Origin of the sequence: Escherichia sp. E4385 (genome assembly GCF_963883145.1) — a bacterium.
Lineage (GTDB): Bacteria > Pseudomonadota > Gammaproteobacteria > Enterobacterales > Enterobacteriaceae > Escherichia.
This window is the reverse complement of sequence record NZ_CAWOOJ010000002.1, coordinates 57,672-115,342: the sequence shown is the minus strand read 5'-3', so window position 1 is coordinate 115,342 and position 57,671 is coordinate 57,672. Positions and strand designations below refer to the sequence as shown.

Genomic DNA, 57,671 nt, shown 5'->3' with positions numbered 1-57,671 from the left:
ATCCAAACATGTGGACTCCCTGATCACAATCCCGAACGACAAACTGCTGAAAGTTCTGGGCCGCGGTATCTCCCTGCTGGACGCGTTTGGCGCAGCTAACGATGTGCTGAAAGGCGCTGTTCAGGGTATCGCCGAGCTGATTACTCGTCCGGGTCTGATGAATGTGGACTTTGCAGACGTACGTACTGTGATGTCTGAAATGGGCTATGCAATGATGGGTTCTGGCGTGGCGAGCGGTGAAGACCGTGCGGAAGAAGCGGCCGAAATGGCAATTTCTTCTCCGCTGCTGGAAGATATCGACCTGTCTGGCGCGCGCGGCGTGCTGGTTAACATCACTGCGGGCTTCGACCTGCGTCTGGATGAATTCGAAACCGTAGGTAACACCATCCGTGCATTTGCTTCGGACAACGCGACCGTGGTTATCGGTACTTCTCTTGACCCGGATATGAACGATGAACTGCGTGTAACCGTGGTTGCGACGGGCATTGGCATGGACAAACGTCCTGAAATCACTCTCGTGACCAATAAGCAAGTTCAACAGCCAGTGATGGATCGCTACCAGCAGCATGGTATGGCGCCGCTGACGCAAGAGCAGAAGCCCGTGGCCAAAGTGGTGAACGACAATACGCCACAAACCGTGAAAGAGCCGGATTATCTGGATATCCCGGCATTCCTGCGTAAGCAAGCTGACTAAGAATTAGCTGGAATTTGGGTTGCGAGGCTCTTTGTGCTAAACTGGCCTGCCGAATGTATAGTACACTTCGGTTGGATAGATAATTTGGCGAGATAATACGATGATCAAACAAAGGACACTTAAACGTATCGTTCAGGCGACGGGTGTCGGTTTACATACCGGCAAGAAAGTCACCCTGACCTTACGCCCTGCGCCGGCCAACACCGGGGTCATCTATCGTCGCACCGACTTGAATCCACCGGTAGATTTCCCGGCCGATGCCAAATCTGTGCGTGATACCATGCTCTGTACGTGTCTGGTCAACGAGCATGATGTACGGATTTCAACTGTTGAGCACCTGAACGCAGCGCTCGCGGGCTTAGGCATCGATAACATTGTTATCGAAGTTAACGCGCCGGAAATCCCAATCATGGACGGCAGTGCCGCTCCGTTTGTTTACCTGCTGCTTGATGCTGGTATCGACGAGCTGAACTGCGCCAAGAAATTTGTTCGCATCAAAGAGACTGTTCGCGTCGAAGATGGCGATAAGTGGGCTGAATTTAAGCCGTACAATGGTTTTTCGCTGGACTTCACCATCGATTTCAACCATCCGGCAATCGATTCCAGCAATCAACGCTATGCGATGAACTTCTCTGCTGATGCGTTTATGCGCCAGATCAGCCGTGCGCGTACGTTTGGTTTCATGCGTGATATCGAATATCTGCAGTCCCGTGGCCTGTGCCTGGGCGGCAGCTTCGATTGTGCCATCGTTGTTGACGATTATCGCGTACTGAACGAAGACGGCCTGCGTTTTGAAGACGAGTTTGTGCGTCACAAAATGCTCGACGCGATCGGTGATTTGTTCATGTGTGGTCACAACATTATCGGTGCATTTACCGCTTATAAATCCGGTCATGCACTGAATAACAAACTGTTGCAGGCTGTACTGGCGAAACAGGAAGCCTGGGAATATGTGACCTTCCAGGACGACGCAGAACTGCCGTTGGCCTTCAAAGCGCCTTCAGCCGTACTGGCATAACGACATCTATACTGTCGTATAAAATTCGACTGGCAAATCTGGCACTCTCTCCGGCCAGGTGACCCAGTCGTTTTTTTTTGAGTTTTTACAGCGTCGTAAGAAATCGGTGCGAACGCTGTTTTCTTAAGCACTTTTACGTGTTACTTATCTTGAATACTGCTGTGGACTTCTGGCTTTAATGATAAGATTTGTGCGCTAAAAACGTTGAATACGATCGGGATGGCAATAACGTGAGTGGAATACTGACGCGCTGGCGACAGTTAGGTAGACGCTACTTCTGGCCGCATCTCTTATTAGGGATGGTCGCGGCGAGTTTAGGTTTGCCTGCGCTCAGCAACGCCGCCGAGCCAAACGCGCCCGCAAAAGCGACAACGCGCAATCACGAGCCTTCCGCCAAAGTTAACTTTAGTCAGTTGGCCTTGCTGGAAGCAAACACGCGCCGCCCGAACTCGAACTATTCCGTTGATTACTGGCATCAACATGCTATTCGCACGGTAATCCGCCATCTCTCCTTTGCAATGGCGCCGCAAACGCTGCCCGTTGCCGAGGAATCTTTACCGCTTCAGGCGCAACATCTTGCTTTACTGGATACGCTCAGCGCGCTGCTGACCCAGGAAGGCACGCGGTCTGAAAATGGTTATCGCATTGATTATGCGCATTTTACCCCTCAAGCAAACTTCAGCACGCCCGTCTGGATAAGCCAGGCGCAGGGCATCCGTGCTGGCCCTCAACGCCTCAGCTAACAACGAGAAACCTTTACTTCATTTTATTTACTCCGCAATGCGGGGTGTTTGAGATTTTATTATGCTAATCAAATTATTAACTAAAGTTTTCGGTAGTCGTAACGATCGTACCCTGCGCCGGATGCGCAAAGTCGTCAACATTATCAATGCCATGGAACCGGAGATTGAAAAACTCTCCGACGAAGAACTGAAAGGAAAAACGGCAGAGTTCCGCGCGCGTCTGGAAAAAGGCGAAGTGCTGGAAAACTTGATTCCGGAAGCCTTCGCTGTCGTGCGTGAAGCCAGTAAGCGTGTTTTTGGCATGCGCCACTTCGACGTACAGCTGCTCGGCGGTATGGTTCTTAATGAACGTTGCATCGCGGAAATGCGTACAGGTGAAGGTAAAACCCTGACCGCAACGCTGCCTGCTTACCTGAACGCATTAACCGGTAAAGGCGTGCACGTTGTTACCGTCAACGATTACCTGGCGCAACGTGACGCCGAAAACAACCGTCCGCTGTTTGAATTCCTCGGCTTGACCGTCGGCATCAACCTGCCGGGCATGCCAGCACCGGCAAAGCGTGAAGCTTACGCGGCTGACATTACTTACGGTACTAACAACGAATACGGCTTTGACTACCTGCGCGACAACATGGCGTTCAGCCCTGAAGAACGTGTACAGCGTAAACTGCACTATGCGCTGGTGGACGAAGTGGACTCCATCCTGATCGATGAAGCGCGTACACCGCTGATCATTTCCGGCCCGGCGGAAGACAGTTCGGAAATGTATAAGCGTGTAAACAAAATCATTCCGTACCTGATCCGTCAGGAAAAAGAAGACTCCGAAACCTTCCAGGGCGAAGGCCACTTCTCGGTGGATGAAAAATCTCGCCAGGTGAACCTGACCGAACGTGGTCTGGTGCTTATTGAAGAGCTGCTGGTGAAAGAAGGCATTATGGATGAAGGTGAGTCGCTGTACTCTCCGGCCAATATTATGCTGATGCACCACGTAACGGCGGCGCTGCGTGCTCACGCGCTGTTTACCCGCGACGTCGATTACATCGTTAAAGATGGTGAAGTTATCATCGTTGACGAACATACCGGTCGTACCATGCAGGGCCGTCGCTGGTCTGATGGTCTGCACCAGGCTGTGGAAGCAAAAGAGGGTGTACAGATTCAGAACGAAAACCAGACACTGGCTTCGATCACCTTCCAGAACTACTTCCGTCTGTATGAAAAACTGGCGGGGATGACCGGTACGGCTGATACCGAAGCCTTCGAATTCAGTTCCATCTACAAGCTGGATACTGTAGTCGTTCCGACCAACCGCCCGATGATTCGTAAAGATCTGCCGGATCTGGTCTACATGACCGAAGCGGAAAAAATTCAGGCGATCATTGAAGATATCAAAGAACGTACTGCGAAAGGCCAGCCAGTGCTGGTGGGTACTATTTCAATCGAGAAATCGGAACTGGTATCAAACGAGCTGACCAAAGCCGGTATCAAACACAACGTTCTGAACGCTAAATTCCACGCCAACGAAGCGGCAATCGTTGCTCAGGCGGGCTATCCGGCTGCGGTGACCATCGCGACCAACATGGCGGGTCGTGGTACTGACATCGTGCTTGGTGGTAGCTGGCAGGCAGAGGTTGCCGCGCTGGAAAACCCGACCGCAGAGCAAATTGAAAAAATTAAAGCCGACTGGCAGGTGCGTCACGACGCGGTACTGGAAGCAGGTGGCCTGCATATCATCGGTACCGAGCGTCACGAATCTCGTCGTATCGATAACCAGCTGCGTGGCCGTTCTGGTCGTCAGGGTGATGCCGGTTCTTCCCGTTTCTACCTGTCGATGGAAGATGCGCTGATGCGTATTTTTGCTTCCGACCGAGTATCCGGCATGATGCGTAAACTGGGTATGAAACCCGGTGAAGCCATTGAGCATCCGTGGGTAACTAAAGCAATTGCCAATGCTCAGCGTAAAGTTGAAAGCCGTAACTTCGACATTCGTAAACAGCTGCTGGAATACGATGACGTAGCTAACGATCAGCGTCGTGCCATATACTCCCAGCGTAACGAACTGCTGGATGTCAGCGATGTGAGCGAAACCATCAACAGCATTCGTGAAGATGTGTTCAAAGCAACCATCGATGCCTACATTCCGCCACAGTCACTGGAAGAAATGTGGGACATTCCAGGTTTGCAAGAACGTCTGAAAAACGACTTCGACCTTGATTTGCCGATTGCCGAGTGGCTGGACAAAGAGCCAGAACTGCATGAAGAGACGCTGCGTGAGCGTATCCTGGAGCAGTCCATCGAAGTGTATCACCGTAAAGAAGAAGTGGTTGGCGCTGAGATGATGCGTCACTTCGAGAAAGGGGTGATGCTGCAAACGCTGGACTCCCTGTGGAAAGAGCACCTGGCGGCGATGGACTATCTGCGTCAGGGTATCCACCTGCGTGGCTATGCACAGAAAGATCCGAAGCAGGAATACAAACGTGAATCGTTCTCCATGTTTGCGGCGATGCTGGAATCGTTGAAATATGAAGTCATCAGCACGTTAAGCAAAGTACAAGTACGCATGCCGGAAGAAGTTGAAGAGCTGGAGCAGCAGCGTCGTATGGAAGCTGAGCGTTTAGCGCAAATGCAGCAGCTTAGCCATCAGGATGACGACTCTGCAGCTGCGGCTGCGCTGGCAGCGCAAACCGGCGATCGTAAAGTTGGACGTAACGATCCTTGCCCATGCGGTTCTGGTAAAAAATACAAGCAGTGCCATGGTCGCCTGCAATAAAAGCTAAGTGTTGAAATAAAAGGCGCAGGATTCTGCGCCTTTTTTATAGGCTTAAGACAATGAAAAAACTGCAAATCGCGGTAGGTATTATTCGCAACGAAAACAACGAAATCTTTATAACCCGTCGCGCCGCAGATGCGCACATGGCAAATAAGCTGGAGTTTCCGGGCGGTAAAATAGAAACGGGAGAAACGGCAGAACAAGCGATGGTACGGGAGCTTCAGGAAGAAGTCGGGGTTACCCCGCAACGTTTTTCGCTGTTTGAAAAGCTGGAATATCAGTTCTCTGACAGGCATATCACACTGTGGTTCTGGTTGGTCGAAAGCTGGGAAGGGGAACCGTGGGGGAAAGAGGGACAGCCCGGTGAGTGGATGGCGCTAGCCAGCCTCAATGCAGAAGATTTTCCGCCAGCCAATGAACCGGTAATTGCGAAGCTTAAGTGTCTGGAGGCCGGATAAGGCGTTTACGCCGCATCCGACATTTACACACGATGCCTGATGCGACGCTGGCGCGTCTTATCAGGCCTACGATGTTTATTAACTCGTTGATAAATCAGGTTTTGTAGGTCGGATAAGGCGTTTGCGCCGCATCCGACATTTGCACAAGATGCCTGATGCGACGCTGGCGCGTCTTATCAGGCCTACATGGTTTATTAACTCGTTGATAAATCAGATTTTGTAGGTCGGATAAGGCGTTTGCGCCGCATCCGACATTTACACACGATGCCTGATGCGACGCTGACGCGTCTTATCAGGCCTACGAAGTTTATTAACTCGTTGATAAATTAGATTTTGTAGGTCGGATAAGGCGTTTAAGCCGCATCCGACATTTACACACGATGCCTGATGCGGCGCTGGCGCGTCTTATCAGGCCTACGAGGTTTGTTAACTCGTTGATAAATCAGGTTTTGTAGGTCGGATAAGGCGTTTGCGCCGCATCCGACATTTGCACAAGATGCCTGATGCGACGCTGGCACGTCTTATCAGGCCTACGTGCGGCATCGGACAAATGTCACTGCTTTGGCTCTTCGCTCCAGTCATCGCTCTCAGAAAGATCGCCACTGCTGGGGATTCGTTTTTCTTCAGCAGCCCATTCTCCGAGGTCGATCAACTGGCAGCGTTTGGAACAAAATGGCCGAAATGGGCTGACTTCACCCCACACCACCGTTTTCCCGCAGGTGGGGCAATTCACCGTAATAGTTTCTGACATTTTTACTCCTTAGCAACAAGCCAGTTCGAAATCCAGACGTTCCGGTACTTGTCCATTTTCACTGTCCAGCGGCATAAAGCGAATGGCAAAACGGCTCTTATGACCGGATATTTGCGGGTAAAGCTGTGAATCGAGTGCCAGATTCAGGCGTAACAAATCGGCGTCTTCGCCGTTATCCTGATAAAAACCGTTCAGACTGGTCAGTTTGCGGAACGGTGCCGACCGACGAATCAAATCCAACACCATTGTAAGTGCCTGTGTCAGCGGGCTCAGGCTGGCAATCCAGGTTTCGACCTGACTGTCGCGCTGCGACTGGGGTAAATGCAACCAGATATGCAACGTAGGTAAATCAAAGCTGCAACAACCGCCGGGAATGCTCAGACGCTGGCGCACCAGGGCAATCATCCTGTCTTCACGCAGAAATTGCCCGATACGCGGCGCGGAAATCAGTACGCTACCTGCGGCCTTCAACTGCTGAATTAATGCTTCAATACGGGTCTGGTCCACGCCAGGCACACCAATCCAGGTCTGGAGTTTACGCTGTTGACGTTCCAGCTCTTTCAGTAGTTCGGTACGAACTTCTCCACGCTCGAACACATCCAGCAATTCACTAACATTACGGAAGAAATGCAGAGCACCAGCGTAGTCAGCAATAGGCAAATTTACGGTGAGTTGTTGAATTAAAAACTCAATGCGCAGCCATGTACGCATTTTTTCATTTAGTGGATGTTCAAAAAGGACCTGGGTCTGCATTAAGTTTTTTCCTGTGAGACAAACTGCGACGCGAGCTGCAAATAGTGTGCGTGCAGGCGGGCAACATCTGATGCAATAGCATCCGGTGTGCCGTTATTATCAATGACGTCATCTGCCACCGCAAGACGGGCTTCGCGCGTAGCCTGGGCAGCAAGAATTTGTTCGACATGCTCGCGAGTAACATCATCGCGCTGCATGGTGCGCTTAAGCTGCGTTTCTGGGCTGACATCCACCACCAGCACTCGATTCGCTTTTTTATACAGTGAGTTTTCTACCAGCAATGGCACAACCCATAACACATAAGGTGAAGTTGCTTGCTGGATCTGGCGTTGCGTCTCCTGCTGAATCAGAGGATGCAGCAGGGCATTAAGCCAGTTTTTCTCTTCCGGATAGGCAAAGATCCGCTCGCGCAAGGCGCGACGTTGCAATGTTCCATCAGCAGCAATCATATCCGCGCCAAAGTGTTCAGCAATGGCACGCAGTGCAGGTGTACCCGGTTCAACCACCTGACGCGCAATAATATCGGCATCAATGACATTAATTCCGAGGTCAGCAAATGCATTTGCAACGGTACTCTTGCCACTGCCAATGCCGCCTGTTAAGGCAACTGTATACCTCATAATATATATTCCTGGGAATTCATCATGATTATCAAAATGTTAATAAAGAGCGCGCGAAAGCGAAATTGATGAAACGTTCGCCCACTATTTACCAGGTAAATTTATGGGATTGTAGCGTAAAAAAAGACAATTTCGCAGTCTTGCGCCATATCGATTAGTGCGTATGATAGCGTCACTGGAGTTGCGCTCTTATCCTTACAGCCATTAACCCCAGGAATCTGCACATGCGTATCGAAGAAGATCTGAAGTTAGGTTTTAAAGACGTCCTCATCCGCCCTAAACGCTCTACCCTTAAAAGCCGTTCCGATGTTGAACTGGAACGTCAATTCACCTTCAAACATTCAGGTCAAAGCTGGTCCGGCGTGCCGATTATCGCCGCAAATATGGACACCGTAGGCACTTTTAGTATGGCTACGGCACTGGCTTCTTTCGATATTTTGACCGCTGTACATAAACATTACTCTGTTGAAGAGTGGCAAGCGTTTATCAACAATTCTTCTGCTGATGTGCTGAAACATGTGATGGTTTCTACCGGCACGTCGGATGCCGATTTCGAAAAAACTAAACAAATTCTCGATCTGAATCCGGCATTAAACTTCGTTTGTATTGATGTTGCGAATGGATATTCTGAGCACTTCGTGCAGTTTGTGGCGAAGGCGCGTGAAGCGTGGCCGACCAAAACTATTTGTGCAGGCAATGTGGTAACTGGCGAAATGTGTGAGGAGCTTATCCTCTCCGGTGCCGATATCGTTAAAGTTGGCATTGGTCCTGGCTCTGTTTGTACAACTCGCGTGAAAACGGGCGTCGGTTATCCGCAGCTTTCTGCGGTGATCGAATGCGCCGATGCCGCGCACGGTCTGGGCGGGATGATCGTCAGCGATGGCGGCTGTACCACACCGGGCGATGTGGCTAAAGCTTTTGGTGGCGGTGCCGATTTCGTAATGCTTGGCGGAATGCTGGCTGGTCACGAAGAGAGCGGCGGCCGTATTGTTGAAGAGAACGGTGAGAAATTTATGCTGTTCTACGGTATGAGCTCCGAGTCTGCGATGAAACGTCACGTTGGCGGCGTTGCGGAATATCGCGCTGCAGAAGGTAAGACCGTTAAGCTTCCTCTGCGCGGCCCGGTTGAAAATACCGCGCGTGATATTTTAGGCGGTCTGCGTTCAGCCTGCACTTACGTTGGGGCTTCACGCCTGAAAGAGCTGACCAAACGCACCACGTTTATCCGCGTACTGGAACAAGAAAACCGCATCTTCAATAATCTGTAATCTCCCAATGCTGGCGTGGAGCAACACGCCAGCATTATCCCACTCCACTCATCGCATCGCCCAGATGGAAAATTGGCAGATACATTGCCACCACCAACGTACCGATAATTCCTCCAGTAATGACCAGCAACGCCGGTTCCAGTAAGGCGGCAAGGTTATCTGCCAGCGCCAGCGTGTTATCCCGATGATGATGGGCAAGATTCTCCAGCATGAGATCCAGCGACCCGGATGTCTCTCCTGTCCTCACTAACTGCAAACAGAGCGGGCTAAACTCCCCCGCATTTTTTAGCGCCAGCCAGATGGGGTGACCGTTACTGATATCATGCTGAATTTGTGTCAGAAGTTGCGCCCAGTACGGGCAGCGCATCGTCTCCCTGACGCTCACCACTCCCTGCAAAAAAGTAATCCCTGCACTTTGTGTCAGCGCCAGAATCGTAAAGATCTGCGTGAGTTTTTGTCCCCGCATCAGGGCTCCCATTATCGGGATGCGTAATAACCATTTCTGCCGCGCAATAAGCCAGGTAGGGCGACGCATCAGCAGTTTGTTGGCTATCGCCAGCAGAAAGCCGAGCACTATCAGCAGCCAGCCCCATTTGCCACTAAAGTCTGCCAGCGTCATGATCCCTTGCGTTAGTGCCGGTAGTGGGGTGTTAAAGGTTTTATAGATAGCGGCAAACTCCGGCAGAACAAAATGCAGCATTGCCACAACCACCATGATTGCCATCGCTAAAATGATGATGGGATAACGCAACGCTGATTTCACTTTGTCGGCCAACTGGCGCTGGGCTTTTTGTTGACGCGCCAGTTCAAAGCAGCATTCATCCAGCTTACCGGTCACTTCCCCCGTGCGGATCATCGCCTGATAGAGCGGCGGAAATACCTCTGACCAGGGTAATAAGGCACTGGAAAAGGCAATGCCCTGTTCGAGATCGTGCGCCAGCGATTGCAACAATGCCTGCCATTGCTTACTTGGATGCTGTTCAGCCAGCAGTGCCAGCCCTTCAGAAAGCGTTAACCCGGCTTTAAGTAGCGTCGCCAGTTGATGAATGACTTCCGCGCTTTTATCTCCTCGCCAATGCGCAGAATTGATGGCGATTCGCTTCAGGCTTAGTGGGGTAACCCTTTGCTGCTGTAGAGCCAAAAGCAGCAAAGCACGGCTCTCTGACCATTGCATCCCATCTTGCGCATTGCCGTCGCCGGTTATGCCATGCCATCGCCAGAGTTGCTTATTCGCCATGTGGCATCCCCAGCACGCGGATTAACTCTTCAAAGGTGGTTAAGCCTTGTTCCACGGCCAGGCAGCCGTTTTCAAAAAGTGTGCGCATACCTGTCCGCCTGGCGTGCGTTTCCAGCGATTCAACTTCAGTATTAGAGGAAATAAGCTGGCGTATGGCTGGTGTAATGGGCAGGACTTCAAACAAGGCGGTACGACCATAAAAACCGTGGTAGCAATGTTCACAACCCGGTGCCTGCCAGCGGGACAGCGGAGATGACCATACATTGTCCGGAAGGCGGATCGGTTCCCCTTGCTGCTGGCGGCAATGCGGACAAAGTTTACGTACCAGGCGCTGGGCTATTACCAGAGTGAGGGCCGACGAGAGCATCCAGCGAGCAACGCCCATTTGCTGTAAACGCACCAGCGTTTCACAGGTGGAGTTGGTGTGTAGCGTGGACAATACCAGATGACCCGTTTGCGCGGCTTTAATGGCAATTTCTGCCGTTTCGCCATCGCGGATCTCTCCGATCATGATGACGTCAGGATCCTGGCGCAATAACGCCCGCAAAACGCCCTGAAAGGTGAGTCCGGCACGCGGATGGATTTGTGTCTGGTTTAGCCCGGCGATGGGGATCTCAACCGGATCTTCCACGCTGCAAATATTAATATCGGCGTTATTCAGCGTTTGCAGTGCGCTATACAGCGTGACTGTTTTGCCGCTGCCGGTAGGGCCAGTTACCAGCACCAGTCCCTGTGGTTGCTGCAAGGCGTGGGTAAAGTCCGTCAGTTGTGATGGTTGCATTCCCAGCGTGTTGACATCCAGCGCCTGGTCCACCTGCTGTAACAACCGTAATACCACCTTTTCACCGCCGCGACATGGCAAGGTAGCAATACGAAATGAGACGGCGTTCCCTGCCAGTTCGACAGTGAATTGCCCGTCCTGCGGCAGGCGATGTTCCGCAATATCCAGGCTTCCCAGCACTTTTAACCTGGCGGTTAAAGCGACTCCGGCATCCAGTGAAACATCAGGTACAGGATGCAGCACGCCGTCGATACGCAAGCGGATGTGATAGCTATTGTCCGCTGGTTCGATATGAATATCTGATGCGCGTTGTTCCAGTGCAGATTGCAACGTATGAGCCAGCAATTCTGCTTTAGGCTGATGTTTCTCCTGAATGGCTACGGGCAATGTCTGTTGTTTGCGACTGGCGTGACCTTCCATCTGTTGGCGCGTCCAGCAGGTGATCTCAATACGTTTGGTGGTAGCGAAATGCAATGCGTCCAGCAACTCATGTGAGGGGGCATCGACCACCGCAACATGAACCACTTCTTCGCTGGCATCCAGTACGACCCCCTGGTAACGCAAACACAGGGCGGTGAGCTGTGAAATATTCATCGTCGCTCCTTAGTTGGCGTCATCAAAGCGGAAGACATCTTCGCAGGCTTGCTGCAATGCGCTGTCACTTTGAATATTGCAGTTGCGCGTCCAGCCGGTGACACCGTTAGCGTTATCCCAACCGGGTGTCATAACGATGCTTAGCCCATTGAGACTCTCTTGCCCGGTCAGTGACACCACGCCCTTTGCCACGCTCATGGCTGAAACATAGCGGGTGGTGGTAGGCGAGGGGATGCCATTGCTGCCGCCGTCGCAGGTGTCCAGTCCGCCATGTTCCAGCGCGCACAATTCTACGGCGGTACGGTAAGGCACAAAGGTTTGTAGCATGTCGGTAAGTGCGGCTTTGCGCAGGTAGTTTTGATAAGCGGGAATACCAATGGCGCTTAAAATGGCAATGATGCCAATAACCACCATCAGTTCGATAAGTGTAAAACCGCGTTGCTTGTCCATCTGTTTCGCTCCTTGATTTGGTTGGCGCTACTTTGGCAAACGCCATCAGCACAGGCGAGGGGCAAAAAACGAAACGGGAAGGCGGCTTCCGAGGTTTTTTATTACGTTGCAGCGAAAGACAGAAAATTTGCGAGGCGTTACGAAGAAAGTTGGGGAAGGGGAGGTTATCCGCCCGCGATGGAGCGGATAAATCTGTCAGCAATTAGCGAAAACGCATTGAAAGATCGAGTGCCTGTACGTGTTTAGTTAGCGCACCGACGGAGATAAAGTCCACGCCCGTTTCAGCAAACTCGCGTAGCGTTTTGTCGGTGACGTTGCCAGACACTTCCAGCAGCGCCTTGCCGTTGGTGCGTTTAACGGCTTTGCGCATCTGTTCTGTGTCGAAGTTATCCAGCATGATGATATCGGCACCTGCTTTCAGTGCTTCATCAAGTTCTTCCAGATTCTCGACTTCAACTTCTACTGGCGCATCCGGGTGCAGCCAGGACGCTTTTTCGACCGCCTGGCGCACTGAGCCGGAGGCAATAATATGGTTTTCTTTGATCAGGAAGGCGTCAGAAAGCCCCAGACGATGGTTAGCCCCGCCGCCGCAAAGTACCGCGTATTTCAGGGCAGAACGCAGGCCGGGTAAGGTTTTTCGCGTATCCAGCAACTGCGTATCGGTGCCTTCCAGTAACTCAACATAGTGGCGAACCTTACTGGCTACGCCAGAAAGAGTTTGTACAAAATTAAGCGCAGTACGTTCGCCGGTTAACAGCACGCGAGATGGGCCTTCGAGTTCGAAAAGGAGTTGATTGGCGTTAATGACATCACCGTCATCCACATGCCAGGTAATGGTGACATCGTCGCCTGCCAGTTGAATAAACACTTCTTCAACCCAGCGTTTACCACAAAATACGCCCTCTTCGCGGGTGATCACCGTGGCATGAGAGCGTGAATTTTCCGGTAAAAGTTTTGCCGTAATGTCGTTGTTGGCATCGACTGTTCCGCCTAAATCTTCTCGCAGCGCCTGGGCCACCGCGCCGGGGATATCGAGATTAATGCGTTCCAGCAGCTCGTCACGTCGGGTGTCAGGGTTATAGCGGCGAGGCGGCATGTTAAAACTCCAGATAGCTAACGAATCATAAGGTAGAAACATGCTACTCTGAACCGGGTATTAGCACCACATATAAGGAGATCCTGCATGTTGTTAGAACAGGGGTGGCTGGTCGGCGCGCGCCGCGTTCCCTCACCACATTACGATTGTCGCCCGGATGACGAAACTCCCACCTTGCTGGTGGTGCACAATATTAGCCTGCCGCCAGGCGAGTTTGGCGGTCCGTGGATTGATGCATTATTCACCGGAACTATTGATCCGCAGGCTCATCCCTTCTTTGCAGAGATTGCCCATTTACGCGTCTCCGCTCACTGTTTGATTCGCCGTGATGGTGAAATTGTCCAGTATGTTCCTTTCGATAAACGCGCCTGGCATGCGGGTGTTTCCGTGTATCAGGGGCGCGAACGCTGTAATGATTTCTCTATTGGGATTGAGCTGGAAGGCACTGATACGCTGGCGTATACCGATGCGCAGTATCAGCAACTGGCGGCGGTCACTCGGGCATTGATTCATCGCTATCCAGCCATTGCCAATAATATGACGGGCCATTGTGATATTGCGCCGGAGCGTAAAACCGATCCCGGCCCTGCCTTTGATTGGGCACGGTTTCGCGCCCTGGTCAGCAAGGAGACAACATGACGCTGTTTACAACCTTACTGGTGTTAATTTTCGAGCGCCTGTTTAAGTTGGGCGAGCACTGGCAGCTTGATCACCGCCTCGAGGCGTTTTTCCGTCGGGTGAAACATTTTTCGCTGGGGCGCACATTAGGGATGACCATTATCGCGATGGGGGCGACCTTTTTACTGTTGCGCGCGTTGCATGGGTTATTGTTCAACGTCCCGACGCTGGTGGTGTGGCTGTTGATTGGTTTGTTGTGTATTGGCGCAGGAAAAGTTCGTCTCCATTATCATGCTTATCTGACCGCAGCTTCTCGTAACGACAGCCATGCCCGTTCCACGATGGCTCGCGAGTTAACCATGATTCATGGCGTCCCCGCAGGCTGCGATGAGCGTGAGTTTTTGCGTGAACTGCAAAATGCCCTGTTGTGGATTAACTTTCGTTTTTACCTTGCGCCACTGTTCTGGCTAATTGTAGGCGGTATCTGGGGACCCGTTACCCTGATGGGCTATGCATTCTTGCGTGCATGGCAATACTGGCTGGCGCGCTACCAGACGCCGCATCATCGCTTACAGTCGGGGGTTGATGCCGTGCTTCATGTAGTGGATTGGGTGCCAGTTCGCCTTGCGGGCGTAGTTTATGCCTTGATTGGTCACGGTGAGAAAGCGTTACCAGCCTGGTTTGCTTCACTGACCGATTTCCATACATCGCAATACCAGGTGTTAACGCGTCTGGCACAGTTCTCTCTGGCGCGTGAACCGCATGTCGATAAGGTTGAGACACCGAAAGCAGCGGTTTCAATGGCGAAGAAAACCTCGTTCGTGGTTGTGGTGGTGATTGCGCTACTGACGATTTACGGGACATTGGTGTAAATATTGCTGCCCTCACCCAGAACGGGTGAGGGCGTAGAGAGATTAATGTGCTTTTACGGCTTTTGCGGTTTTCTCTTTGAACAGATAACCGATACCTAACACAACCAGCCATACCGGGATCAGGTAAACCGAAATCGCCATCCCCGGCGTCATCAGCATTATCACCAGTACCGCCGCCATAAACAGCAGGCAGATCCAGTTACCCAGCGGATAGAGCAGGGCAGGGAAACGAGTTACCACACCTTGTTCCTGCTTAGCGCGACGGAACTTCATATGTGCCAGGCTAATCATCGCCCAGTTAATAACCAGTGCAGAAACCACCAGCGCCATTAACAGTCCGAAAGCGGACTCTGGGGCAAGGTAGTTAATCAGTACGCACAATGCCGTAACCAGCGCAGATACCAGAATGGTATTTACTGGTACGCCGCGTTTATCGACGGAAGCGAGCATTTTCGGTGCGTTACCCTGTTGTGCCAGACCGAACAGCATACGGCTGTTGCAATATACGCAGCTGTTGTACACGGAGAGCGCAGCCGTCAGTACCACGATGTTCAGCGCATTTGCCACAAAGGTATCGCCTAACTCGTGGAAGATCAGCACAAACGGGCTGGTGTCAGCGGTAACGCGTGTCCATGGCATCAGTGAGAGCAGAACGGCTAGCGAACCAATGTAGAAAATCAGGATGCGGTAGATAACCTGATTAGTTGCTTTCGGGATGCTTTGCTCCGGGTTATCAGCTTCTGCAGCGGTGATCCCCACCAGTTCCAGACCACCGAACGAGAACATGATAATCGCCATCATCATCACCAGCCCGGTGAAGCCGTGCGGCAGGAAGCCACCCTGAGCCCACAGGTTGCTAACGGTCGCCTGCGGGCCGCCGTTGCCGCTGAACAGCAGCCAGCCGCCGAAGATGATCATCGCCACCACCGCGATAACTTTGATAATGGCAAACCAGAACTCCATCTCACCAAACACTTTAACGTTGGTCAGGTTGATGGCGTTAATCACCACAAAGAATACGGCGGCAGAAGCCCAGGTGGGGATTTCCGGATACCAGAACTGGATGTATTTGCCGACAGCTGTAAGTTCTGCCATGGCAACTAAAACGTACAGTACCCAATAGTTCCAGCCAGAAGCGAATCCGGCAAAGCTGCCCCAGTATTTATAAGCAAAGTGGCTGAAGGAGCCTGCGACAGGTTCTTCGACCACCATTTCACCTAGCTGACGCATGATCAGAAAGGCGATAAAACCTGCAATGGCATAACCCAGGATAATCCCTGGCCCTGCGGACTGTATTACGGAGGCGCTTCCCAGGAATAGCCCGGTTCCTATTGCGCCACCCAGCGCGATAAGCTGAATATGGCGGTTTTTAAGGCCGCGCTTTAGCTGCTCGCCGTGCTGTTGACCTTCCATCATGAAACCTCGTGCGGTGATTGTTTTTTTGATCTACGCAATGATGCGTGTGTAAGTTTGCAATTCCGTTTGTTGTATTAATTTGTTTACATTAAGGACGTTTGAATTGTTACAAAAAGACTTCCGTCAGATCAAGAATAATGGTATGCGGCAGCGAATGCACCCGCTTTATGCATGGTTGAAGATGAGTTGCTTAAAAAGGAACCGTTTGTAAAGATCAGCCTCAAATCCGCTCAATATATAAAATGAATATAAATTCATTTTAATTGAATTAAAAATCGAAAAATTGGTAAGTGAATCGGTTCAATTCGGATTTTTATAGTTTAATAATCGTTAAAAAATCACTTTACTACGTAAAGTCTACATTTGTGCATAGTTACAATTTTGAAACGTTATATATGTCAAGTTGTTAAAATGTGCACAGTTTCATGATTTCAATCAAAACCTGTATGGACATAAGGTGAATACTTTGTTACTTTAGCGTCACAGACATGAAATTGGTAAGACCAATTGACTTCGGCAAGTGGCTTAAGACAGGAACTCATGGCCTACAGCAAAATCCGCCAACCAAAACTCTCCGATGTGATTGAGCAGCAACTGGAGTTTTTGATCCTCGAAGGCACTCTCCGCCCGGGCGAAAAACTCCCACCGGAACGCGAACTGGCAAAACAGTTCGATGTATCCCGTCCCTCATTGCGTGAGGCGATTCAACGTCTCGAAGCGAAGGGCTTGTTGCTTCGTCGCCAGGGTGGCGGCACGTTTGTTCAGAGCAGCCTCTGGCAAAGCTTCAGCGATCCGCTGGTGGAGCTGCTCTCCGACCATCCTGAATCACAGTATGACTTGCTCGAAACACGACACGCCCTGGAAGGTATCGCCGCTTATTACGCCGCGCTGCGTAGTACCGATGAAGACAAGGAACGCATCCGTGAACTCCACCACGCCATAGAACTGGCGCAGCAGTCTGGCGATCTGGACGCGGAATCAAACGCCGTACTCCAGTATCAGATTGCCGTCACCGAAGCGGCCCACAATGTGGTTTTGCTTCATCTGCTAAGGTGTATGGAGCCGATGTTGGCCCAGAATGTCCGTCAGAACTTCGAATTGCTCTATTCGCGTCGCGAGATGCTGCCGCTGGTGAGTAGTCACCGCACCCGCATATTCGAAGCGATTATGGCCGGTAAGCCGGAAGAAGCGCGCGAAGCATCGCATCGCCATCTGGCCTTTATCGAAGAAATTTTGCTCGACAGAAGCCGTGAAGAGAGTCGCCGTGAGCGTTCTCTGCGCCGTCTGGAGCAACGAAAGAATTAGTGATTTTTCTGGTAAAAATTATCCAGAAGATGTTGTAAATCAAGCGCATATAAAAGCGCGGCAACTAAACGTAGAACCTGTCTTATTGGGCTTTCCGGCGAGAGTTCAATGGGACAGGTTCCAGAAAACTCAACGTTATTAGATAGATAAGGAATAACCCATGTCAGAACGTTTCCCAAATGACGTGGATCCGATCGAAACTCGCGACTGGCTCCAGGCGATCGAATCGGTCATCCGTGAAGAAGGTGTTGAGCGTGCTCAGTATCTGATCGACCAACTGCTTGCTGAAGCCCGCAAAGGCGGAGTCAACGTAGCCGCAGGCACCGATATCAGCAACTACATCAACACCATCCCCGTTGAAGAACAACCGGAGTATCCGGGTAATCTGGAACTGGAACGCCGTATTCGTTCAGCTATCCGCTGGAACGCCATCATGACGGTTCTGCGTGCGTCGAAAAAAGACCTCGAACTGGGCGGCCACATGGCGTCCTTCCAGTCTTCCGCAACCATTTATGATGTGTGCTTTAACCACTTCTTCCGTGCACGCAACGAGCAGGATGGCGGCGACCTGGTTTACTTCCAGGGCCACATCTCCCCGGGCGTTTACGCACGTGCTTTCCTGGAAGGTCGTCTGACTCAAGAGCAGCTGGATAACTTCCGTCAGGAAGTTCACGGCAATGGCCTCTCTTCCTATCCGCACCCGAAACTGATGCCGGAATTCTGGCAGTTCCCGACCGTATCTATGGGTCTGGGTCCGATTGGTGCTATTTACCAGGCTAAATTCCTGAAATATCTGGAACACCGTGGCCTGAAAGATACCTCTAAACAGACCGTTTACGCGTTCCTCGGCGACGGTGAAATGGACGAACCGGAATCCAAAGGTGCGATCACCATCGCTACCCGTGAAAAACTGGATAACCTGGTCTTCGTTATCAACTGTAACCTGCAGCGTCTTGACGGCCCGGTCACCGGTAACGGCAAGATCATCAACGAACTGGAAGGCATCTTCGAAGGTGCTGGCTGGAACGTGATCAAAGTGATGTGGGGTAGCCGTTGGGATGAACTGCTGCGTAAAGATACCAGCGGTAAACTGATCCAGCTGATGAACGAAACCGTTGACGGTGACTACCAGACCTTCAAATCGAAAGATGGTGCGTACGTTCGTGAACACTTCTTCGGTAAATATCCTGAAACCGCAGCACTGGTTGCAGACTGGACTGACGAGCAGATCTGGGCACTGAACCGTGGTGGTCACGATCCGAAGAAAATCTACGCTGCATTCAAGAAAGCGCAGGAAACCAAAGGCAAAGCGACAGTAATCCTTGCTCATACCATTAAAGGTTACGGCATGGGCGATGCGGCTGAAGGTAAAAACATCGCGCACCAGGTTAAGAAAATGAACATGGACGGCGTGCGTCACATCCGCGACCGTTTTAATGTGCCGGTGTCTGATGCGGATATCGAAAAACTGCCGTACATCACCTTCCCGGAAGGTTCTGAAGAGCATACCTATCTGCACGCTCAGCGTCAGAAACTGCACGGTTATCTGCCAAGCCGCCAGCCGAACTTCACCGAGAAGCTGGAGCTGCCGAGCCTGCAAGACTTCGGTGCGCTGCTGGAAGAGCAGAGCAAAGAGATCTCTACCACTATCGCTTTCGTTCGCGCCCTGAACGTGATGCTGAAGAACAAGTCGATCAAAGACAGGCTTGTGCCGATCATCGCCGACGAAGCGCGTACTTTCGGTATGGAAGGTCTGTTCCGTCAGATTGGTATTTACAGCCCGAACGGTCAGCAGTACACCCCGCAGGACCGCGAGCAGGTTGCTTACTATAAAGAAGACGAGAAAGGTCAGATTCTGCAGGAAGGGATCAACGAGCTGGGCGCAGGTTGTTCCTGGCTGGCAGCGGCGACCTCTTACAGCACCAACAATCTGCCGATGATTCCGTTCTACATCTATTACTCGATGTTCGGCTTCCAGCGTATCGGCGATCTGTGCTGGGCGGCTGGCGACCAGCAAGCGCGTGGCTTCCTGATCGGCGGTACTTCCGGTCGTACCACTCTGAACGGCGAAGGTCTGCAGCACGAAGATGGTCACAGCCACATTCAGTCGCTGACTATCCCGAACTGTATCTCTTACGACCCGGCTTACGCTTACGAAGTTGCTGTCATCATGCATGACGGTCTGGAGCGTATGTACGGTGAAAAACAAGAGAACGTTTACTACTACATCACCACGCTGAACGAAAACTACCACATGCCGGCAATGCCGGAAGGTGCTGAGGAAGGTATCCGTAAAGGTATCTACAAACTCGAAACCATTGAAGGTAGCAAAGGTAAAGTTCAGCTGCTGGGCTCCGGTTCTATCCTGCGTCACGTCCGTGAAGCAGCACAGATCCTGGCGAAAGAGTACGGCGTAGGTTCTGACGTTTATAGCGTGACCTCCTTCACCGAACTGGCGCGTGATGGTCAGGATTGTGAACGCTGGAACATGCTGCACCCGCTGGAAACTCCGCGCGTTCCGTATATCGCTCAGGTGATGAACGACGCTCCGGCAGTGGCATCTACCGACTATATGAAACTGTTCGCTGAGCAGGTCCGTACTTACGTACCGGCTGACGACTACCGCGTACTGGGTACTGATGGCTTCGGTCGTTCCGACAGCCGTGAGAACCTGCGTCACCACTTCGAAGTTGATGCTTCCTACGTGGTTGTAGCGGCGCTGGGCGAACTGGCTAAACGTGGCGAAATCGATAAGAAAGTGGTTGCTGACGCAATCGCCAAATTCAACATCGATGCAGATAAAGTTAACCCGCGTCTGGCGTAAGAGGTAAAAGAATAATGGCTATCGAAATCAAAGTACCGGACATCGGGGCTGATGAAGTTGAAATCACCGAGATCCTGGTCAAAGTGGGCGACAAAGTTGAAGCCGAACAGTCGCTGATCACCGTAGAAGGCGACAAAGCCTCTATGGAAGTTCCGTCTCCGCAGGCGGGTATCGTTAAAGAGATCAAAGTCTCTGTTGGCGATAAAACCCAGACCGGCGCACTGATTATGATTTTCGATTCCGCCGACGGTGCAGCAGACGCTGCACCTGCTCAGGCAGAAGAGAAGAAAGAAGCAGCTCCGGCAGCAGTACCCGCGGCTGCGGCAGCAAAAGACGTTAACGTTCCGGATATCGGCAGCGACGAAGTTGAAGTGACCGAAATCCTGGTGAAAGTGGGCGACAAAGTTGAAGCTGAGCAGTCGCTGATCACCGTAGAAGGCGATAAAGCCTCTATGGAAGTTCCGGCTCCGTTTGCTGGCACCGTGAAAGAGATCAAAGTGAACGTGGGTGACAAAGTGTCTACCGGCTCGCTGATTATGGTCTTCGAAGTCGCGGGTGCAGCAGGCGCGGCAGCTCCAGCAGCTAAACAGGAAGCGGCTCCTGCAGCAGCACCAGCGGCTGCAGCTGGCGTGAAAGAAGTTAACGTTCCGGATATCGGCGGTGACGAAGTTGAAGTGACCGAAGTGATGGTGAAAGTGGGCGACAAAGTTGCCGCTGAACAGTCACTGATCACCGTAGAAGGCGACAAAGCTTCTATGGAAGTTCCGGCTCCGTTTGCTGGCGTCGTGAAGGAACTGAAAGTCAACGTTGGCGATAAAGTGAAAACTGGTTCGCTGATTATGATCTTCGAAGTTGAAGGCGCAGCGCCTGCGGCAGCTCCAGCGAAACAGGAAGCGGCAGCGCCGGCTCCGGCAGCAAAAGCTGAAGCCCCGGCAGCAGCACCGGCTGCGAAAGCCGAAGGCAAATCTGAATTTGCTGAAAACGACGCTTACGTTCACGCGACTCCGCTGATCCGCCGTCTGGCACGCGAATTCGGCGTTAACCTGGCGAAAGTGAAGGGCACTGGCCGTAAAGGTCGTATTCTGCGCGAAGACGTTCAGGCTTACGTGAAAGAAGCTATCAAACGTGCAGAAGCGGCTCCGGCAGCGACTGGCGGCGGTATCCCTGGCATGTTGCCGTGGCCGAAGGTGGACTTCAGCAAGTTTGGTGAAATCGAAGAAGTGGAACTGGGCCGCATTCAGAAAATTTCTGGTGCTAACCTGAGCCGTAACTGGGTGATGATCCCGCACGTTACCCACTTCGACAAAACTGATATCACCGAGCTGGAAGCGTTCCGTAAACAGCAGAACGAAGAAGCAGCGAAACGTAAGCTGGATGTGAAGATAACCCCAGTTGTCTTCATCATGAAAGCCGTTGCTGCAGCTCTTGAGCAGATGCCTCGCTTCAACAGTTCGCTGTCGGAAGACGGTCAGCGTCTGACCCTGAAGAAATACATCAACATCGGTGTGGCGGTGGATACCCCGAACGGTCTGGTTGTTCCGGTATTCAAAGACGTCAACAAGAAAGGCATCATCGAGCTGTCTCGCGAGCTGATGACTATTTCTAAGAAAGCGCGTGACGGTAAGCTGACTGCGGGCGAAATGCAGGGCGGTTGCTTTACCATCTCCAGCATCGGCGGCTTGGGTACTACCCACTTCGCGCCGATTGTGAACGCGCCGGAAGTGGCTATCCTCGGCGTTTCCAAGTCCGCGATGGAGCCGGTGTGGAATGGTAAAGAGTTCGTGCCGCGTCTGATGCTGCCGATTTCTCTCTCCTTCGACCACCGCGTGATCGACGGTGCTGATGGTGCCCGTTTCATTACCATCATTAACAACACGCTGTCTGATATTCGCCGTCTGGTGATGTAAATAAAAGAGCCGGCCCAACGGCCGGCTTTTTTCTGGTAATCTCATGAATGTATTGAGATTATTAGCGAATAGACAAATCGGTTGCCGTTTGTTGTTTAAAAATTGTTAACAATTTTGTAAAATACCGACGGATAGAACGACCCGGTGGTGGTTAGGGTATTACTTCACATACCCTATGGATTTCTGGGTGCAGCAAGGTAGCAAGCGCCAGAATCCCCAGGAGCTTACATAAGTAAGTGACTGGGGTGAGGGCGTGAAGCTAACGCCGCTGCGGCCTGAAAGACGACGGGTATGACCGCCGGAGATAAATATATAGAGGTCATGATGAGTACTGAAATCAAAACTCAGGTCGTGGTACTTGGGGCAGGCCCCGCAGGTTACTCCGCTGCCTTCCGTTGCGCTGATTTAGGTCTGGAAACCGTAATCGTAGAACGTTACAACACCCTTGGTGGTGTTTGCCTGAACGTCGGCTGTATCCCTTCTAAAGCACTGCTGCACGTAGCAAAAGTTATCGAAGAAGCCAAAGCGCTGGCTGAACACGGTATCGTCTTCGGCGAACCGAAAACTGATATCGACAAGATTCGTACCTGGAAAGAGAAAGTGATCAATCAGCTGACCGGTGGTCTGGCTGGTATGGCGAAAGGCCGCAAAGTCAAAGTGGTCAACGGTCTGGGTAAATTTACCGGGGCTAACACCCTGGAAGTTGAAGGTGAGAACGGTAAAACCGTGATCAACTTCGACAACGCGATCATTGCAGCGGGTTCTCGCCCGATCCAACTGCCGTTTATTCCGCATGAAGATCCGCGTATCTGGGACTCCACTGACGCGCTGGAACTGAAAGAAGTACCAGAACGCCTGCTGGTAATGGGTGGCGGTATCATCGGTCTGGAAATGGGTACCGTATACCACGCGCTGGGTTCACAGATTGACGTGGTTGAAATGTTCGACCAGGTTATCCCGGCGGCGGACAAAGACATCGTTAAAGTCTTCACCAAGCGTATCAGCAAGAAATTCAACCTGATGCTGGAAACCAAAGTTACCGCCGTTGAAGCGAAAGAAGACGGTATTTATGTGACGATGGAAGGCAAAAAAGCACCAGCTGAACCGCAGCGTTACGACGCCGTGCTGGTAGCGATTGGTCGTGTGCCGAACGGTAAAAACCTCGACGCAGGCAAAGCTGGCGTGGAAGTGGACGACCGTGGTTTCATCCGCGTTGACAAACAGCTGCGTACCAACGTACCGCACATCTTTGCTATCGGCGATATCGTCGGTCAGCCGATGCTGGCACACAAAGGTGTTCACGAAGGTCACGTTGCCGCTGAAGTTATCGCAGGTCAAAAACACTACTTCGATCCGAAAGTTATCCCGTCCATCGCCTATACCGAACCAGAAGTTGCATGGGTGGGGCTGACTGAGAAAGAAGCAAAAGAGAAAGGCATCAGCTACGAAACCGCCACCTTCCCGTGGGCTGCTTCTGGTCGTGCTATCGCTTCCGACTGCGCAGACGGTATGACCAAGCTGATTTTCGACAAAGAATCTCACCGTGTGATCGGTGGCGCGATTGTCGGTACCAACGGCGGCGAGCTGCTGGGTGAAATCGGTCTGGCGATCGAAATGGGTTGTGACGCTGAAGACATCGCGCTGACCATCCACGCGCACCCGACTCTGCACGAGTCTGTGGGCCTGGCAGCAGAAGTATTCGAAGGTAGCATCACCGACCTGCCGAACCCGAAAGCGAAGAAGAAGTAATTTTTCGTTTGCCGGAACATCCGGCAATTAAAAAAGCGGCTAACCACGCCGCTTTTTTTACGTCTGTGATTTACCTTTCCAGTCGCCTTGCTCCGCGCTCAGAGAGACGTTCGCGTACTGCTGACCGTTGCTCATTATTCAATCGGGCAGTATGGTTATTGTCGTTCAGACGTTGCGGGCGGCTCTCCTGAATTTTCTCCCGCGCAACCTGACGCTGCTCAGGCGAGGCAGACTGGATACGCTGACGAGCTGCATCTCTTTGCTGTTGATTCTGCGGGCTGGTCTGCATTTTCTCACGGGCCGCCTGACGCTGCTCAGGCGAGGCAGACTGGATACGCTGACGCGCCGCCTCTCTTCGCTGCTGGTTCTGCGGGTTAGTCTGCATTTTCTCGCGAGCCGCCTGGCGCTGTTCAGGCGAGGCAGATTGATAACGCTGACGCGCCGCCTCTCTTCGCTGCTGGTTCTGCGGGTTAGTCTGCATTTTCTCGCGGGCCGCCTGGCGCTGCTCAGGCGAGGCAGACTGATAACGCTGGCGAGCGGTGTCCTTTTGCTGCTGGGTCAGTGGTTGGTGGCGGCTGAACTCGCGGAAGTCGTCATAATTGCCATAGTGTTCCGCTTCATTAAACCGCTGTGCCGCAGCCTGACGCTGGGTATCTCGCGTAGTGACTGGTGCTGCGTGTGTTCGTTGCTGAAACTGACTTGCTGCCGCCTGGCGCTGGCTGTCGCGCGTTGGGGCAGGTAACTGTGTGGCACTCATGCCGCCTTTAACATCGGTTTGGTGAAACCGTTTTGCCATATCCTGATCATGATAAGGCACACCATCGCGGTAGTTTGGATTGTGCCGCCATGCCATATTCTTGTCAGTAAGATGCTCACCAGTAATGCGGTTGAAATTGTTGACGTCGATATTGATGTTGTCGCCGTTGTGTTGCCAGCCATTACCGTCACGATGACCGCCATCGTGGTGATTATAATCATCATCGTCATGATGATGATGGTCATGATCGTCGTCATCCCAGTCGATGCTGCTGAATAGTGCATACGTGGTAGCAACGCCCATGCTGTAGCCAAATCCGCGCACGAAGCTGTCAACAAACGGTTCTCCGGCTGGCGGCGGCAGGTAAACCGGCGGATAAGCGGTATTGGCCCAACTGCCGTAAACCACGGTTGGGTTGTAGTTGGGAATATAAACTACATCCGGATTGGCGGGCTCAATGGTTATTACGGTCGGCGCAGGTTCAGCGACGACGGGGCTGGACGTAGAAACGGTATTTGATTGTGTGACAGGGGCGCTGGCGGGCTGATTTGCCGGTACGACTTTTTTCGTTGTCGTGATGACCTTTTGTTCAGTTGATGACTTCAGTGACCCGGTTTGTTGCGCCAGTTGCCGCAAATGTTGTACCGAGTCCATCACATCCTGCGGCTGCGCCAGAAACGCGTCGCCAAGATGTTGTACCCATTGCGGGTTTTCCCCCATCAACGCCATCAATTGCGGAAAAGCCACAAGTGATTTGACGCTGGCATCCCACGGCTGGTCGGATACTGCCTGAATAGCGGCATCACCTTGCTTGAGCGGGTTGTCGTGCGACCACTGCACGGCCTGGGCGACATTTGCCGGATAGGTCGATGCCATCAGCACCTGCGAAAGCAGAGCGTCGGGATATAGCGCGACGGGCGCGACCCATTGATCGATTTGTGCAGTGCTGAATGTAGATTTGACGACGGCAGGCGTTACGGGGGGCGCGGAAACCGTTGCAGGAAGCGTAACCGCGGCAGCGTCAGACACAGCCAGTTGTGTCGATTGCGCTTCCACAGGTGCTTCCACTGTGCGGCTTTTTATATATAGCCCGGCAGAGGCGGCACAAAGCCCGGCACTGCAAATTAGCGCCAGCACATGGGGTTTAAACGGCAAAATCATTTTCATAATTCGGATCTCAAGGAAATCGCAATGGTCGGTGAACTGCCACCCGCAGGTGCTGTGAATCCGAGTATAAAGAGGCGGTAGTTTAAATTTTGACTAATCTTGGGATTCGTTGAGAAAGGTGATTATCATCATGCGAATTAACGAAGTTTTTACGGAGGGAAACAATCTCTAGACCATCCTTAACGATTCAGCCACTTTTTTATGTTGCTTTTTTGTAAACAGATTAACACATCGTCAAAATCCTGCTATTCTGCCCGTTGCGGTACTGGGCATTTACCCTACAAACTGCTGTCTCACAGGAGCGTGAAGAGAATCGCCTGCCGCACTATGACAATGAGAGCGAGGAGAACCGTCGTGCTAGAAGAATACCGTAAGCACGTAGCTGAGCGTGCCGCTGAGGGGATTGCGCCCAAACCCCTGGATGCAAACCAAATGGCCGCGCTTGTAGAGCTGCTGAAAAACCCGCCCGCGGGCGAAGAAGAATTCCTGTTAGATCTGTTAACCAACCGTGTTCCCCCTGGCGTCGATGAAGCCGCCTATGTAAAAGCAGGCTTCCTGGCTGCTGTCGCCAAAGGCGAAGCCAAATCCCCACTGCTGACTCCGGAAAAAGCCATCGAACTGCTGGGCACCATGCAGGGTGGTTACAACATTCATCCGCTGATCGACGCGCTGGATGATGCCAAACTGGCACCGATCGCTGCCAAAGCACTGTCCCACACGCTGCTGATGTTCGATAACTTCTATGACGTAGAAGAGAAAGCCAAAGCAGGCAACAAATACGCGAAGCAGGTAATGCAGTCCTGGGCGGATGCCGAATGGTTCCTGAATCGCCCGGCGCTGGCTGAAAAACTGACCGTTACCGTCTTCAAAGTCACTGGCGAAACCAACACCGATGACCTTTCTCCGGCACCGGATGCGTGGTCGCGCCCGGACATCCCATTGCACGCGCTGGCGATGCTGAAAAACGCCCGTGAAGGCATTGAGCCAGACCAGCCAGGCGCTGTTGGTCCGATCAAGCAAATCGAAGCTCTGCAACAGAAAGGTTTCCCGCTGGCGTATGTCGGTGACGTTGTGGGTACGGGTTCTTCGCGTAAATCCGCCACTAACTCCGTACTGTGGTTTATGGGCGATGATATTCCGCATGTGCCGAACAAACGCGGCGGTGGTCTGTGCCTCGGCGGTAAAATTGCACCAATCTTCTTTAACACGATGGAAGACGCGGGTGCACTGCCAATTGAAGTGGACGTCTCTAACCTGAATATGGGCGATGTGATTGACGTTTACCCGTACAAAGGCGAAGTGCGTAACCACGAAACCAACGAGCTGCTGGCGACCTTCGAACTGAAAACCGACGTGCTGATTGATGAAGTGCGTGCTGGTGGTCGTATTCCGCTGATTATCGGGCGTGGCCTGACCACCAAAGCGCGTGAAGCACTTGGTCTGCCGCAGAGCGATGTGTTCCGTCAGGCGAAAGATGTCGCTGAAAGCGACCGTGGCTTCTCGCTGGCGCAGAAAATGGTAGGTCGCGCCTGTGGTGTGAAAGGTATTCGTCCAGGCGCGTACTGTGAACCGAAAATGACTTCTGTAGGTTCCCAGGACACCACCGGCCCGATGACCCGTGATGAACTGAAAGACCTGGCGTGCCTGGGTTTCTCGGCTGACCTGGTGATGCAGTCTTTCTGTCACACAGCGGCATATCCGAAGCCGGTTGACGTTAACACGCACCACACGCTGCCGGACTTCATTATGAACCGTGGCGGTGTGTCGCTGCGTCCGGGTGACGGCGTAATCCACTCCTGGCTGAACCGTATGCTGCTGCCGGATACCGTCGGTACCGGTGGTGACTCCCATACCCGTTTCCCGATCGGCATCTCTTTCCCTGCGGGTTCTGGTCTGGTGGCATTTGCTGCCGCAACAGGCGTAATGCCGCTGGATATGCCGGAATCTGTTCTGGTGCGCTTCAAAGGCAAGATGCAGCCGGGTATCACCCTGCGCGATCTGGTACACGCCATTCCTCTGTATGCGATCAAACAAGGTCTGCTGACCGTTGAGAAGAAAGGTAAGAAAAACATCTTCTCTGGCCGCATTCTGGAAATTGAAGGTCTGCCGGATCTGAAAGTTGAGCAGGCCTTTGAGCTGACCGATGCGTCCGCCGAGCGTTCTGCCGCTGGTTGTACTATCAAGCTGAACAAAGAACCGATCATCGAATACTTGAACTCCAACATCGTCCTGCTGAAGTGGATGATCGCGGAAGGTTACGGCGATCGTCGTACTCTGGAACGCCGTATTCAGGGCATGGAAAAATGGCTGGCGAATCCTGAGCTGCTGGAAGCCGATGCAGATGCGGAATACGCGGCAGTGATCGACATCGATCTGGCGGATATTAAAGAGCCAATCCTCTGCGCACCTAACGATCCAGATGACGCGCGTCCGCTGTCTGCGGTACAGGGCGAGAAGATCGACGAAGTGTTTATCGGTTCTTGCATGACTAACATCGGTCACTTCCGTGCCGCGGGTAAACTGCTGGATGCGCACAAAGGCCAGTTGCCGACCCGCCTGTGGGTGGCACCGCCAACGCGTATGGACGCCGCGCAGCTGACAGAAGAAGGCTACTACAGCGTCTTCGGTAAGAGCGGTGCGCGTATCGAGATCCCTGGCTGTTCCCTGTGTATGGGTAACCAGGCGCGTGTGGCAGACGGTGCGACGGTGGTTTCCACCTCTACCCGTAACTTCCCGAACCGTCTGGGGACTGGTGCGAACGTCTTCCTGGCTTCTGCGGAACTGGCTGCTGTTGCGGCGCTGATTGGCAAACTGCCGACGCCGGAAGAGTACCAGACCTACGTTGCGCAGGTGGATAAAACTGCCGTTGATACTTACCGTTATCTGAACTTCAACCAGCTTTCTCAGTACACCGAAAAAGCGGACGGGGTGATTTTCCAGACTGCGGTTTAATAAGTAAGCGCACGCGCTGCGCATAAACGACACAATGCCCGGTGAATGTGATTCCCGGGCATTTTTTTATCTCTAAACCACCGTCGCTCCGCTGTTTTTCTCCGATAAGGCTGCGATAATTACATCAATGGCGCAATGCGATTTCGGCGCATTGCCGGGAGCAGAGGAACACACTATGGATTACGAATTTCTGCGCGATATTACCGGAGTGGTAAAGGTGCGCATGTCCATGGGGCATGAAGTGGTCGGGCACTGGTTTAATGAAGAGGTGAAAGAAAACCTGGCCTTGCTTGATGAAGTGGAAGACGCCGCGCGCACGCTCAAAGGTAGCGAACGTTCCTGGCAGCGGGCAGGGCATGAGTACACGCTATGGATGGACGGCGAAGAGGTGATGGTTCGTGCCAATCAACTGGAATTCGCTGGCGATGAAATGGAAGAGGGGATGAACTACTACGACGAAGAGAGCTTGTCGCTGTGCGGCGTTGAGGATTTTCTTCAGGTGGTGGCGGCGTACCGTAATTTCGTGCAGCAGAAGTAGGTAAATCAGGCGGAGCCTCCGTGCTCCGCCAGGGCCGTTAAACGGCAGGCATATTGCGCCCGTAATAAATCTCGCGCATTTCTTTCCACAGCGCAGCGGTAATTTCCTGGCGCTCGCTGTCGGTTAAATCTTCCGGTTTGGTGTGGAACATGTAGTGCTTAAGGTCGAACTCTTTAAGCAACATCTTGGTATGGAAGATATTTTCCTGATAGACGTTTACATCCACCATGTCATACAGCGTCTTTATATCTTCGGACATAAAGTTCTGAATCGAATTAATCTCATGGTCGATAAAGTGCTTCATACCGTTAATGTCGCGGGTAAAGCCGCGCACGCGATAATCAATGGTCACGATATCGGACTCAAGCTGGTGGATCAGGTAATTCAGTGCCTTCAGCGGGGAAATCACGCCGCAGGTAGAGACTTCAATATCGGCGCGGAAGGTACATAAACCGCCTTCAGGATGGCTTTCCGGGTAGGTATGTACGCAAATATGACTTTTATCGAGATGGGCAACCACGGTTTCTGGCAGTGGGCCGGGGTGTTCTGTTTTGTCGATAAGTTTTGGGTCGACCGGTTCTTCACTCACCAGAATAGTGACGCTGGCACCCTGTGGTTCGTAATCCTGGCGGGCGATGTTAAGAATATTGGCCCCGATAATGGAACAGGTTTCTGACAGGATTTCGGTCAGACGGTTGGCATTATAGAGTTCATCGATATAAGCAATATAACCGTCGCGCTCTTCGGCAGTTTTGGCGTAGCAGATATCGTAAATACAAAAACTCAGACTTTTGGTCAGATTATTAAAGCCATGCAGTTTCAGTTTTTTCAATTTCTTATCTTCTCCTTAGAGCGCCTGTGAAGCCAGTGCGTCTTGCAGATACTGAGGTAAGGCAAAAGCTGCCGTATGGACTGCCGGATTGTAATAACGGCATTTCAGGCCAGAGGAGAGAAAACGCGCCTGAATAATTTCGGTTGAGAGATGGCGTAAGGCGTCGTTATCTGTCGCCCATGCAAAGGTCATGATGCCGCCGTAATAGGTCGGGATCGCCGCCTGATAAAAGCCAACATCGCTGAAGTAATGGCTGAGTTTGCGATGACTGTCGATAGCCTCTTCCTGCTGTAAAAAGCAGACGCCGTTTTGTGCGACGAAGATACCGCCAGGATTCAGGCAACGTTTGCAGCCTTCATAAAATGCTGAGGTGAACAGACTTTCGCCGGGGCCGATAGGATCGGTGCAGTCGGAGATAATGACATCAAAGGTCTGGCTGGTTTGATTCACGAAATTGACGCCATCGTCGATCACCAGCTTAAAGCGCGGATCGTCGTAGCTACCGGCGTTGTGGTTGGGCAAATACTGACGGCAGAACGATACTACACCCGCGTCGATTTCCACCATCGTGATTGACTCAACGTTTTTATGTCGGGTCACTTCACGCAGCATTGCGCCGTCACCGCCGCCGATAATCAGCACATGTTTCGCGTGACCGTGGGCCAGTAGTGGAACGTGGGTCATCATCTCATGATAGATAAACTCGTCGCGCTCAGTGGTTTGTACTACACCATCCAGCGCCATTACGCGACCAAATGCGGCGTTCTCAAAAATGATCAGACCCTGGTGATCGGTCTTTTCATGATACAGAACGTTATCTACAGCAAAGTACTGCCCAAACTGGTCGTGTAGCGTTTCATGCCACAGTTTATTTTCGGCCATGGGTTGATACCTCCTTTGTTAACACTCGTAAAAAAAGAGCGCAACATAATAGCTAACATTGACCGTGGTTGCACGGTCAATATTTCTACAAAAAGGAGCTGTGATTATTTAACGTAGGCAAGCAGGCTTAAGGAATCGCGGGCCAGGGCTTTGCACTTTTTCGCGACGGGAATGCCGATACCGCTGAGATCGCGGTAGCTGTCTTCACCGAGGGATTTCATGTCGAAGGTGTCGTAGTTGCTGAGATCCCACTGGTTTTGCTGGGCGAAAAAGACCAGTGCGCGACGAATTTGCCCGTTAGGTAAGTTCTGGTAACCACAATCGTTCTTCAGAAAAACAAAAACTGCCGTTAAATCGGCCATATCTTCGGCTTCAGACTCGCTGAGCGCGTAACTGTTTGCGCAAACGGCCATCAGGCTGCCGAATAACACTGTTCTGAAAAACGTCTTCATTGCTTCTACCAGGACTTAAAGAAGATAAACGTTAGCACACTGTGAGCGAGGCGACGACCATTATTGTCGATTAAATTGTGTCTGCGGCTTGACCTTCCCGTAAGGGGAAGGGCTATGCTCAACGTTTGATTTTGTTTCGCCTGCTTGAGAATAAGGAAATAACTATGCAACGCCGTGATTTCTTAAAATATTCCGTCGCGCTGGGCGTGGCTTCGGCTTTGCCGCTGTGGAGTCGAACAGTTTTTGCCGCAGAACGTCCAACACTGCCGATCCCCGAACTCCTCACTTCTGATGTTCGTGGCCGCATAAGATTATCGATCATGCCAGGTCAGTCCACCTTTGCCGGGAAAACGGCGACCACCTGGGGCTATAACGGTAATCTGTTAGGGCCTGCGGTGAAGTTGCAGCGCGGTAAAGCCGTGACGGTTGATATCAATAACCAACTGGCGGAAGAGACGACGTTGCACTGGCACGGGCTGGAAGTGCCGGGAGAAGTGGACGGCGGCCCGCAGGGAATTATTCCGCCAGGCGGTCAACGCACGGTGACGCTGAACGTCGATCAACCTGCCGCTACTTGCTGGTTCCATCCGCATCAGCACGGCAAAACCGGGCGTCAGGTAGCGATGGGGCTGGCAGGTCTGGTGGTGATTGAAGATGACGAGATCCTGAAATTAATGCTGCCAAAACAGTGGGGTATCGATGATGTTCCGGTGATCGTTCAGGATAAAAAATTTAACGCCGACGGACAGATTGATTATCAACTGGATGTGATGACCGCCGCCGTGGGCTGGTTTGGTGATACGTTGCTGACCAACGGTGCAATCTACCCGCAACACGCCGCCCCGCGGGGTTGGCTGCGCTTGCGTTTGCTTAATGGCTGTAATGCCCGCTCGCTCAATTTCGCCACCAGCGACAATCGCCCGCTGTATGTGATTGCCAGCGACGGTGGTCTGCTGCCTGAACCGATGAAGGTGAGCGAGCTGCCAGTGCTGATGGGCGAGCGTTTCGAAGTGCTGGTGGAGGTTAACGACAACAAACCATTTGACCTGGTGACGTTGCCAGTCAGCCAGATGGGGATGGCGATCGCGCCTTTTGATAAGCCGCATCCGGTAATGCGGATTCAGCCGATTGCCATTAGTGCTTCAGGTGCCTTACCTGACGCGTTAAGTAGCCTGCCTGCGTTACCTTCGCTGGAAGGGCTGACGGTACGCAAGCTGCAACTTTCCATGGACCCGATGCTCGATATGATGGGGATGCAGATGCTGATGGAGAAATATGGCGATCAGGCGATGGCCGGGATGGATCACAGCCAGATGATGGGCCACATGGGGCATGGCAATATGAATCATATGAACCACGGCGGGAAGTTCGATTTCCACCATGCCAATAAAATCAACGGTCAGGCGTTTGATATGAACAAGCCGATGTTTGCGGCGGCGAAAGGGCAGTACGAACGTTGGGTTATCTCTGGCGTGGGTGACATGATGCTGCATCCGTTCCATATTCACGGCACGCAGTTCCGTATCTTGTCAGAAAATGGCAAACCGCCAGCGACGCATCGCGCAGGCTGGAAAGATACCGTTAAGGTAGAAGGTAATGTCAGCGAAGTACTGGTGAAGTTTAATCACGATGCACCGAAAGAGCATGCTTATATGGCGCACTGCCATCTGCTGGAGCATGAAGATACGGGGATGATGTTAGGGTTTACGGTATAAAAAGACCGTAATCGGAAATATGCCCGGATCTCTCCGGGCATTATGGTTACTTCACATCATCCGGCAGCGCATAAGCGACAATATAATCGCCCATCTTCGTACCAAATGAACCGTGACCGCCTGCGGAGATCACCACGTACTGCTTGCCATTCACTTCGTAGGTCATCGGCGTTGCCTGACCACCCGCTGGTAAACGACCCTGCCACAGTTTTTCACCGTTGCTCATGTTGTAAGCGCGCAGGTAGTTATCTGCCGTAGCGGCAATAAACAGCACGTTACCCGCCGTGGAGATAGGCCCGCCCAGCATCGGCATACCCATATTGAACGGCACCGGAACCGGCATCGGGAACGGCATACTATCCTGCGGCGTACCAATTCGTTTCTTCCACACCACTTCGTTGGTTTTCAGATCCAGCGCCGAGATATAGCCCCATGCTGGCTGTTTACACGGCAGACCAAACGGTGAAAGGAATGGGTTGAGCGTGACGCCATAAGGTACGCCATACTGCGGCTGAATGCCGGATTCCGTACCCGTACCTTTGGCATCTTTCGGCTGTTCCATCGGATTACCCGGTCCGCGCGGGATCAGTTTCGAAACAAACGGCAGAGCCATTGGGTTGGCAATCGCCACTTCACGATTCGGATCAACGGAAATCCCGCCCCATTCGAACATCCCCAGGTTACCCGGGAAGACCAGCGTACCCTGTTCAGATGGCGGGGTGAAAATGCCTTCATAGCGCATCTGGTGGAACATCACGCGGCACACCAGCTGGTCAAACATGGTGGCGCCCCACATATCCGCACCGCTCAAATCTTTCGTCGGACGGAAGCTCAGTTCCGAGAATGGTTGAGTAGGGGTAACGTAATCGCCTTTCGCTGCACCTTGTGGCACTGGTTTTTCCGGGGCCGGAACCACCAGTTCACCATTACGACGATCGAGCACAAAAATGTTGCCGGTTTTCGCCGGAGCGTAAATAACTGGCACTTTCTGACCATTAACGGTGATGTCCGCCAACGTTGGCTGTGCCGGAAGGTCCATATCCCACAGGTCATGGTGAACGGTCTGGTAACTCCACGCCAGTTTCCCGGTGGTGGCATTCAGCGCCAGAATCGAGCTGGCATAACGTTCCTGTTCCGGTGTGCGATTACCGCCCCAGATATCTGGCGTAGTCACGCCCATCGGCAGATAAACTAGATCCAGCTTCGCGTCATAGGCCGCAGGCGCCCAGGAGTTTGGCGAGTTAAAGGTAAAGGTGTGCTCGTCAGACGGGATTGCGTTCGGATCTTTCGCGCCCGGATCAAAAGCCCATAACAGCTCCCCGGTGTTGACATCAAAACCACGGATCACGCCAGACGTTTCGCGGGTTGAGAAGTTGTCGGTAACTGAACCGGCCATCACGATGGTTTTATCGGTGATAATCGGCGGAGAAGTCGGCTCATACAGACCCGGTTTGGTGTCCGGCATATTGCTTTGCAGATTGAGCACGCCTTTATTGGCGAAGGTTTCGCACAGCTTGCCGTTTTCAGCGTTGAGTGCAATCAGGCGACCATCATTGACCGGAAGAATGATACGACGCGGGCAATCCGCCATCACTTCCGGCGAAGCAGTTTCAGCTTTGGCTTCATGATAAGAGACGCCACGGCAGGTTACGTGCTGGAAAGACTCGTTGGTTTTAAGCTCAGGATCGTAATGCCATTTCTCTTTACCGCTGGCGGCATCGAGCGCAAACAGGCGCTGGTGAGCGGTACACAGGTAAAGGGTGTCGCCCACTTTAATTGGCGTCACTTCATTGGTGATTTCACCCGGATCGTTCGGCTGCTTCACATCGCCTGTGCGGAACACCCAGGCTTCTTTCAGGTTGTGGACGTTATCGGTGTTAATTTGTTTAAGCGGCGAAAAGCGTTGACCTTCCTGGTTGCGACCATAGGCAGGCCAGTCTTGATCGGCAACGGGAGAGATAGCTTCGGCAGGTGTGGCATCGACGCTTAAAGTGCCGTTGATTTCCTGCGGATCGTGAAATCCGGCCCAGGTGAGGATACCGCCGCTAATCAACAGTGCGACTAACAGCGCAGCAACTGCACCGCCGGAAGGAATGACCAGGCGACGCCAGACAAACGGCAGGATCAGCCAGATGCCGAAGAAGACCAGAATGTCGCTGCGCGGAGTCAGCGCCCAGAAGTCGAAACCAACTTCCCAGACGCCCCAAATCATGGTGCCGAGCAGCAGGGCTGCGTACAGCCAAAGCGCGGCACGTTTACTGCGCCACAGCATCCAGGCGACGCCGAGCATCACAAGGCCTGCGATAGGGTAGTACCAGGAGCCGCCAATGGCGACCAGCCAGCCTCCGCCAATGAGAAGATACAGCCCGCAAAGCGCTGCAAATAGGGCGGTTAGCGTGACGAGTAATCGTCGCGAGCCGGGATTGTTAATTGCCATAAAGAAACACCATTTCAATTAATTAATATTTTAGTAGCAATTAATTATAGGTTTTAACATGTGTGATCGTCATCACAATTTGAGCTTTATTAACAGATTCCGCGAATGAATAGTTTTACTGGTATACTGCATGTCTTGCGCTTTGTTGCGGTGCTGAATCCCGCCCGTGCGAAGTGATTTGTTTTTAAATCATATGGTTAGAGATATGAAACATACTGTAGAAGTAATGATCCCCGAAGCGGAGATTAAAGCGCGTATCGCCGAACTGGGTCGTCAGATTACTGAGCGTTACAAAGACAGCGGCAGCGATATGGTGCTGGTAGGTCTGCTGCGTGGCTCATTTATGTTTATGGCGGACCTGTGCCGTGAAGTTCAGGTATCTCATGAAGTCGATTTTATGACCGCCTCCAGCTACGGTAGCGGCATGTCCACCACCCGTGATGTGAAAATCCTCAAAGATCTGGATGAAGATATCCGTGGCAAGGACGTGCTGATTGTTGAAGATATCATCGACTCGGGGAATACACTGTCGAAAGTGCGTGAAATCTTAAGCCTGCGTGAACCGAAGTCGCTGGCGATTTGTACGCTGCTGGATAAACCGTCCCGTCGTGAAGTGAACGTCCCGGTAGAATTTATCGGTTTCTCGATCCCGGATGAGTTTGTGGTGGGTTACGGCATTGATTACGCACAGCGTTACCGTCATCTGCCATATATCGGCAAAGTGATTCTGCTGGACGAGTAAGTGTGAAGTTGCCGGATGTGTTGCATCCGGCATAGCATATTTATTTGTGGTTGGCGTGTTTCAGCTTGAGGTTGGAAATCCCGTGACGGTAACGTTGCTCAAGGGTTTCGCGGTTGGTGGCAGTAACATCCAGATCACGCAGCAAGCCGTCGTGAATGCCGTAGGCCCAGCCGTGAATGGTCACTTTCTGCCCGCGTTTCCACGCTGATTGCATAATGGTGGAGTGGCCCAGGTTATATACCTGTTCCATTACGTTCAGTTCACACAAGGTATCCAGACGGCGCTCTGGCGGCATTTCGCCGAGCAATGAGCTATGTTTGAACCAGATATCGCGGATGTGCAGCAGCCAGTTGTTGATAAGCCCCAGTTCCGGGTTTTCAACTGCGGCTTGTACGCCGCCGCAACCGTAGTGGCCACAGATAATAATGTGTTCAACTTCGAGAACATCCACTGCATACTGAACCACGGAAAGGCAGTTCAGGTCGGTGTGAATGACCAGGTTAGCAACATTACGGTGAACAAAGAGTTCGCCCGGCTCAAGACCGGTTAAACGTTCTGCAGGAACGCGACTGTCGGAACATCCAATCCATAGAAAGCGCGGTTTTTGCGCTTGTGCCAGTTTCTCAAAAAACCCGGGATCCTCTTCCACCAGCATTTTTGACCATAGTGCATTATTGCTGATGAGTGTATCTATGTCTTTCATGGAGGTTAACGACCTGTAACCAAATAATTACGTTTGGCTAATATAGGGCAACTCCGGGACGATTTAAACCACAGATAAAGTGTAAGAACGTAAGGTAAGTAAAAATTTATGACCATTGCACTGGAACTTCAACAGCTTAAAAAAACCTATCCAGGCGGCGTTCAGGCGCTTCGTGGGATAGATTTGCAAGTCGAAGCGGGTGATTTTTATGCGCTTCTCGGGCCGAACGGGGCCGGAAAATCAACCACTATCGGTATTATCAGCTCTCTGGTAAATAAAACCTCCGGGCGGGTCAGCGTATTTGGTTACGATCTTGAAAAAGACGTCGTCAACGCTAAACGTCAGTTGGGACTGGTGCCACAGGAATTTAACTTCAACCCGTTTGAAACCGTACAGCAAATTGTGGTGAATCAGGCGGGGTACTACGGTGTAGAGCGCAAAGAAGCGTACATCCGCAGCGAAAAGTATCTTAAACAACTCGATTTGTGGGGAAAACGTAACGAACGTGCGCGTATGTTATCGGGCGGGATGAAGCGCCGTTTAATGATCGCCCGTGCGTTAATGCATGAACCTAAACTGCTGATTCTGGACGAGCCAACGGCAGGCGTGGATATCGAACTTCGTCGCTCAATGTGGGGCTTTTTGAAGGATTTAAACGACAAAGGCACCACCATCATTCTTACCACGCATTACCTGGAAGAAGCAGAAATGCTGTGCCGCAATATCGGCATTATTCAGCACGGCGAACTGGTGGAAAATACCTCGATGAAGGCACTGCTGGCAAAGCTGAAATCAGAAACCTTTATTCTCGATCTCGCACCGAAAAGCCCGTTACCGAAGCTCGATGGCTATCAGTACCGACTGGTAGATACCGCCACGCTGGAAGTTGAAGTGCTGCGTGAGCAGGGGATCAACAGCGTATTCACGCAGTTAAGTGAGCAGGGCATTCAGGTATTAAGTATGCGTAACAAAGCTAACCGTCTGGAAGAGTTGTTTGTTTCACTGGTTAATGAAAAACAAGGAGATCGCACATGATGCATCTTTACTGGGTGGCGTTAAAAAGCATCTGGGCGAAAGAGATCCATCGCTTTATGCGTATCTGGATACAGACGCTGGTGCCACCGGTTATCACCATGACCCTTTACTTTATCATCTTCGGTAACCTGATTGGTTCGCGTATTGGCGATATGCATGGCTTCAGCTATATGCAGTTCATTGTTCCGGGGCTGATCATGATGTCGGTAATCACCAATGCCTACGCCAACGTCGCTTCATCATTTTTTGGCGCCAAGTTCCAGCGTAATATTGAAGAACTGCTGGTCGCTCCGGTTCCGACTCACGTCATTATTGCCGGATATGTCGGCGGTGGCGTAGCGCGCGGACTGCTTGTTGGTATGTTGGTGACAGCAATTTCGCTGTTCTTTGTACCGTTTCAGGTGCATTCGTGGGTATTTGTCGCTTTAACGCTGGTGCTCACGGCGGTGTTGTTCTCTCTTGCCGGATTGCTTAATGGGGTGTTTGCCAAAACGTTTGATGACATCAGCCTGGTACCAACCTTTGTGTTAACGCCACTCACGTATTTGGGCGGGGTGTTTTACTCACTGACCTTGTTGCCACCGTTCTGGCAGGGGCTGTCGCATCTCAACCCAATCGTTTATATGATCAGTGGATTCCGCTACGGCTTCCTCGGCATTAATGATGTGCCGCTGGTTACTACTTTTGGTGTGCTGGTTATTTTTATTATTGCGTTTTATCTGATCTGCTGGTCGCTGATCCAGCGCGGACGCGGTCTGCGCAGCTAAGGCTAGTTCCTCTCCTCTGGATTCGGGGGAGAGGAGTTTTGACGACTATCACCCTTTATCAACAATGGTCAGGGTAGACTGATTTTCAGCTAAGGAGGAAGGTAATGTTAGGTTGGGTAATTACCTGTCACGACGACCGGGCGCAAGAGATGTTGGATGCGCTGGAAAAAAAACATGGCGCACTTATCCAGTGCCGGGCGGTGAATTTCTGGCGCGGATTAAGTTCCAATATGCTCAGCCGCATGATGTGCGATGCTCTGCATGAAACAGATTCTGGCGATGGGGTTATCTTTTTAACCGATATTGCAGGTGCTGCGCCTTATCGTGTTGCATCGTTATTAAGCCACAAACATTCCCGTTGCGAAGTGATTTCTGGTGTCACGTTACTGTTAATTGAGCAGATGCTGGCCTACCGTGAAACGTTATCCAGTGCGGAGTTTCGCGAGCGAATTGTCGAACTGGGTGGGCCTGAAGTCAGTAGTCTCTGGCACCAACAACAAAAAAATCCCCCCTTTGTCCTCAAGCATAATTGGTTCGAGTATTAAATCGCATTCCGATTTTGCTACACTAACGGCGCTGTTTCTCGCCTGGTAGTTTTCTCATGATTAAAAAGATTATTTTTTTACTGCTGCTGGTTTCATCTGGTGTCGGCGCAGCGCTTCCCGCGCGTTATATGCAAACCACTCAGGATGCAGCTATCTGGGGAAAAATTGGCGACAAAACGGTAACCGTCGGCAACATTCGCGCCGGGCAGATTATTTCGGTCATCCCAACCGCTGCCGATTATTATGAATTCAATTTTGGTTTTGCTACGGGGTATATTGATAAAGGGCATCTGGAACCTGTACAAGGGCGGCAAAAAGTTGAAGATGGTCTGGGGGATCTGAATAAGCCACTGAGTAACCAAAATCTTATTACATGGAAAGATACTCCGATATACAACGCGCCTGATGCGGGTAGTGCGCCATTTGGCGTGTTGGCCGATAATTTGCGTTATCCCATTATTAATAAATTAAAAGATCGCCTGAATCAAACCTGGTATCAAATTCGTATTGGCGAACGACTGGCCTATATCAGTGCACTGGATGCGCAGCAGGATAACGGTATTCCTGTATTGACCTACCATCATATTTTACGCGATGAAGAGAACACCCGTTTTCGTCATACTTCGACCACGACGTCGGTGCGAGCTTTCAATAACCAGATGACCTGGTTACGCGATCGTGGATATACCACGTTAACCTTGTATCAACTGGAAGGGTATCTGCGTAATTCGATGAATCTTCCGGCTCGCGCGGTGGTGCTGACATTTGATGATGGCTTGAAATCAGTGAGTCGTTATGCATATCCCATTCTGAAAGAATACGGTATGAAGGCGACGGCATTTATTATTACCTCTCGCATCAAACGTCATCCACAGAAATGGAATCCGCAGTCATTACAGTTTATGAGTGTTTCTGAACTGCTTGATGTCAGCGATGTTTTTGATTTCCAGTCGCATACGCATTTTTTACATCGGGTTGATGGTTATCGCCGACCCATATTACTCAGCCGCAGTGAGCATAATATTCTGTTTGATTTCGAACGCTCTCGCCGGGCGCTAAACCAATTTAATCCTCGAGTCTTGTATCTTTCGTATCCATTTGGTGGATTTAATGACAAAGCAGTGAAGGCAGCAAATGAAGCCGGGTTTCATCTGGCGGTGACCACCATGAAAGGGAAAGTTAAACCGGGGGATAATCCGTATTTATTAAAGCGACTGTATATTTTAAGGACAGATTCGCTGGAGACGATGTCGCGGCTGGTGAGTAACCAGCCGCAGGGGTGATTATCAGGCAACCTGTACCGGAATCGCTTTCGCGGTACGTTTCATTTCATTGTCGCCTTCAAAGTAGGCAACGTTGGGGCGCCAGGTACGGGCTTCTGCATCTGGCATAGTGACGAAGCTGGCGATGATGACAATATCGCCGACGCTGGCACAGTGGGCCGCCGCACCGTTGACAGAAATAATTCTCGAACCGCGTTCTGCCGCGATGGCATAGGTGGAGAAACGCTTGCCGTTGGTAACATTCCAGATATCAATGGCTTCGTTTTCGAGAATACCGGCTGCGTCAAGAAAATCCTGGTCAATGGCGCAAGAACCTTCATAGTGCAGGTCCGCATGAGTCACTTTCACGCGGTGGAGTTTGCCCTGCAGCATCGTGCGAATCATAACTTCTACCTTTCTACCCTGTCGTTAACGAAGCAGGCGATGCCTGCTTTGAGGAAATTCTCACGCAGTATTGCCCGATTTTTGATAAGTGTCTACTGATCTGGTGGCATTTGCACCAGCAGTTTGCGTATCGCGCCGAAGCTTGCCATGTAACGCCTGTAACCAATTGAAATTTCTCTGAACGCTGCTCGGTAAACAACAAAGAGGCAGCAGACGACAGCGCATATTGGCCGGATACTTCCTTCACATAGGGCAGCATGGAAGGCAGGGAAGATGGACGCACCGAGTACCACACCGCATGACGCGGTATTTAAACAATTTTTAATGCATGCGGAGACGGCTCGCGACTTCCTGGATATCCATTTGCCAGTGGAATTACGCGAACTTTGTGACCTCAACACGCTTCATTTAGAGTCGGGGAGTTTCATTGAAGAGAGCCTGAAAGGACATAGCACGGACGTGCTCTATTCCGTGCAAATGCAGGGCAATCCTGGTTATCTGCACGTTGTGATTGAGCATCAAAGCAAGCCGGATAAGAAAATGGCCTTTCGCATGATGCGCTATTCGATTGCTGCCATGCACCGGCATCTGGAGGCGGATCACGATAAGCTGCCGCTGGTGGTGCCAATTCTGTTTTATCAGGGCGAGGCCACACCTTATCCGCTCTCAATGTGCTGGTTTGATATGTTTTACTCGCCGGAGCTGGCGCGACGCGTCTATAACAGTCCATTCCCGTTGGTGGATATCACTATCACGCCGGATGACGAAATCATGCAACATCGGCGGATTGCGATTCTCGAACTGCTGCAAAAACATATTCGCCAGCGCGACTTAATGTTATTGCTGGAGCAACTGGTCACGCTGATTGACGAAGGGTACACTAGCGGAAGTCAGTTAGTTGCCATGCAAAACTATATGCTGCAACGCGGTCATACTGAACAAGCGGATTTGTTTTACGGTGTGGTGAGAGACAGGGAAACAGGAGGGGAGTCTATGATGACGTTGGCGCAGTGGTTTGAAGAGAAAGGGATTGAGAAGGGGATTCAGCTGGGAAGACAGGAAGGGAGACAGGAGGCAAGACAAGAAGAAAGGCAGGAATTCGCCCAGCGTCTTTTGAGTAAAGGGATGTCTCGAGAAGACGTTGCAGAGATGGCAAATTTACCTCTTGCTGAGGTTGATAAGCTGATTAACTAAGTTGTCTACGATATGAACAATCGCTTACAAATATCGTGGCAATGAATAACTGGCGCCATCAGCTGTAGCGCCAGTTAAGTATTACGCCAGTTCGACCATTTTGTTGTCGATCAGACGAGCATCGCCAAGCCAGGCGGCTACCAGAATTACTGCCCGTTTGCTGTTTTCAGAGACTTCCAGCAGCGTGTCGGCATCGCGAATCTGAATATCATCAGCGCGGAAGCCTTTTTCATTCAGTTCTTGCCCTGCAATGGCAATAATTTCATCGAGATCCCGCTCGCCAGCCTGCAATTTGTCGGCAATCGAACTTAAAACTTTGTACAGACCGGGCGCAATTTTGCGTTGTTCTGCCGTCAGATAACCGTTACGGGAACTCAGCGCCAGACCGTCTTTCGCACGCATAATCGGTACGCCGACAATCTCAATATCGAAGCCCATATCGGCAACCATTTTGCGGATCAGCGCCAGTTGCTGAAAGTCCTTTTCACCGAAGCAGGCGATATCCGGCTGGACCAGGTTAAACAGCTTGCTGACGATGGTCGACACGCCGCGAAAATGTCCCGGACGGCTGGCACCTTCCAGCATGGTCGAAAGGCCAGGAACATCAACATAGGTGTGGGTTTCGGTACCGTTCGGGTAGATCTCTTTTACCGAGGGCGCGAAAACCAGATCGACTTTGCGCTTGTTCAGTTTTTCGCAGTCTTCTTGCAAAGTGCGTGGATAGCGAGCCAGATCTTCCGGGCGGTCGAACTGCATCGGGTTAACGAAAATACTGACCACCACCACATCGGCGCGGGCTTTGGCTTCGTCGACCAGTTTCATATGGCCATCGTGCAGGTTACCCATGGTTGGCACCAGCGCCACGCGCTTACCTTCCATACGCAGGCGGCGAATTTGCTGACGCAGCAGCGGCAGGGTTTCGATAATTAACACAACGTGACTCCTTAATGGAAACTGTGTTCTTCGCCCGGATAAACGCCGGACTCCACTTCAGCCATATACTGCCGCACGGCAGCACGGATGTCGCCCGTTTCAGCGAGGAAATTTTTAGCGAATTTAGGAATGTGACCGCCGGTAATGCCAAAGGCGTCGTGCATCACGAGGATCTGCCCGTCGGTGACGCTGCCTGCGCCAATACCAATAACCGGGATCGCCAGTGCCTCGGTAATGCGTTTTGCCAGCTCAACCGGCACACATTCCAGCACCAGCAGTTGTGCACCAGCGGCTTCTAAGGCTAATGCATCGCTGAGCAGTCGATCGCCCGCTTCATCGCCGCGCCCCTGTACTTTGTAGCCGCCGAAAATATTCACTGACTGCGGTGTTAAACCTAAGTGACCACATACAGGAACTGCGCGCTCGGTAAGCATTTGTACCGTTTCAACAAGCCACTCACCGCCTTCAATTTTGACCATATTGGCACCGGCACGCATAACCGTTGCGGCGTTTTCAAAGGCTTGTTCCGGCGTGGCATACGCCATAAACGGCAGGTCAGCCAACAGCAGGCAGTTTGGCGCTCCGCGACGTACCGCAGCGGTATGGTAGGCGATATCAGCAACGGTAACTGGCAGGGTGGAGTCATGCCCCTGAACCGTCATGCCCAGTGAGTCGCCTACCAGCATGACGTTAAGTCCTTCATCAGCAAAAAGTTTCGCGAAGCTGTAGTCGTAAGCGGTAATGGTCGCGAAACGTTTTTTTTCCTGTTTGTACTTCTGCAGTAAGGAGATGGTGGTCGGTTTCATAACGTATCCTGATAAATGATGTTGTGCTGTCTGGCATTTTATCAGTCACATTGGTGGGGGCAATGATTTCTCTATTGTGGCACCGCCATTACCAGACGGTGCCACAATGTTATCAGGGATAGGTTACCTGGAATGTACTGGTGGCTTTAAACTCACCGGGTTCGATAGCAATATTCCCGTCTTGCTTTAACGTCGCCTGGAAGTGAAGTGGTTGTGTCGTTCCATTGCCTTTATCTGGGTAAATTCCGTCAGTATTATCATCTTCCTCTTCATAATCTTTATATACAGAGGTTGCGTCATTAGGCTTCAGAGTCATTAAGGCGCTTCTGCTAGTGGCTAATCCTTCAATAAGTACACCGACACCTTTTGCTCCCCCCGTTCCTGTGAGGGTGTTTCCAAGAAGCTGTTTGTCTTCTATGCCGATTTTTGTTGAAACTAATTTTGTTTCGATATTACGAACACGAATACAGTTCTGTAACGAAATGTCAAAAAGAACCGGAGTTGCGCCATTTTTAATTTGTCCAGGACCATATTCTCCCATTTTTACTGTAGAGCCGCTTACATTGGTGCCGCTTAATACTGAAGTAAAACAAGTAGGTAAAGTGATTTTTATATTGACTAAATCAAAATTTATATAAAGGTGATTGCTGTGTTGATTAATACCATCACCAACACCATAAGCCTTGAAAGCATAAAGATAGTCGGATGAGCTTAACAACTGAACCTGTTGGTTTTGTGTCGGGTTGAAAGATGAATCAGTATAAAATTCAACGGTGAGACTCTGCATTAAACCACCAATAGCCCAATATTTACTGGTTGTATTTGCTCTGTCGCAACCTCTTGTCTGAAGATCCACATCATCTATGTAGAATGAAAAGTATTGGTCTGCGCTATCTCCAATATAAATACTATCTCCACTGATATTTGATTTGACCCAGGCTGACCAAATGTTGGAAATTGATAGCGTATAATAGAGTCCCTGAACAGACGTTGAAAATAACTTATGACCCGCGTAAGTTAAATGAGAGTCAATCATTGCATTTTCAATTTTCATCGGTGCCCCACTGGCATTTCCACTGGTATTACAGTAAAGAGTCCCTGTCCCCCCACTCCCTCCCAAACTATCTAGTTGAGACCAAAACAGTTTTACATCAGTTTTGTTAATGCCATCACCGGGAGGTGGTTTATAAAACACCAGATTGTTAGTAATAGTCGCATAACGAAATATTGCTTTTCCGCTTGAAGATGGACCACTAAAGGCATCAACGCCAGCATTATTACCTACAATGAAACTTGTATTGTTTGCGTAAGCTGAGATGCAGAATATTGTAGTTAGAATTATATAGAAAAATTTAAATAATACGTGCATATAATATGTGGTGGTCTGTGTGTGCATATTGTTTTTTCTTACATTAGAGTTACTCATAATAAATATCAACCAGTACGGTGCTTTTGACTTGGCCAGAAGTAACATCCAGTGTGGAATCAATTTTTTGCATTCTGGCATAAAATTTCCATGATGAATTATCCATTACTGATGTAATCACGGGATAGACTGAGCGTGATATACCTGCTGTATTTAATACATTGAACGTATTTGCAGAATCCTGGATAGAAAAAATAACTACGCCAACATTTTTAGCGCCTGTTGCTTCGTCATTGGCAAATATTTGCCTGGACCCAGCAGCCATGACACCGCTAAGGGCTCTAAAATCAATATGTAACTGATTTAGCACATCGCCAGTTCCCTGTAATGCACAGTCGGATACACTGACAGTGAACTCTTTTCCACCTGGTTGATAACTTTCAGGAGTCACATTACCTGAAAAATATCCCACCCCAACGACGCCAAGATCAATATTACCCTGGTTACTGATTCCGCTTTTGCAAGTGCTGTTTTTTACATTGGCAACAAGGTCGATATCCTGTCCAGCGATGGCTGGACAGGTAATGGGAAACAGTAATGACAGAAACAGAATTATTCTATTCATCAGCTTACGTTGAGTGGGATGCATATATAGTTCCTGAATCTGTCAGTCTGTTAGTTATAGGTGATAGTAAATGTTGCAGGGGCGAAAAAATCACCTGCCGTAACATTATTGACAGTTTTATCCTTATCTACCACAAGGACTGCACTCATATCAAAGTCCACAACATTAGTACCTGTTGCACCCACAATACTCTTTTCTTTCGCTTGAGGAGTAGCGCAGCTAAATTGTTTATTTTTGTCTGCTCGATCTGGTGTGATGGCACCCCAGACTTCAACCACAACCGCATTTGCTTTTTCTGTGGATGTAGATGCATTGGCAAATCCATCACCATTATTGGCATTTCCTTCACATGTGCCAACTTTGGTTAATGTTATATATGCTTTCTTTCCTGGAATTCCTGCACAATCTTTAAACTGTAGTTTGAATGTTTTAATTTTGGTTTTAGCATTGATTTCAGATATATATACATCACCAAAATTAACCGTGGAGATTTTATTATTACCATCCATAAGTGTTGCTGTGCAGGTACCCATTTCCACAGTGGTAATAACAGTCAGTCCAATGCTGTCTGTTGCAGCATAAGACGGGACACTGAATAGTGAGGCTACCAGAACCAGACTGCTGGATAATCCATAACGTAAATTTTTAAATGTCATCTTAATTATCCTTCTTATTGATAGATGAAATTAAACGTCGCTAGTGCGCGAAAATTTCCAGGTACACCTTTCCCAGCCTCTGTTTCACGTAGCGCAACAGTCATTTCAAGACCTTTGTCGGACGGTATTTCGCCTGTGTCCCAGCGTATCTTTTCCGCACTGTTGGGTTTAAGAAAAGTGGCATCATCAGTATTCCGTCTCTTGAAACCCATACCGATATAACTTGTCGTCGAATTTGTATCTCCAGACAGCGGTATAATAAGCTTGGTTGAGCTTGATGATGCGTTTCCGGTCAGAGTGGTATCAATCGAGCTAATGCCACTGCTGCACCCACTGGCAACCAGTTTAAAATCAGCCTGAGCTTCTGTCGTTTTATTCGCGATCTTATCCAGCCCCATCTTAGGGATTTTTAATGTGTAGTTATTATTACCATCATTCGTGACATTATTACCAGTAAGTGTGATGTTACAGGTTGTCGCTTTGACAGTGGCTGTAAACTCTACATTAATATCCGTTGCAAATACTGAGGGTGATAATAATATTCCCATCAGTATCGCTATTTTATGTGGCGTTGTTTTTATCATTTGACGTCCCTTGTAGTTACTGAATCTGACACCGAATTCCATTCAGAATAATAGATTGCGCTATTTTTTCTGCTTCTGAACTTTGTTGATAATGCGCAAGACAACTTACAGGTTTACTTTCTTCGAGCCATTTAATGCTGATATTTCCTTGCTGCTCAATACCACGAACAAAAGCCTGTCCACCCTGTCCAACATTACCAATTACATTACCCTGCTCATCATAAATATCTGCAGCAAATGGAATATTTTTACCATCACTTCGAGTGATGTTCATAATGGCTGATTGCCCTTGCACGGTTTCAAAATCAGCAAAGACGACTGAACCCTGACGCGGCACAGCTACAGCACTGGTACTTTTTAATTCAACATCGTTCTCAAGATCGTTGATATCCAGCGCGATACGGTTTTCATGATAAGGAGAAAGAGCACTGGTAACGCCATATCCCCAGCGGTCTACGGTGCTATTCCCATAATTTATTCGAGCCCCTTTGGCACCAGGAGCCTGAACTACCGCCAGTGTATCGGAGTCGCTAAAACTGTCATTACTGAAGGTCAGGCCGCCGCTATGTAATACAAAACCACCGTCAGTGCTGAGAGAAACTTGACGACTGTTATCGCTATTCGCAGAAACTGAACCGGCCAGGGTTCCCCACGGTGACTCATAGCTGGCATATCCACCAACATAACTCATATCTTTACTGGCTTTATTCATCGTATAGCCTGTATTCACGCTATAACTGACGCGAGCGTTATCGCTATAGCCACTGCTACTGACGTTGAGTTGATTATTGCCCTTAAAGTCACTGCTCATTTGAGTATCAATACTCTGGAAACCTGAAGTACGCTGTTCAGTGCCAAGTAATTTTTCAATAGGAATGGTGAAACTGAGATAAATGCTATCGTCAGTGTCGCCGTTTTCATTCCATGAACGCTGTGCACTGACACTGTAGCTGCCCCAGGATGCACTGTTACTGTAGCCAATAGAGTAATTGCTACGATTTTGTCCTGAAGCCCAGTAATCGGACCAACTTCCGGAAAGATAAAATGAACCGTAATCTTTTTTCTCAAATTTCAACGGTTGGTTAATACTGACCGTAACCTGATTTTTCATGCGCGAGTAATTACGCATGTTTTGCGGTTCAAGATCTTGTTCGGGATGTTTCACTTCATCAATTAGAGTTAGTGCATCATTAAGACCAAGGTAATTTTGTGTTGAATAGCGATAGGCCGCGATATTCAGTGAAGTACTTGTTTCTTCGAATAATTTGTTCCAGGAAACACGATAACTTTGCCCCTGGTATGTTTTATCATCCGGGATACGGACATTGGAGTGAGTCACATCGAAAGAAAATGCACCTACTGAGGTATTCAGGCCAAGACCTAACAAACCGGCGGTATAGTTATTATCGGTAATCTGAATACCAGTATAACCCGTCAGATAGTTATTCAGACCGTAGTAGTAGCTGGCCTGAAATAAATTAGGTTCATCCTGAATATCATCTTTTAAGACCTGGCCACCGCTAATATCCCAACGTCCAACGCCAGGGCGTAACATTTGAACAACCGATGAAAAAGGTTGCGAGAATGTCCTTTTTGAGCCATCGGATTCTTCGATGGTCACAATAAGATCACTGCCGTACCCTGACGGGCTAAGATCATCAATGACGAAAGCGCCTGGAGGCACAGTCGTTTCATAAATCTTATAGCCGCCTTGCGTAATAGAGACTTTGGCATTGGTATTGGCGACGCCATGTATGATAGGTGCAAAGCTGGCTAATGTCGGAGGCAACATTCGGCTGTCACTGTATACGCGAATGCCTCGGATACTGACGGAATCAAAGGTTTCGCCCGTAGTATAAGATTCACCAATAATTAATTGAGAGCGTAGTGAGGCGATATCTCGTTGTACATACCGATTCTTAAAATCATAATTACTGCCAGAATCGGTCATCCAGTTGTAGTTGCCGGAGGCTCGCAGTCGCCATGCACCTAAATTCATCCCACCGTTAAAAGCAGCATAAATGCTGTCATTTCTTCGACCAGGGGTTTCACTATGATATCCGTTGAGGTTATATGACAACATAGCCGCATTAATGCCGTTTTCCCATAATGATGGATCAACATAGTTTTGGTAATTTTTCATTACCCAGGCTTGAGGAACGTCTATATCCAGACGTTGATCGTTAACGTCATAACGAACGGAAGCCTGAGGGATAATTTCCGTCAAATTGAGGCAATCCCCGAGCGTTTCATCCCGGGCAAGCAGAACGGCTTTTTCGTTATTTATATCGGGGGAATTAATATGAAACTGCAATAAATTCTTTAATGTGATACAGGCCTGGGCGTTCTTTTTTCCTTCAATCGCTACAAATGTAATACTTTGGTTAATGATTGGTTGATCGTTGACATAAACACTGACGTCGTAAACACCCGGTATAGCGGGGTTACCTTCGCTGTATCGACTGAGATCAATATTAGATGCATTCTGCCCCATCAGGAAGGTAGGGTCATATTCAACGAGTTCAGCACTGAAAGCACTATTGCAATACAGCAGCGCGCATAACGTGGCGATACGGGTCAGATGATGATGATAATTTTTAGTATATTTTATAGTCACGCTATGCTTCCTGCGGAATTATATCCTTGCCTGATTACAGTCGGGCATTACCTTCAATGGCGCCACCAAAGTCATTAATGGCGTAAAAGTGCACTTTTGAAGAATTTGCTTTGCCATTAAGGCCATTGACTTTCATGACTTCATCACTGAATGGTGCAATCATTTTCACATCAATCGGATAGCGTTTACCGCTGGCTTCTAAATCGCCACTGCTAAAAGAGACGTAGTAAGGCGTTGGATTAGTGACTTGTAATGCCGTTTTACCGTCTGAACCTGACCAGGACCATTTCAGGGCTAATGGGGCTTCAGAGGGATTTCCCTTCAATCCATCCGGGCGATAGAACAGTTTTATACGTGTGCGAAATGCCAGTTGCAGCAGGCTTTGATTCGCGACCTTTTCTGCATCTGGTTTTGGTGGAACTTCCAGTACGTTAAACCAGAATACGCTCTCCCTGTCTTTAGGCAGTGAGGTACTGGCGGTGTACATCAGTTTGATTGTTTGCCCACGTTTGGCATCAATACGCGATACTGGCGGTGTGGCGGTAAAGGGGACTGTAATACTGCCAGGTTCAGCGTTGTCATCGCCAGTATCTAACCAACTCTGGACAAGTAACGGGTTATTCCCTTTATTTTCCAGACGTACGCTGACACTTTTTTGATCGCTTTTATATATTACGCGAGTACCCGAAATGACAATATCCGCAATAGACGATGAGCTAAAAGCCATACAGGTTACGAAGCATAAAGCTGCTGTATGTTTGGTGTTAAAAAACATAAACCATCCCTGACAGAGTTAATTAAAACAGGGAATAATATAAAAATAGTAATTATTAATACTATTCCCTGTATATTCATTCAATCAATTTAATTGGTGAATACTTACTGATAAGTAATGGTGTATGCAGTGTTAGTTTTTACATAACCAGCAGTCGCTGTCTGATTTGCGTCAGCACGAACGTAAGATGCTTTAAAATCATAAATTGCAGATTTTGTCGTTGCATCCATGGTTTTAGTATACACATCGCCGGGGTTGTTAATTTGAACCTGTTTGATAGTGGAACCATCAATATTGTGCAGAGCGATATTTACGCCATCAGACGGGTTGTTAATAGACATGTCGTTGTTCAGCGTTCCTTTGCTATTACCAAAGAAAACAGAACCGAAGGTCATTTTAGCTGTGCTACCTGGATTCGGGTTCGCTTTGCTACAGTCAACGGTGATGCTGAAAGGTTTAGCTTTAGCACCAACGGTATCATTCAGTACGCCGTCAGTGATTTCACCAACAGTTGCAGTTTCCAGCAGGATTAGACCATCTTTGTTACCACCGTCTACACGGGTTTCACAGGTGTTATCAACAACCAGACCGCTGATATTTAACTGACCACCGTCCATATCTGCAGAAGCAGTACCTGCAACCATTGCCAGCATAAGACCAGACAGGGCAAAACCTAATTTTTTAGACATAAAAATCCTTGAATTATATTCCATGAGTTTAACTTCAATCGGGAGTCCGCACATGGGGAGGCCCGATAGACTAGAAAGATTGGTTTGTTAATGATGAGGACTTGAATTTACCGAATGTTACATCTGCTCATCATTAGGGGGGATATTGTGCATAATAAAAATTATATATCCACTTAATTCATCTTTAAGTAAAACTAAATATCTAAAGTTGAAAAAATAGTGTATGGGGTGGGAAGGTTAAGAGGGTGGAATATATTATTAATTGTGGTTGTAGCTTAAAGGAAGCATTGATTGCAATTGTTGGGAAGTATTTTCAGAATTTATTTATATTCAAGAGATTATTGTATTACCACTTATTTAATTCATCGTATTTATTTATTCGTAATAAGTTGTCTAATGTTGTTCCATCAGGAAAAACCAGCTCCGGCGCAATCTCAAACAGCGGCCACAGCATAAATCCACGATTTTTCATATCGTAGTGCGGAACGGTGAGTCGTTCGGTATTAATCGTTTCATTACCGAATAACATAATGTCGAGGTCCAGCGTGCGTGGCCCCCAGCGTTCAGCTTTGCGGACGCGACCTTGCTGCAACTCAATACGCTGTGTGTGATTGAGTAACTCTTCAGGGGCAAGAGCGGTTTCCAGCGCTACGGCTGCGTTTAAGTAATCGGGTTGATCTTGCGGCCCCAGCGGTGGGGTACGGTAAAACGAAGAAACGGCAAGAATGCGGCTTTCCGGAATGTCACCTAATGCTTTCACGGCAGCATTGACCTGCTCCAGCGGAGAGGCCAGATTGCTGCCTATGGCAATATACGCCACCGTCATGCGGTACCCTCGCGACGCGGCGCGCGTTTGCGCGGACGGCGAGTACGACGGCGCGGTGTTGGATCTTCATCCAGCTCGTTGAGCATCCCTTTTTGGTCTGGTGGTGCAGAAACCTGGAACTCACCCCACCATTTCGCCAGACGTTGCAGCTCGGCGTTGCGTTCCACTTCAGCACGCAGGGACAGCAGGTCGTAGGCGGCGCGGAATTTCGGATGCTCCATCAGTTTCCATGCCCGTTTGCCCTGACGACGGGACATACGCAGCTGCAACTGCCAGATATCGCGAGTTAGCGTAGTCAGACGTTTCGGGATTGCCAGTGAACGGCAGGCTTCGTCCAGCACGTCGTTCATCGCCAGCGCGAAAGCGTCGTGATAGGTCAGGCCGCTTTCCTGAGCAATTTTCTGCGCTGTTTCCAGCAGTGGATACCAGAACATGGCGGCAAACAAAAACGCCGGGTTAACGCGCATATCGTTATGAATACGCGTATCGGTATTCTTCAGTACCTGCTCAATGATCCGCTCCATTGGGCTGTCGCCATTTTCCGTGAAGTAACGGGTAATGGTCGGGAACAGCGGCTGGAACAGATTATATTCACACAGCAGTTTATAGGTTTCGTAACCGTAGCCCGCTTGCAACAGTTTAAGAGACTCTTCAAACAGGCGTGCTGGCGGAATATCGTTGAGCAGAGTAGCAAGGCGTGGGATCGGCTCGGCAGTTTCTGGGCTGATGCGCATCCCCAGTTTCGCGGCAAAACGTACTGCGCGCAGCATACGTACCGGATCTTCACGGTAGCGCGTTTCCGGGTTCCCAATCAGGCGGATAACACCGTCTTTCAGATCCTGCATGCCACCAACGTAATCACGGACGGTAAAATCCGCGACGCTGTAATACAGACTATTAATAGTGAAATCGCGGCGCTGGGCGTCTTCTTCGATGGAGCCGAAAATGTTGTCGCGTAGCAACATGCCGTTTTGCCCGCGCTGAGAAGTCGTGCGGTCGCTGACATTGCCTTCATGGTGACCACGGAAGGTGGCGACTTCGATAATTTCCGGGCCAAACATCACATGAGCCAGACGGAAACGGCGACCTACCAGGCGGCAATTACGGAACAATTTGCGCACCTGCTCAGGCGTGGCGTTGGTGGTCACGTCAAAATCTTTCGGCTTTTTGCCAAGTAACAGGTCGCGTACGCCGCCGCCAACCAGCCAGGCTTCGTATCCCGCTTTATTGAGCCTGTACATTACCTTCAGGGCATTTTCACTGATATCTTTGCGGGAAATAGCATGCTGCTCGCGCGGGATCACCGTCACCTGTGGACGGGCGACTGCCTGTTCAGCTTCGCTCTCCTCGCGGCTCAACACCTTGCGGCAAAAATTAGCGACTCGGGTAAAAATAATACACCTCGGTAGTGTCAAACATCATTCAGGACAAAAAAATAGCGGCTAATCATAGCTCAGCATGACGCATTTGAGAATGTTGAATTTACAATTGCCGACTCTGGCACGGCGGTCAGCGTCCAGTTTTTGACGGCTGACTGAAGGATTTGCTCTACGCTGTAATCCTGCCAGTGCGCTTCTGCCTGCTGACCCAGAAAATGAAGTGCCGCCATTAGCACAGGGCGCGGATCGCCTTTCGGTAACGCAGGCGCATGATTCTGCTTGGAAAGTTTAGTGCCTTGTGCGTTTAGCGCCAGCGGTAAATGAATGTAATCTGGCACCTGCCAGCCAAAAAGCTGGTACAGCGAGATTTGCCGCACTGTCGGTTCAATTAAATCTGCCCCACGAACAATTTCTGTGACGCCCTGGAAGTGATCATCTACCACCACCGCCAGGTTATAGGCGAACAAACCATCACGACGATGAATAATAAAATCTTCTCGCGCCAGTTTTTCGTCGGCGTGAATAATTCCGCGTAGTTGATCAGTAAACTGCGTGACCGGATACAACTGCCGAATACGCACAGCCGCGTTGTCTGGTCCATGATGCAATGTTCGGCAATGACCGTCGTAAATACCGCCAATGCTTTGGATACGCGCACGCGTGCAGGTGCAGTAATAACTTAGCTCTTGCTCATGTAACCAGGCGAGTGCTTCGCGATAGGCGTCGTGACGTTGGGATTGCCAAAGAACATCGCCGTCCCAGTGCAGGCCGTAATGTTCCAGCTGGCGTAGGATAGTTTCTGCGGCACCGGGAACTTCACGAGGCGGGTCGATATCTTCAATGCGTACCAGCCAGCGACCTTGCCGGGCGCGAGCCTGCAAATAGCTGCCAAGCGCAGCGATCAGAGAGCCAAAATGAAGCTCGCCGGAAGGAGAGGGGGCGAAGCGACCAATATACTGTGTGTCTGTCATCTCTTTGAACAAAAAATAAGGCGGGAGTATTTCCCGCCTGTGGTAAACGTGATGGAACGGCTGTAATTAGCCAGCCATCTGTTTTTCGCGAATTTCAGCCAGCGTTTTGCAGTCGATGCACAGATCGGCTGTCGGGCGCGCTTCTAGACGACGAATACCAATTTCAACACCGCAAGATTCGCAGTAGCCGAAATCTTCGTCTTCCACTTTTTTCAGCGTCTTCTCGATCTTTTTGATCAGCTTACGCTCGCGATCGCGGTTACGCAGTTCGAGGCTGAACTCTTCTTCCTGGGCTGCACGGTCTACCGGGTCCGGGAAGTTGGCTGCTTCATCCTGCATATGTGTAACGGTGCGATCGACTTCATCCCTGAGTTGATTACGCCATGCTTCCAGAATACGACGGAAGTGCGCCAGCTGGGCTTCGTTCATATACTCTTCGCCCGGCTTCTCCTGATATGGCTCCACCCCAGCGATGGCGAGAATACTCAGGGACGATGTTTTACGGTTTTGCCCTTCTTGCATGTTGCTTCTCCTTAACACGCACTATCGATCCCCATGTTCGGGGGAAAAATGAGGCCGCTATAAATAGCAGATGCTTTTCCGGATAGCAATTATCTAAACGTAACACTTGACAACTGTGTGAGGAAAAGCGTATTTGCGCACGCGACCAGAATGTAAATTAACCAGTTACTTACACTACTACAATGTAACAGGCAGTGATTTTTTAAGAGCCATACCTTCAGCAGAAAGTTCCGCTTTATAAGCCAGAATTTCTACTCCCCTCTGTTGTGCTTCTGACAATAGTTGCGCGTATTTCTCATCGATGTGGCGCGCGGGTGAAAACCGTGTAATGGCTGAATGCAGTACAGCGAAAAAAATCACCGCACGTTGGCCTTCAGCCGCTACGCTCATCAACTCCCGAAGATGTTTCTGCCCACGTTGGGTAACGGCATCGGGAAAGTAACCTTGCTCATTTTCCGCTAACGTAACCGATTTCACTTCAATATAGCAGTCAGGTCGAAACCTCGCCTGTAACATGAGGTCAATACGACTGCGCTCGGCACCGTATTTTACTTCGCTTTTCAGCGAGCTATAGCCTGATAGCTCCGAAATTTCCCCATTAAGGATAGCCTCTTTCGTCAATCTATTCGCCCAAAGCGTATTAACGCAAATAAATGCGCCGCTTTGGCTTTGGGTTAATTCCCAGGTGTGCGGGTATTTCCGTTTTGTATTGTCGGAAGTCGAATACCAGACGGTATCGCCAGGCGTTGCACAACCGGTCATCGCGCCAGTGTTGGGGCAGTGTAGCGTCAATTCACGACCATCAGGTGTGATCACATCGGCTAAAAAGCGTTTATAACGCTGAATTAGCGTGGCGCGCTGTAAAGGAGGAGAAAATTCCATTATGACAATCCTTGTTATTGCGTCAGCGTCCAGCGTTTGAGCGGTGTGTAACGTGTACGCCCACGGGCAAACGAGGAAGCATAAAGAGTGAACTCCTTCACCTCATATGACCAGTTAAAACCAGGCGGTGGGATTGTTACCGCCTCGCTGGCGTCGCGCAATAAGGTGATATGCGGATGAAATGGTCGATTGCTTTGAAAACAACCACTGCGTGCTGCCTGAGAACGAAGCATATTCGCCAGTTGGATTAAGCCGCGCGGCGGCTGGCGCATACCCAACCATACCACGCGTGAACGCAGCCACTGACCTGCGTCATCAAGCGTGAGTGTAAAACCGGGTTGACGAATTCGCCCGGCCAGCAGTGAGAGCGCCTTCTCTTTGTCTGCGCTTACTTCGCCTAAAAACGCCAACGTCAGATGCAAATTCTCAGCAGCAACCGGGCGGCCTGCTTCAGGTGGAAACTGTGCGGCGCGCCAGTGAATAATCTGTTCGCGGATTTCAGCAGGTAGGTCAATGGCAAAGAACAGCCGTTGCGGTTCAGACATGTCAGGCACTCGGTTATGAATTACCGCGATGCTACAATGTGGCGCGAAGAATGTTAACCCTCTGGAGCGTTTTGTGTCGTCGTTACCCGTTGCAGCCGTCTTACCTGAATTATTTGCCGCCCTCGATTATGCGCCGCAGGTGTTATTAAGTGCGCCGACCGGAGCCGGAAAATCGACCTGGCTACCGCTGCAACTGCTGGCGCATTCAGGGATTCACGGGAAAATCATCCTGTTGGAGCCACGTCGACTGGCGGCGCGTAACGTTGCGCAACGCCTGGCGGAGCTGCTGAACGAAAAGCCTGGCGACACAGTTGGCTACCGGATGCGTGCGCAAAACTGCGTCGGGCCGAATACTCGTCTGGAAGTGGTCACCGAAGGCGTGCTGACGCGAATGATCCAACACGACCCGGAGCTGAACGGCGTGGGGCTTGTGATCCTCGATGAGTTCCATGAACGCAGCTTGCAGGCGGATCTGGCGCTGGCATTGTTACTGGATGTGCAACAAGGGCTGCGCGATGACTTAAAGTTGATGATTATGTCGGCGACCCTGGACAACGACCGCTTGCAGCAAATGCTGCCGCAAGCGCCTATCGTCATCTCAGAAGGGCGCTCGTTTCCGGTTGAGCGGCGTTATCAGCCGTTGCCCGCACATCAGCGTTTTGACGAAGCCGTCGCAGTTGCTACCGCCGAACTGCTGCGCCAGGAGACGGGATCGTTACTGCTGTTTTTACCCGGCGTCGGGGAGATTCAGCGTGTGCAGGAACAGCTGGCTTCGCGCATCGGTAGTGACGTTTTGCTCTGCCCGCTGTATGGCGCGTTGTCGCTGAACGATCAGCGAAAAGCTATCCTCCCTGCGCCGCAAGGAATGCGCAAAGTGGTGCTGGCGACCAACATCGCTGAAACCAGTCTAACCATCGAAGGTATCCGTCTGGTGGTGGATTGCGCCCAGGAAAGGGTAGCGCGCTTTGATCCGCGTACGGGTCTTACTCGGTTGATCACTCAGCGCGTTAGCCAGGCGTCGATGACCCAACGTGCCGGGCGCGCCGGGCGTCTGGAGCCAGGTATTTGCCTGCATTTAATCGCTAAAGAGCAGGCGGAACGCGCCGCAGCGCAAAGTGAACCGGAGATCTTACAAAGCGATCTCTCCGGTTTGTTGATGGAATTACTGCAATGGGGATGTAGCGATCCG

At 50.5% G+C, this 57,671-nt stretch carries 52 protein-coding genes (2 of these 52 cut by a window edge); 22 read left to right on the top strand and 30 right to left on the bottom strand.

From position 1 onward, the window contains the following. The 5 genes from ftsZ to mutT form a co-directional block, all read left to right on the top strand. Positions 1-694, top strand: partial view of a cell division protein FtsZ gene (ftsZ, locus tag AACS80_RS03030; protein WP_064525175.1) — the 3' portion only. 458 nt of this gene lie to the left of the window's left edge; only the last 694 of its 1,152 coding nucleotides appear in the window; its start codon lies beyond the left edge, outside the window; it ends in the stop codon at positions 692-694. Positions 695-794: 100 nt separating this feature from the next. Next, positions 795-1,712 carry a UDP-3-O-acyl-N-acetylglucosamine deacetylase gene (lpxC, locus tag AACS80_RS03025; protein ID WP_000595482.1) on the top strand — a complete coding sequence of 306 codons (918 nt, stop codon included), beginning with the start codon at positions 795-797 and terminating at the stop codon, positions 1,710-1,712. A gap of 230 nt (positions 1,713-1,942) precedes the next feature. Beyond that, complete coding sequence (secM, locus tag AACS80_RS03020) at positions 1,943-2,455, top strand: secA translation cis-regulator SecM (protein WP_130204926.1); 513 nt, start codon at positions 1,943-1,945, stop codon at positions 2,453-2,455. 61 nt (positions 2,456-2,516) lie between these two features. After that, a complete protein-coding gene (secA, locus tag AACS80_RS03015; protein WP_130204928.1) occupies positions 2,517-5,222 on the top strand; it encodes a preprotein translocase subunit SecA in 2,706 nt (901 codons plus the stop codon). A 59-nt stretch (positions 5,223-5,281) separates the two neighbouring features. Then, positions 5,282-5,680, top strand: a complete 399-nt coding sequence (mutT, locus tag AACS80_RS03010; protein ID WP_138183651.1) for an 8-oxo-dGTP diphosphatase MutT — start codon at positions 5,282-5,284, stop codon at positions 5,678-5,680. A 553-nt stretch (positions 5,681-6,233) separates the two neighbouring features. Here mutT and yacG read toward each other — a convergent pair. The 3 genes from yacG to coaE are packed head-to-tail and all read right to left on the bottom strand — an operon-like array spanning position 6,234 to position 7,804. Then, positions 6,234-6,431, bottom strand: coding sequence for a DNA gyrase inhibitor YacG (gene yacG / locus AACS80_RS03005; RefSeq protein ID WP_000005046.1), 198 nt, complete (start codon positions 6,429-6,431; stop codon positions 6,234-6,236). Between the two features lie 9 nt (positions 6,432-6,440). After that, complete coding sequence (gene zapD / locus AACS80_RS03000) at positions 6,441-7,184, bottom strand: cell division protein ZapD (protein ID WP_135409468.1); 744 nt, start codon at positions 7,182-7,184, stop codon at positions 6,441-6,443. Next, complete coding sequence (coaE, locus tag AACS80_RS02995) at positions 7,184-7,804, bottom strand: dephospho-CoA kinase (protein ID WP_130221628.1); 621 nt, start codon at positions 7,802-7,804, stop codon at positions 7,184-7,186. The genes zapD and coaE overlap by 1 nt, the downstream gene beginning before the upstream one ends. Before the next feature lie 224 nt (positions 7,805-8,028). Here coaE and guaC point away from each other — a divergent pair, with 224 nt between their 5' ends. Continuing rightward, positions 8,029-9,072, top strand: a complete 1,044-nt coding sequence (gene guaC, locus AACS80_RS02990) for a GMP reductase (protein WP_130204936.1) — start codon at positions 8,029-8,031, stop codon at positions 9,070-9,072. 34 nt (positions 9,073-9,106) lie between these two features. Here guaC and hofC read toward each other — a convergent pair whose 3' ends face one another. From hofC to nadC, 4 genes are all read right to left on the bottom strand, one after another. After that, entirely contained in the window at positions 9,107-10,309 is a 1,203-nt protein-coding gene (gene hofC, locus AACS80_RS02985; protein ID WP_135409469.1) for a protein transport protein HofC, read from the bottom strand. Further along, the gene (gene gspE, locus AACS80_RS02980; RefSeq protein ID WP_135409470.1) at positions 10,299-11,684 is read right to left on the bottom strand and encodes a type II secretion system protein GspE; all 1,386 of its coding nucleotides are present in this window, start codon (positions 11,682-11,684) and stop codon (positions 10,299-10,301) included. Before gspE ends, hofC begins: the two co-directional genes overlap by 11 nt. A 9-nt stretch (positions 11,685-11,693) precedes the next feature. Next, positions 11,694-12,134 (bottom strand): prepilin peptidase-dependent pilin, encoded by a 441-nt coding sequence (gene ppdD, locus AACS80_RS02975; RefSeq protein WP_130204940.1) that lies wholly within the window; start codon positions 12,132-12,134, stop codon positions 11,694-11,696. A gap of 202 nt (positions 12,135-12,336) precedes the next feature. Next, positions 12,337-13,230: a carboxylating nicotinate-nucleotide diphosphorylase gene (gene nadC, locus AACS80_RS02970; RefSeq protein WP_130204942.1), complete on the bottom strand. Its 894-nt coding sequence runs from the start codon at positions 13,228-13,230 to the stop codon at positions 12,337-12,339. A gap of 87 nt (positions 13,231-13,317) precedes the next feature. Between nadC and ampD the strand changes: the two genes are divergently transcribed. Together ampD and ampE are read left to right on the top strand one after the other, a co-directional pair. After that, entirely contained in the window at positions 13,318-13,869 is a 552-nt protein-coding gene (ampD, locus tag AACS80_RS02965; protein WP_130204944.1) for a 1,6-anhydro-N-acetylmuramyl-L-alanine amidase AmpD, read from the top strand. Continuing rightward, entirely contained in the window at positions 13,866-14,720 is an 855-nt protein-coding gene (ampE, locus tag AACS80_RS02960) for a beta-lactamase regulator AmpE (RefSeq protein WP_135409471.1), read from the top strand. Before ampD ends, ampE begins: the two co-directional genes overlap by 4 nt. Before the next feature lie 42 nt (positions 14,721-14,762). On the opposite strand, the gene aroP is transcribed toward ampE, so the two are convergent. Continuing rightward, positions 14,763-16,136 (bottom strand): aromatic amino acid transporter AroP, encoded by a 1,374-nt coding sequence (aroP, locus tag AACS80_RS02955; protein WP_165383261.1) that lies wholly within the window; start codon positions 16,134-16,136, stop codon positions 14,763-14,765. 540 nt (positions 16,137-16,676) lie between these two features. Here aroP and pdhR point away from each other — a divergent pair. From pdhR to lpdA, 4 genes are all read left to right on the top strand, one after another. Beyond that, positions 16,677-17,441, top strand: a complete 765-nt coding sequence (gene pdhR, locus AACS80_RS02950; protein WP_000331776.1) for a pyruvate dehydrogenase complex transcriptional repressor PdhR — start codon at positions 16,677-16,679, stop codon at positions 17,439-17,441. Positions 17,442-17,601: 160 nt separating this feature from the next. After that, on the top strand, positions 17,602-20,265 hold the full coding sequence (aceE, locus tag AACS80_RS02945) for a pyruvate dehydrogenase (acetyl-transferring), homodimeric type (RefSeq protein ID WP_135409472.1): 2,664 nt from the start codon (positions 17,602-17,604) through the stop codon (positions 20,263-20,265). A gap of 14 nt (positions 20,266-20,279) precedes the next feature. After that, positions 20,280-22,172: a pyruvate dehydrogenase complex dihydrolipoyllysine-residue acetyltransferase gene (gene aceF / locus AACS80_RS02940; RefSeq protein WP_130204949.1), complete on the top strand. Its 1,893-nt coding sequence runs from the start codon at positions 20,280-20,282 to the stop codon at positions 22,170-22,172. A 324-nt stretch (positions 22,173-22,496) separates the two neighbouring features. After that, positions 22,497-23,921, top strand: coding sequence for a dihydrolipoyl dehydrogenase (gene lpdA / locus AACS80_RS02935; RefSeq protein ID WP_130205068.1), 1,425 nt, complete (start codon positions 22,497-22,499; stop codon positions 23,919-23,921). Positions 23,922-23,991: 70 nt separating this feature from the next. Here lpdA and AACS80_RS02930 read toward each other — a convergent pair whose 3' ends face one another. Beyond that, positions 23,992-25,845 (bottom strand): DUF3300 domain-containing protein, encoded by a 1,854-nt coding sequence (locus tag AACS80_RS02930; RefSeq protein ID WP_135409473.1) that lies wholly within the window; start codon positions 25,843-25,845, stop codon positions 23,992-23,994. A gap of 354 nt (positions 25,846-26,199) precedes the next feature. Here AACS80_RS02930 and acnB point away from each other — a divergent pair, with 354 nt between their 5' ends. Both acnB and yacL read left to right on the top strand, forming a co-directional pair. Next, positions 26,200-28,797: a bifunctional aconitate hydratase 2/2-methylisocitrate dehydratase gene (gene acnB, locus AACS80_RS02925; protein ID WP_130204951.1), complete on the top strand. Its 2,598-nt coding sequence runs from the start codon at positions 26,200-26,202 to the stop codon at positions 28,795-28,797. Positions 28,798-28,972: 175 nt separating this feature from the next. Further along, the gene (gene yacL / locus AACS80_RS02920; protein WP_000384304.1) at positions 28,973-29,335 is read left to right on the top strand and encodes a protein YacL; all 363 of its coding nucleotides are present in this window, start codon (positions 28,973-28,975) and stop codon (positions 29,333-29,335) included. 37 nt (positions 29,336-29,372) lie between these two features. Here yacL and speD read toward each other — a convergent pair whose 3' ends face one another. The 3 genes from speD to AACS80_RS02905 all read right to left on the bottom strand — a co-directional run bounded on the left by speD (position 29,373) and on the right by AACS80_RS02905 (position 31,501). Next, positions 29,373-30,167 carry an adenosylmethionine decarboxylase gene (gene speD / locus AACS80_RS02915; protein ID WP_130260722.1) on the bottom strand — a complete coding sequence of 265 codons (795 nt, stop codon included), beginning with the start codon at positions 30,165-30,167 and terminating at the stop codon, positions 29,373-29,375. A 15-nt stretch (positions 30,168-30,182) separates the two neighbouring features. After that, on the bottom strand, positions 30,183-31,049 hold the full coding sequence (gene speE, locus AACS80_RS02910; protein WP_135409474.1) for a polyamine aminopropyltransferase: 867 nt from the start codon (positions 31,047-31,049) through the stop codon (positions 30,183-30,185). Positions 31,050-31,153: 104 nt separating this feature from the next. Continuing rightward, positions 31,154-31,501 (bottom strand): YacC family pilotin-like protein, encoded by a 348-nt coding sequence (locus AACS80_RS02905; protein ID WP_000846617.1) that lies wholly within the window; start codon positions 31,499-31,501, stop codon positions 31,154-31,156. 164 nt (positions 31,502-31,665) lie between these two features. Here AACS80_RS02905 and cueO point away from each other — a divergent pair, with 164 nt between their 5' ends. Then, the gene (cueO, locus tag AACS80_RS02900) at positions 31,666-33,216 is read left to right on the top strand and encodes a multicopper oxidase CueO (protein WP_135409475.1); all 1,551 of its coding nucleotides are present in this window, start codon (positions 31,666-31,668) and stop codon (positions 33,214-33,216) included. Between the two features lie 46 nt (positions 33,217-33,262). On the opposite strand, the gene gcd is transcribed toward cueO, so the two are convergent. Continuing rightward, entirely contained in the window at positions 33,263-35,653 is a 2,391-nt protein-coding gene (gene gcd, locus AACS80_RS02895) for a quinoprotein glucose dehydrogenase (protein WP_135409476.1), read from the bottom strand. A 205-nt stretch (positions 35,654-35,858) separates the two neighbouring features. Here gcd and hpt point away from each other — a divergent pair, with 205 nt between their 5' ends. Then, the gene (gene hpt, locus AACS80_RS02890; protein ID WP_000683335.1) at positions 35,859-36,395 is read left to right on the top strand and encodes a hypoxanthine phosphoribosyltransferase; all 537 of its coding nucleotides are present in this window, start codon (positions 35,859-35,861) and stop codon (positions 36,393-36,395) included. A 40-nt stretch (positions 36,396-36,435) separates the two neighbouring features. Here the strand turns inward: hpt and can are convergent, their stop codons facing one another. Then, complete coding sequence (gene can / locus AACS80_RS02885) at positions 36,436-37,098, bottom strand: carbonate dehydratase (RefSeq protein WP_130204959.1); 663 nt, start codon at positions 37,096-37,098, stop codon at positions 36,436-36,438. Between the two features lie 108 nt (positions 37,099-37,206). On the opposite strand from can, the gene AACS80_RS02880 reads away from it, so the two are divergent. The 4 genes from AACS80_RS02880 (at position 37,207) to AACS80_RS02865 (ending at position 40,728) form a co-directional block, all read left to right on the top strand. Beyond that, positions 37,207-38,133 (top strand): ABC transporter ATP-binding protein, encoded by a 927-nt coding sequence (locus AACS80_RS02880; RefSeq protein WP_000150638.1) that lies wholly within the window; start codon positions 37,207-37,209, stop codon positions 38,131-38,133. Beyond that, positions 38,130-38,900, top strand: coding sequence for an ABC transporter permease (locus AACS80_RS02875; RefSeq protein ID WP_064525104.1), 771 nt, complete (start codon positions 38,130-38,132; stop codon positions 38,898-38,900). Before AACS80_RS02880 ends, AACS80_RS02875 begins: the two co-directional genes overlap by 4 nt. 104 nt (positions 38,901-39,004) lie before the next feature. Beyond that, the gene (locus AACS80_RS02870) at positions 39,005-39,445 is read left to right on the top strand and encodes a PTS sugar transporter subunit IIA (protein ID WP_130260735.1); all 441 of its coding nucleotides are present in this window, start codon (positions 39,005-39,007) and stop codon (positions 39,443-39,445) included. 56 nt (positions 39,446-39,501) lie between these two features. Then, positions 39,502-40,728 (top strand): polysaccharide deacetylase family protein, encoded by a 1,227-nt coding sequence (locus AACS80_RS02865; RefSeq protein ID WP_135490789.1) that lies wholly within the window; start codon positions 39,502-39,504, stop codon positions 40,726-40,728. A gap of 3 nt (positions 40,729-40,731) precedes the next feature. On the opposite strand, the gene panD is transcribed toward AACS80_RS02865, so the two are convergent. Further along, on the bottom strand, positions 40,732-41,112 hold the full coding sequence (gene panD / locus AACS80_RS02860) for an aspartate 1-decarboxylase (protein WP_000621508.1): 381 nt from the start codon (positions 41,110-41,112) through the stop codon (positions 40,732-40,734). Positions 41,113-41,385: 273 nt separating this feature from the next. Here panD and rpnC point away from each other — a divergent pair, with 273 nt between their 5' ends. Next, positions 41,386-42,306 carry a recombination-promoting nuclease RpnC gene (rpnC, locus tag AACS80_RS02855; RefSeq protein ID WP_135409477.1) on the top strand — a complete coding sequence of 307 codons (921 nt, stop codon included), beginning with the start codon at positions 41,386-41,388 and terminating at the stop codon, positions 42,304-42,306. An 81-nt stretch (positions 42,307-42,387) separates the two neighbouring features. On the opposite strand, the gene panC is transcribed toward rpnC, so the two are convergent. From panC to thpR, 15 genes are all read right to left on the bottom strand, one after another. Next, on the bottom strand, positions 42,388-43,239 hold the full coding sequence (panC, locus tag AACS80_RS02850) for a pantoate--beta-alanine ligase (protein ID WP_000905370.1): 852 nt from the start codon (positions 43,237-43,239) through the stop codon (positions 42,388-42,390). 11 nt (positions 43,240-43,250) lie between these two features. Then, a complete protein-coding gene (gene panB / locus AACS80_RS02845; RefSeq protein WP_138183650.1) occupies positions 43,251-44,045 on the bottom strand; it encodes a 3-methyl-2-oxobutanoate hydroxymethyltransferase in 795 nt (264 codons plus the stop codon). Positions 44,046-44,157: 112 nt separating this feature from the next. Continuing rightward, positions 44,158-45,441 carry a fimbrial-like adhesin gene (locus tag AACS80_RS02840; protein ID WP_276609144.1) on the bottom strand — a complete coding sequence of 428 codons (1,284 nt, stop codon included), beginning with the start codon at positions 45,439-45,441 and terminating at the stop codon, positions 44,158-44,160. A 22-nt stretch (positions 45,442-45,463) separates the two neighbouring features. After that, positions 45,464-46,060, bottom strand: a complete 597-nt coding sequence (locus tag AACS80_RS02835) for a fimbrial-like protein (RefSeq protein ID WP_138183649.1) — start codon at positions 46,058-46,060, stop codon at positions 45,464-45,466. A 26-nt stretch (positions 46,061-46,086) separates the two neighbouring features. After that, positions 46,087-46,692, bottom strand: a complete 606-nt coding sequence (gene yadL / locus AACS80_RS02830) for a fimbrial-like protein YadL (RefSeq protein ID WP_138183648.1) — start codon at positions 46,690-46,692, stop codon at positions 46,087-46,089. A gap of 14 nt (positions 46,693-46,706) precedes the next feature. Further along, on the bottom strand, positions 46,707-47,276 hold the full coding sequence (locus AACS80_RS02825; RefSeq protein ID WP_135409478.1) for a fimbrial protein: 570 nt from the start codon (positions 47,274-47,276) through the stop codon (positions 46,707-46,709). Between the two features lie 16 nt (positions 47,277-47,292). Further along, positions 47,293-49,893 carry a Yad fimbria usher protein HtrE gene (htrE, locus tag AACS80_RS02820; protein WP_135490791.1) on the bottom strand — a complete coding sequence of 867 codons (2,601 nt, stop codon included), beginning with the start codon at positions 49,891-49,893 and terminating at the stop codon, positions 47,293-47,295. A gap of 34 nt (positions 49,894-49,927) precedes the next feature. Further along, positions 49,928-50,668 (bottom strand): fimbrial chaperone, encoded by a 741-nt coding sequence (locus tag AACS80_RS02815; protein WP_130204979.1) that lies wholly within the window; start codon positions 50,666-50,668, stop codon positions 49,928-49,930. A 104-nt stretch (positions 50,669-50,772) separates the two neighbouring features. Next, positions 50,773-51,357: a fimbrial protein gene (locus AACS80_RS02810; RefSeq protein ID WP_138183647.1), complete on the bottom strand. Its 585-nt coding sequence runs from the start codon at positions 51,355-51,357 to the stop codon at positions 50,773-50,775. A 346-nt stretch (positions 51,358-51,703) separates the two neighbouring features. Continuing rightward, on the bottom strand, positions 51,704-52,183 hold the full coding sequence (gene folK, locus AACS80_RS02805; protein ID WP_130204983.1) for a 2-amino-4-hydroxy-6-hydroxymethyldihydropteridine diphosphokinase: 480 nt from the start codon (positions 52,181-52,183) through the stop codon (positions 51,704-51,706). Next, positions 52,180-53,577: a polynucleotide adenylyltransferase PcnB gene (gene pcnB, locus AACS80_RS02800; RefSeq protein WP_205713193.1), complete on the bottom strand. Its 1,398-nt coding sequence runs from the start codon at positions 53,575-53,577 to the stop codon at positions 52,180-52,182. Before pcnB ends, folK begins: the two co-directional genes overlap by 4 nt. Positions 53,578-53,636: 59 nt before the next feature. After that, complete coding sequence (gluQRS, locus tag AACS80_RS02795; protein ID WP_135409481.1) at positions 53,637-54,533, bottom strand: tRNA glutamyl-Q(34) synthetase GluQRS; 897 nt, start codon at positions 54,531-54,533, stop codon at positions 53,637-53,639. A 66-nt stretch (positions 54,534-54,599) separates the two neighbouring features. Beyond that, complete coding sequence (dksA, locus tag AACS80_RS02790; protein ID WP_001155227.1) at positions 54,600-55,055, bottom strand: RNA polymerase-binding protein DksA; 456 nt, start codon at positions 55,053-55,055, stop codon at positions 54,600-54,602. A gap of 177 nt (positions 55,056-55,232) precedes the next feature. Further along, positions 55,233-55,937 (bottom strand): DNA/RNA nuclease SfsA, encoded by a 705-nt coding sequence (gene sfsA / locus AACS80_RS02785; protein WP_130204989.1) that lies wholly within the window; start codon positions 55,935-55,937, stop codon positions 55,233-55,235. Positions 55,938-55,951: 14 nt separating this feature from the next. After that, on the bottom strand, positions 55,952-56,482 hold the full coding sequence (gene thpR / locus AACS80_RS02780) for an RNA 2',3'-cyclic phosphodiesterase (RefSeq protein WP_130204991.1): 531 nt from the start codon (positions 56,480-56,482) through the stop codon (positions 55,952-55,954). 73 nt (positions 56,483-56,555) lie between these two features. Here thpR and hrpB point away from each other — a divergent pair, with 73 nt between their 5' ends. After that, positions 56,556-57,671: the 5' portion of an ATP-dependent helicase HrpB gene (hrpB, locus tag AACS80_RS02775; protein ID WP_135409482.1), read on the top strand. It continues 1,314 nt past the right edge of the window; 1,116 of the gene's 2,430 nt are visible here — the first part of the coding sequence; the start codon lies at positions 56,556-56,558; the stop codon falls past the right edge of the window.

Bases quoted from the DNA above. Each gene is read 5' to 3' on its own strand.
- lpdA (WP_130205068.1), top strand. From the start codon at position 22,497: ATGAGTACTGAAATCAAAACTCAGGTCGTGGTACTTGGGGCAGGCCCC.
- thpR (WP_130204991.1), bottom strand. From the start codon at position 56,482: ATGTCTGAACCGCAACGGCTGTTCTTTGCCATTGACCTACCTGCTGAA.
- lpxC (WP_000595482.1), top strand. From the start codon at position 795: ATGATCAAACAAAGGACACTTAAACGTATCGTTCAGGCGACGGGTGTC.
- folK (WP_130204983.1), bottom strand. From the start codon at position 52,183: ATGACGGTGGCGTATATTGCCATAGGCAGCAATCTGGCCTCTCCGCTG.
- yadL (WP_138183648.1), bottom strand. From the start codon at position 46,692: ATGACATTTAAAAATTTACGTTATGGATTATCCAGCAGTCTGGTTCTG.
- sfsA (WP_130204989.1), bottom strand. From the start codon at position 55,937: ATGGAATTTTCTCCTCCTTTACAGCGCGCCACGCTAATTCAGCGTTAT.
- AACS80_RS02870 (WP_130260735.1), top strand. From the start codon at position 39,005: ATGTTAGGTTGGGTAATTACCTGTCACGACGACCGGGCGCAAGAGATG.
- hofC (WP_135409469.1), bottom strand. From the start codon at position 10,309: ATGGCGAATAAGCAACTCTGGCGATGGCATGGCATAACCGGCGACGGC.
- panB (WP_138183650.1), bottom strand. From the start codon at position 44,045: ATGAAACCGACCACCATCTCCTTACTGCAGAAGTACAAACAGGAAAAA.
- rpnC (WP_135409477.1), top strand. From the start codon at position 41,386: ATGGACGCACCGAGTACCACACCGCATGACGCGGTATTTAAACAATTT.
- AACS80_RS02815 (WP_130204979.1), bottom strand. From the start codon at position 50,668: ATGTTTTTTAACACCAAACATACAGCAGCTTTATGCTTCGTAACCTGT.
- coaE (WP_130221628.1), bottom strand. From the start codon at position 7,804: ATGAGGTATACAGTTGCCTTAACAGGCGGCATTGGCAGTGGCAAGAGT.
- AACS80_RS02875 (WP_064525104.1), top strand. From the start codon at position 38,130: ATGATGCATCTTTACTGGGTGGCGTTAAAAAGCATCTGGGCGAAAGAG.
- AACS80_RS02880 (WP_000150638.1), top strand. From the start codon at position 37,207: ATGACCATTGCACTGGAACTTCAACAGCTTAAAAAAACCTATCCAGGC.
- AACS80_RS02835 (WP_138183649.1), bottom strand. From the start codon at position 46,060: ATGCATCCCACTCAACGTAAGCTGATGAATAGAATAATTCTGTTTCTG.
- gcd (WP_135409476.1), bottom strand. From the start codon at position 35,653: ATGGCAATTAACAATCCCGGCTCGCGACGATTACTCGTCACGCTAACC.
- AACS80_RS02840 (WP_276609144.1), bottom strand. From the start codon at position 45,441: ATGCACACACAGACCACCACATATTATATGCACGTATTATTTAAATTT.
- ampD (WP_130204944.1), top strand. From the start codon at position 13,318: ATGTTGTTAGAACAGGGGTGGCTGGTCGGCGCGCGCCGCGTTCCCTCA.
- speE (WP_135409474.1), bottom strand. From the start codon at position 31,049: ATGGCCGAAAATAAACTGTGGCATGAAACGCTACACGACCAGTTTGGG.
- gluQRS (WP_135409481.1), bottom strand. From the start codon at position 54,533: ATGACAGACACACAGTATATTGGTCGCTTCGCCCCCTCTCCTTCCGGC.
- panD (WP_000621508.1), bottom strand. From the start codon at position 41,112: ATGATTCGCACGATGCTGCAGGGCAAACTCCACCGCGTGAAAGTGACT.
- gspE (WP_135409470.1), bottom strand. From the start codon at position 11,684: ATGAATATTTCACAGCTCACCGCCCTGTGTTTGCGTTACCAGGGGGTC.
- yacG (WP_000005046.1), bottom strand. From the start codon at position 6,431: ATGTCAGAAACTATTACGGTGAATTGCCCCACCTGCGGGAAAACGGTG.
- aroP (WP_165383261.1), bottom strand. From the start codon at position 16,136: ATGATGGAAGGTCAACAGCACGGCGAGCAGCTAAAGCGCGGCCTTAAA.
- can (WP_130204959.1), bottom strand. From the start codon at position 37,098: ATGAAAGACATAGATACACTCATCAGCAATAATGCACTATGGTCAAAA.
- secA (WP_130204928.1), top strand. From the start codon at position 2,517: ATGCTAATCAAATTATTAACTAAAGTTTTCGGTAGTCGTAACGATCGT.
- ppdD (WP_130204940.1), bottom strand. From the start codon at position 12,134: ATGGACAAGCAACGCGGTTTTACACTTATCGAACTGATGGTGGTTATT.
- AACS80_RS02825 (WP_135409478.1), bottom strand. From the start codon at position 47,276: ATGATAAAAACAACGCCACATAAAATAGCGATACTGATGGGAATATTA.
- hpt (WP_000683335.1), top strand. From the start codon at position 35,859: ATGAAACATACTGTAGAAGTAATGATCCCCGAAGCGGAGATTAAAGCG.
- AACS80_RS02930 (WP_135409473.1), bottom strand. From the start codon at position 25,845: ATGAAAATGATTTTGCCGTTTAAACCCCATGTGCTGGCGCTAATTTGC.
- AACS80_RS02905 (WP_000846617.1), bottom strand. From the start codon at position 31,501: ATGAAGACGTTTTTCAGAACAGTGTTATTCGGCAGCCTGATGGCCGTT.
- dksA (WP_001155227.1), bottom strand. From the start codon at position 55,055: ATGCAAGAAGGGCAAAACCGTAAAACATCGTCCCTGAGTATTCTCGCC.
- cueO (WP_135409475.1), top strand. From the start codon at position 31,666: ATGCAACGCCGTGATTTCTTAAAATATTCCGTCGCGCTGGGCGTGGCT.
- nadC (WP_130204942.1), bottom strand. From the start codon at position 13,230: ATGCCGCCTCGCCGCTATAACCCTGACACCCGACGTGACGAGCTGCTG.
- AACS80_RS02865 (WP_135490789.1), top strand. From the start codon at position 39,502: ATGATTAAAAAGATTATTTTTTTACTGCTGCTGGTTTCATCTGGTGTC.
- mutT (WP_138183651.1), top strand. From the start codon at position 5,282: ATGAAAAAACTGCAAATCGCGGTAGGTATTATTCGCAACGAAAACAAC.
- AACS80_RS02810 (WP_138183647.1), bottom strand. From the start codon at position 51,357: ATGTCTAAAAAATTAGGTTTTGCCCTGTCTGGTCTTATGCTGGCAATG.
- guaC (WP_130204936.1), top strand. From the start codon at position 8,029: ATGCGTATCGAAGAAGATCTGAAGTTAGGTTTTAAAGACGTCCTCATC.
- ampE (WP_135409471.1), top strand. From the start codon at position 13,866: ATGACGCTGTTTACAACCTTACTGGTGTTAATTTTCGAGCGCCTGTTT.
- aceF (WP_130204949.1), top strand. From the start codon at position 20,280: ATGGCTATCGAAATCAAAGTACCGGACATCGGGGCTGATGAAGTTGAA.
- aceE (WP_135409472.1), top strand. From the start codon at position 17,602: ATGTCAGAACGTTTCCCAAATGACGTGGATCCGATCGAAACTCGCGAC.
- pdhR (WP_000331776.1), top strand. From the start codon at position 16,677: ATGGCCTACAGCAAAATCCGCCAACCAAAACTCTCCGATGTGATTGAG.
- zapD (WP_135409468.1), bottom strand. From the start codon at position 7,184: ATGCAGACCCAGGTCCTTTTTGAACATCCACTAAATGAAAAAATGCGT.
- yacL (WP_000384304.1), top strand. From the start codon at position 28,973: ATGGATTACGAATTTCTGCGCGATATTACCGGAGTGGTAAAGGTGCGC.